This is a genomic window from Aureimonas ureilytica (genome assembly GCF_001475935.1).
GTDB lineage: Bacteria > Pseudomonadota > Alphaproteobacteria > Rhizobiales > Rhizobiaceae > Aureimonas > Aureimonas ureilytica_A.
This window is the reverse complement of sequence record NZ_LDQA01000022.1, coordinates 1-56,072: the sequence shown is the minus strand read 5'-3', so window position 1 is coordinate 56,072 and position 56,072 is coordinate 1. Positions and strand designations below refer to the sequence as shown.

General features: G+C 66.4%; 51 protein-coding genes and 2 tRNA genes (1 of these 53 running past the window's edge). 28 read left to right on the top strand and 25 right to left on the bottom strand.

The annotated features are described in order from the left end of the window. Positions 1 to 610, top strand: partial view of a YeiH family protein gene (locus tag NS365_RS09960; protein WP_244498415.1) — the 3' portion only. 362 nt of this gene lie to the left of the window's left edge; only the last 610 of its 972 coding nucleotides appear in the window; the start codon falls outside the window, past its left edge; the stop codon is at positions 608 to 610. Between the two features lie 4 nt (positions 611 to 614). Here the strand turns inward: NS365_RS09960 and NS365_RS09955 are convergent, their stop codons facing one another. Both NS365_RS09955 and NS365_RS09950 read right to left on the bottom strand, forming a co-directional pair. Then, the gene (locus NS365_RS09955; protein WP_058600131.1) at positions 615 to 1,076 is read right to left on the bottom strand and encodes a hypothetical protein; all 462 of its coding nucleotides are present in this window, start codon (positions 1,074 to 1,076) and stop codon (positions 615 to 617) included. An 88-nt stretch (positions 1,077 to 1,164) separates the two neighbouring features. Continuing rightward, positions 1,165 to 1,389 (bottom strand): hypothetical protein, encoded by a 225-nt coding sequence (locus NS365_RS09950; RefSeq protein ID WP_058600130.1) that lies wholly within the window; start codon positions 1,387 to 1,389, stop codon positions 1,165 to 1,167. A gap of 394 nt (positions 1,390 to 1,783) precedes the next feature. Between NS365_RS09950 and NS365_RS09945 the strand changes: the two genes are divergently transcribed. From NS365_RS09945 to NS365_RS24950, 3 genes are read left to right on the top strand one after another with little or no spacing between them, the layout of a single operon-like run. Next, positions 1,784 to 5,791, top strand: a complete 4,008-nt coding sequence (locus NS365_RS09945; RefSeq protein WP_058600283.1) for a Pls/PosA family non-ribosomal peptide synthetase — start codon at positions 1,784 to 1,786, stop codon at positions 5,789 to 5,791. Beyond that, positions 5,788 to 6,267 (top strand): GNAT family N-acetyltransferase, encoded by a 480-nt coding sequence (locus tag NS365_RS09940; protein WP_343286839.1) that lies wholly within the window; start codon positions 5,788 to 5,790, stop codon positions 6,265 to 6,267. Before NS365_RS09945 ends, NS365_RS09940 begins: the two co-directional genes overlap by 4 nt. Continuing rightward, positions 6,240 to 6,899 (top strand): 4'-phosphopantetheinyl transferase family protein, encoded by a 660-nt coding sequence (locus NS365_RS24950; RefSeq protein WP_343286840.1) that lies wholly within the window; start codon positions 6,240 to 6,242, stop codon positions 6,897 to 6,899. Before NS365_RS09940 ends, NS365_RS24950 begins: the two co-directional genes overlap by 28 nt. On the opposite strand, the gene NS365_RS25195 is transcribed toward NS365_RS24950, so the two are convergent. Then, positions 6,896 to 7,030 (bottom strand): hypothetical protein, encoded by a 135-nt coding sequence (locus NS365_RS25195; protein WP_275477555.1) that lies wholly within the window; start codon positions 7,028 to 7,030, stop codon positions 6,896 to 6,898. The genes NS365_RS24950 and NS365_RS25195 overlap by 4 nt on opposite strands. 161 nt (positions 7,031 to 7,191) lie before the next feature. Further along, positions 7,192 to 7,599, bottom strand: coding sequence for a gamma-glutamylcyclotransferase family protein (locus NS365_RS09930; RefSeq protein WP_058600128.1), 408 nt, complete (start codon positions 7,597 to 7,599; stop codon positions 7,192 to 7,194). A 190-nt stretch (positions 7,600 to 7,789) separates the two neighbouring features. Between NS365_RS09930 and NS365_RS09925 the strand changes: the two genes are divergently transcribed. Continuing rightward, positions 7,790 to 8,266 carry a MarR family winged helix-turn-helix transcriptional regulator gene (locus NS365_RS09925; RefSeq protein WP_058600127.1) on the top strand — a complete coding sequence of 159 codons (477 nt, stop codon included), beginning with the start codon at positions 7,790 to 7,792 and terminating at the stop codon, positions 8,264 to 8,266. A 65-nt stretch (positions 8,267 to 8,331) separates the two neighbouring features. Here NS365_RS09925 and NS365_RS09920 read toward each other — a convergent pair whose 3' ends face one another. Both NS365_RS09920 and NS365_RS09915 read right to left on the bottom strand, forming a co-directional pair. Beyond that, positions 8,332 to 9,561, bottom strand: coding sequence for an acyltransferase family protein (locus NS365_RS09920; protein WP_082684533.1), 1,230 nt, complete (start codon positions 9,559 to 9,561; stop codon positions 8,332 to 8,334). A gap of 372 nt (positions 9,562 to 9,933) precedes the next feature. Further along, positions 9,934 to 10,009, bottom strand: a tRNA-Phe gene (locus NS365_RS09915). 165 nt (positions 10,010 to 10,174) lie between these two features. Here NS365_RS09915 and NS365_RS09910 point away from each other — a divergent pair. Next, positions 10,175 to 10,249, top strand: a tRNA-Thr gene (locus NS365_RS09910). 177 nt (positions 10,250 to 10,426) lie between these two features. Here NS365_RS09910 and NS365_RS09905 read toward each other — a convergent pair. After that, entirely contained in the window at positions 10,427 to 12,121 is a 1,695-nt protein-coding gene (locus NS365_RS09905; protein ID WP_058600125.1) for a dihydroxyacetone kinase family protein, read from the bottom strand. 340 nt (positions 12,122 to 12,461) lie between these two features. On the opposite strand from NS365_RS09905, the gene NS365_RS09900 reads away from it, so the two are divergent. After that, complete coding sequence (locus NS365_RS09900; RefSeq protein ID WP_058600281.1) at positions 12,462 to 13,328, top strand: urea carboxylase-associated family protein; 867 nt, start codon at positions 12,462 to 12,464, stop codon at positions 13,326 to 13,328. Between the two features lie 21 nt (positions 13,329 to 13,349). On the opposite strand, the gene NS365_RS09895 is transcribed toward NS365_RS09900, so the two are convergent. Both NS365_RS09895 and NS365_RS09890 read right to left on the bottom strand, forming a co-directional pair. Then, a complete protein-coding gene (locus NS365_RS09895) occupies positions 13,350 to 14,009 on the bottom strand; it encodes a hypothetical protein (protein WP_058600124.1) in 660 nt (219 codons plus the stop codon). Between the two features lie 40 nt (positions 14,010 to 14,049). Beyond that, positions 14,050 to 14,754: a hypothetical protein gene (locus NS365_RS09890; RefSeq protein WP_058600123.1), complete on the bottom strand. Its 705-nt coding sequence runs from the start codon at positions 14,752 to 14,754 to the stop codon at positions 14,050 to 14,052. A 166-nt stretch (positions 14,755 to 14,920) separates the two neighbouring features. Between NS365_RS09890 and NS365_RS09885 the strand changes: the two genes are divergently transcribed. The 7 genes from NS365_RS09885 to NS365_RS09855 all read left to right on the top strand — a co-directional run bounded on the left by NS365_RS09885 (position 14,921) and on the right by NS365_RS09855 (position 21,506). Further along, positions 14,921 to 15,886, top strand: coding sequence for a sugar-binding transcriptional regulator (locus NS365_RS09885; RefSeq protein ID WP_244498413.1), 966 nt, complete (start codon positions 14,921 to 14,923; stop codon positions 15,884 to 15,886). Between the two features lie 89 nt (positions 15,887 to 15,975). Further along, the gene (locus tag NS365_RS09880) at positions 15,976 to 16,413 is read left to right on the top strand and encodes a transcriptional regulator GutM (RefSeq protein ID WP_058600121.1); all 438 of its coding nucleotides are present in this window, start codon (positions 15,976 to 15,978) and stop codon (positions 16,411 to 16,413) included. A 190-nt stretch (positions 16,414 to 16,603) separates the two neighbouring features. Further along, entirely contained in the window at positions 16,604 to 17,377 is a 774-nt protein-coding gene (gene srlA, locus NS365_RS09875; RefSeq protein WP_058600280.1) for a PTS glucitol/sorbitol transporter subunit IIC, read from the top strand. 25 nt (positions 17,378 to 17,402) lie between these two features. Then, entirely contained in the window at positions 17,403 to 18,446 is a 1,044-nt protein-coding gene (gene srlE, locus NS365_RS09870) for a PTS glucitol/sorbitol transporter subunit IIB (RefSeq protein WP_058600120.1), read from the top strand. A gap of 97 nt (positions 18,447 to 18,543) precedes the next feature. Continuing rightward, positions 18,544 to 18,924 (top strand): PTS glucitol/sorbitol transporter subunit IIA, encoded by a 381-nt coding sequence (locus tag NS365_RS09865; protein ID WP_058600119.1) that lies wholly within the window; start codon positions 18,544 to 18,546, stop codon positions 18,922 to 18,924. A gap of 163 nt (positions 18,925 to 19,087) precedes the next feature. Beyond that, complete coding sequence (gene ptsP, locus NS365_RS09860) at positions 19,088 to 21,025, top strand: phosphoenolpyruvate--protein phosphotransferase (protein ID WP_343286838.1); 1,938 nt, start codon at positions 19,088 to 19,090, stop codon at positions 21,023 to 21,025. A 109-nt stretch (positions 21,026 to 21,134) separates the two neighbouring features. Then, complete coding sequence (locus NS365_RS09855) at positions 21,135 to 21,506, top strand: hypothetical protein (protein WP_058600118.1); 372 nt, start codon at positions 21,135 to 21,137, stop codon at positions 21,504 to 21,506. 76 nt (positions 21,507 to 21,582) lie between these two features. On the opposite strand, the gene NS365_RS09850 is transcribed toward NS365_RS09855, so the two are convergent. From NS365_RS09850 to NS365_RS09825, 6 genes are all read right to left on the bottom strand, one after another. After that, a complete protein-coding gene (locus tag NS365_RS09850; RefSeq protein WP_058600117.1) occupies positions 21,583 to 22,242 on the bottom strand; it encodes an HAD family hydrolase in 660 nt (219 codons plus the stop codon). 126 nt (positions 22,243 to 22,368) lie between these two features. Then, the gene (locus tag NS365_RS09845; RefSeq protein WP_058600116.1) at positions 22,369 to 23,724 is read right to left on the bottom strand and encodes an acetoin dehydrogenase dihydrolipoyllysine-residue acetyltransferase subunit; all 1,356 of its coding nucleotides are present in this window, start codon (positions 23,722 to 23,724) and stop codon (positions 22,369 to 22,371) included. Between the two features lie 4 nt (positions 23,725 to 23,728). Then, the gene (locus NS365_RS09840; RefSeq protein ID WP_153003723.1) at positions 23,729 to 24,730 is read right to left on the bottom strand and encodes an alpha-ketoacid dehydrogenase subunit beta; all 1,002 of its coding nucleotides are present in this window, start codon (positions 24,728 to 24,730) and stop codon (positions 23,729 to 23,731) included. 40 nt (positions 24,731 to 24,770) lie between these two features. Further along, positions 24,771 to 25,805 carry a thiamine pyrophosphate-dependent dehydrogenase E1 component subunit alpha gene (locus tag NS365_RS09835; protein WP_058600114.1) on the bottom strand — a complete coding sequence of 345 codons (1,035 nt, stop codon included), beginning with the start codon at positions 25,803 to 25,805 and terminating at the stop codon, positions 24,771 to 24,773. Between the two features lie 39 nt (positions 25,806 to 25,844). Then, positions 25,845 to 27,167: an NAD(P)H-dependent oxidoreductase gene (locus NS365_RS09830; protein WP_058600113.1), complete on the bottom strand. Its 1,323-nt coding sequence runs from the start codon at positions 27,165 to 27,167 to the stop codon at positions 25,845 to 25,847. Positions 27,168 to 27,558: 391 nt separating this feature from the next. After that, positions 27,559 to 29,754 carry a TonB-dependent hemoglobin/transferrin/lactoferrin family receptor gene (locus tag NS365_RS09825; protein WP_058600112.1) on the bottom strand — a complete coding sequence of 732 codons (2,196 nt, stop codon included), beginning with the start codon at positions 29,752 to 29,754 and terminating at the stop codon, positions 27,559 to 27,561. 289 nt (positions 29,755 to 30,043) lie between these two features. Here NS365_RS09825 and NS365_RS09820 point away from each other — a divergent pair, with 289 nt between their 5' ends. The 8 genes from NS365_RS09820 to NS365_RS09785 all read left to right on the top strand — a co-directional run bounded on the left by NS365_RS09820 (position 30,044) and on the right by NS365_RS09785 (position 38,388). Beyond that, on the top strand, positions 30,044 to 30,943 hold the full coding sequence (locus NS365_RS09820; RefSeq protein WP_058600111.1) for a heme/hemin ABC transporter substrate-binding protein: 900 nt from the start codon (positions 30,044 to 30,046) through the stop codon (positions 30,941 to 30,943). Then, positions 30,933 to 32,024: a FecCD family ABC transporter permease gene (locus NS365_RS09815; protein WP_058600110.1), complete on the top strand. Its 1,092-nt coding sequence runs from the start codon at positions 30,933 to 30,935 to the stop codon at positions 32,022 to 32,024. Before NS365_RS09820 ends, NS365_RS09815 begins: the two co-directional genes overlap by 11 nt. A 6-nt stretch (positions 32,025 to 32,030) precedes the next feature. Continuing rightward, the gene (locus tag NS365_RS09810) at positions 32,031 to 32,837 is read left to right on the top strand and encodes a heme ABC transporter ATP-binding protein (protein ID WP_058600109.1); all 807 of its coding nucleotides are present in this window, start codon (positions 32,031 to 32,033) and stop codon (positions 32,835 to 32,837) included. Then, a complete protein-coding gene (locus NS365_RS09805) occupies positions 32,825 to 33,856 on the top strand; it encodes a hemin-degrading factor (protein WP_058600108.1) in 1,032 nt (343 codons plus the stop codon). The genes NS365_RS09810 and NS365_RS09805 overlap by 13 nt, the downstream gene beginning before the upstream one ends. Before the next feature lie 66 nt (positions 33,857 to 33,922). Then, a complete protein-coding gene (gene mbfA / locus NS365_RS09800) occupies positions 33,923 to 34,900 on the top strand; it encodes an iron exporter MbfA (protein ID WP_058600107.1) in 978 nt (325 codons plus the stop codon). Between the two features lie 132 nt (positions 34,901 to 35,032). After that, entirely contained in the window at positions 35,033 to 35,548 is a 516-nt protein-coding gene (locus NS365_RS09795) for a hypothetical protein (protein WP_058600106.1), read from the top strand. Between the two features lie 482 nt (positions 35,549 to 36,030). Continuing rightward, a complete protein-coding gene (locus tag NS365_RS09790) occupies positions 36,031 to 37,407 on the top strand; it encodes an aspartate aminotransferase family protein (RefSeq protein WP_058600105.1) in 1,377 nt (458 codons plus the stop codon). A 96-nt stretch (positions 37,408 to 37,503) separates the two neighbouring features. Beyond that, the gene (locus NS365_RS09785) at positions 37,504 to 38,388 is read left to right on the top strand and encodes a 1-acyl-sn-glycerol-3-phosphate acyltransferase (RefSeq protein WP_244498412.1); all 885 of its coding nucleotides are present in this window, start codon (positions 37,504 to 37,506) and stop codon (positions 38,386 to 38,388) included. A gap of 2 nt (positions 38,389 to 38,390) precedes the next feature. Here the strand turns inward: NS365_RS09785 and NS365_RS09780 are convergent, their stop codons facing one another. From NS365_RS09780 to uxuA, 3 genes are all read right to left on the bottom strand, one after another. Next, entirely contained in the window at positions 38,391 to 39,821 is a 1,431-nt protein-coding gene (locus NS365_RS09780) for an aldehyde dehydrogenase family protein (RefSeq protein WP_058600103.1), read from the bottom strand. 40 nt (positions 39,822 to 39,861) lie between these two features. Then, positions 39,862 to 40,398 carry a peroxiredoxin gene (locus tag NS365_RS09775; RefSeq protein WP_058600102.1) on the bottom strand — a complete coding sequence of 179 codons (537 nt, stop codon included), beginning with the start codon at positions 40,396 to 40,398 and terminating at the stop codon, positions 39,862 to 39,864. A 159-nt stretch (positions 40,399 to 40,557) separates the two neighbouring features. Beyond that, complete coding sequence (gene uxuA, locus NS365_RS09770) at positions 40,558 to 41,748, bottom strand: mannonate dehydratase (RefSeq protein ID WP_058600278.1); 1,191 nt, start codon at positions 41,746 to 41,748, stop codon at positions 40,558 to 40,560. 132 nt (positions 41,749 to 41,880) lie between these two features. Here uxuA and NS365_RS09765 point away from each other — a divergent pair, with 132 nt between their 5' ends. After that, positions 41,881 to 42,603, top strand: a complete 723-nt coding sequence (locus tag NS365_RS09765) for a FadR/GntR family transcriptional regulator (protein ID WP_058600277.1) — start codon at positions 41,881 to 41,883, stop codon at positions 42,601 to 42,603. Here NS365_RS09765 and NS365_RS09760 read toward each other — a convergent pair. After that, positions 42,600 to 43,781, bottom strand: a complete 1,182-nt coding sequence (locus tag NS365_RS09760) for an acyltransferase family protein (protein WP_058600101.1) — start codon at positions 43,779 to 43,781, stop codon at positions 42,600 to 42,602. The two genes, NS365_RS09765 and NS365_RS09760, sit on opposite strands and share 4 nt — an antisense overlap. 259 nt (positions 43,782 to 44,040) lie before the next feature. Between NS365_RS09760 and NS365_RS09755 the strand changes: the two genes are divergently transcribed. Together NS365_RS09755 and NS365_RS09750 are read left to right on the top strand one after the other, a co-directional pair. Beyond that, on the top strand, positions 44,041 to 46,095 hold the full coding sequence (locus tag NS365_RS09755) for a hybrid sensor histidine kinase/response regulator (RefSeq protein WP_058600100.1): 2,055 nt from the start codon (positions 44,041 to 44,043) through the stop codon (positions 46,093 to 46,095). Positions 46,096 to 46,218: 123 nt separating this feature from the next. Next, complete coding sequence (locus NS365_RS09750; RefSeq protein ID WP_058600099.1) at positions 46,219 to 47,088, top strand: N-acetylmuramic acid 6-phosphate etherase; 870 nt, start codon at positions 46,219 to 46,221, stop codon at positions 47,086 to 47,088. A 126-nt stretch (positions 47,089 to 47,214) separates the two neighbouring features. Here NS365_RS09750 and NS365_RS09745 read toward each other — a convergent pair whose 3' ends face one another. Continuing rightward, the gene (locus NS365_RS09745) at positions 47,215 to 48,498 is read right to left on the bottom strand and encodes a GNAT family N-acetyltransferase (protein ID WP_058600098.1); all 1,284 of its coding nucleotides are present in this window, start codon (positions 48,496 to 48,498) and stop codon (positions 47,215 to 47,217) included. Between the two features lie 158 nt (positions 48,499 to 48,656). Beyond that, positions 48,657 to 49,205: a DUF924 family protein gene (locus NS365_RS09740; protein WP_058600276.1), complete on the bottom strand. Its 549-nt coding sequence runs from the start codon at positions 49,203 to 49,205 to the stop codon at positions 48,657 to 48,659. 79 nt (positions 49,206 to 49,284) lie between these two features. Between NS365_RS09740 and NS365_RS09735 the strand changes: the two genes are divergently transcribed. Further along, entirely contained in the window at positions 49,285 to 49,524 is a 240-nt protein-coding gene (locus NS365_RS09735) for a sulfurtransferase TusA family protein (RefSeq protein ID WP_058600097.1), read from the top strand. Here the strand turns inward: NS365_RS09735 and NS365_RS09730 are convergent. Both NS365_RS09730 and NS365_RS09725 read right to left on the bottom strand, forming a co-directional pair. Further along, positions 49,521 to 50,666, bottom strand: coding sequence for a CobW family GTP-binding protein (locus tag NS365_RS09730; protein WP_058600096.1), 1,146 nt, complete (start codon positions 50,664 to 50,666; stop codon positions 49,521 to 49,523). The genes NS365_RS09735 and NS365_RS09730 overlap by 4 nt on opposite strands. Then, positions 50,663 to 51,868: a D-alanyl-D-alanine carboxypeptidase family protein gene (locus NS365_RS09725; protein WP_058600095.1), complete on the bottom strand. Its 1,206-nt coding sequence runs from the start codon at positions 51,866 to 51,868 to the stop codon at positions 50,663 to 50,665. The genes NS365_RS09730 and NS365_RS09725 overlap by 4 nt, the downstream gene beginning before the upstream one ends. Positions 51,869 to 52,008: 140 nt before the next feature. Here NS365_RS09725 and NS365_RS09720 point away from each other — a divergent pair, with 140 nt between their 5' ends. Further along, positions 52,009 to 53,175: a M20 aminoacylase family protein gene (locus NS365_RS09720; protein ID WP_058600094.1), complete on the top strand. Its 1,167-nt coding sequence runs from the start codon at positions 52,009 to 52,011 to the stop codon at positions 53,173 to 53,175. 82 nt (positions 53,176 to 53,257) lie between these two features. Here the strand turns inward: NS365_RS09720 and NS365_RS09715 are convergent, their stop codons facing one another. Beyond that, complete coding sequence (locus tag NS365_RS09715; RefSeq protein ID WP_192843428.1) at positions 53,258 to 53,641, bottom strand: helix-turn-helix domain-containing protein; 384 nt, start codon at positions 53,639 to 53,641, stop codon at positions 53,258 to 53,260. Between the two features lie 247 nt (positions 53,642 to 53,888). Then, positions 53,889 to 55,130, bottom strand: a complete 1,242-nt coding sequence (locus NS365_RS09710) for a putative DNA modification/repair radical SAM protein (protein ID WP_058600092.1) — start codon at positions 55,128 to 55,130, stop codon at positions 53,889 to 53,891. 216 nt (positions 55,131 to 55,346) lie between these two features. Here NS365_RS09710 and NS365_RS09705 point away from each other — a divergent pair, with 216 nt between their 5' ends. Beyond that, positions 55,347 to 55,772: a BA14K family protein gene (locus NS365_RS09705; RefSeq protein ID WP_058600091.1), complete on the top strand. Its 426-nt coding sequence runs from the start codon at positions 55,347 to 55,349 to the stop codon at positions 55,770 to 55,772. Positions 55,773 to 56,072 lie beyond the last annotated feature (300 nt).

Genomic DNA, 56,072 nt, shown 5'->3' with positions numbered 1-56,072 from the left:
CGCGGTCGGCATTTGCGGCGCGTCGGCCGCGCTCGCCATCGCCTCGGTTCTTCCCAAGCGCGAGGGCGCGCGAGAGAGCGACGTGATCTTCACCGTCGTCGTCGTCACGACCTTCTCGACCATCGCCATGGTGCTCTACCCGATCCTCCTGAAGCAGAGCCCGTTCAGCGACGCGCAGATCGGCATTTTCCTCGGTGCGACGATCCATGACGTGGCGCAGGTCGTGGGCGCGGGCTTCAGCATCTCGACCGAGGCGGGCGACGCCGCCACGCTGACCAAGCTCCTGCGCGTTGCCATGCTGGTGCCCGTGGTTCTCTCGATTTCCTTTTTCGTCTCGCGCGGCCAGAGCGAAGGGAGGGTCAGCGTGCCCGGTTTTCTTCTCGGCTTCGTCGCACTGGTGGCGATCAACAGTTTCGGCCTCGTGCCGCCCGTCGTCGCGACGGCTCTGTCGGACCTGTCGCGCTGGGCGCTCGTCGCGGCCATCGCCGCGCTCGGCATGAAGACCATGCTCGGGCAGATCGTCACGGTCGGCCCGCGCGCGTTGATCCTGATCCTTCTGGAAACGATCTGGATCGCGGCGCTCGGACTTGCTGTGGTCTGGTTTCTTTAGACGGTCACCAGCGATCGCGCTCCAGAAGATGCGTGACCGCCGCGCCGCTCATGAGAACGATTGCGTCCTCCACAAAGCCGCTTTCCGTCTGCCCGTAGCGATCCATCGCCTGGCGTCTGAGCGCGAGACCCAGATAGGACGCGCCGATCGCCGCCGCGATGCCGAGAACCGATCCCGCCGCCCGATCCCCACGCGGCGCGAGCACCGCGCCGGCAAAGCCTGCCGTGAGACTGCGCGCCAGAAGCCCCGCCGGCACGGTGCGGTCCGGCGCGGACGCCATCTTGTCGCCCGCCATTTCGGCGGCGGCGAGTGCCGTGGTTCCGAGCGCCACGAGGGGATGGGCCAGAAGATCACGCGCCGGCGCGCCGGGCGGCAAGTCCCCACGCCGGGCCGCGCCCGACAGAAGCGCCAGCGGCGTCATGGCGCGTTGGCCCGCGACGAGGCCGATCAGAAGCGAGCGAAGCATGGCATGTTCCTCAAGATGCGATGGAGAACGAAGTGTCAGCACAACATCTCGAGCCCGGCTCCGTATCCATCACCGGCCGGATTTCGCTTCACGACCGGGACTCGGCTCCATGCCCCACGCGATGCCGCGCGCTGACGATCGCTGCGAGGTCGAGATAGGAGTTGGCGAGGCCTTCGAACATCTCGCCGAGTTCCAGCGGCAGGGAGCGGCTCGACGCCATATCCTGCTCCAGCGCTCGAATGGCCGCTTCGCTGACGGCGCACATCGCCTGACATCGTTCCAGAAGCATTCGCACCTGCTGCGCTTCCGACATCGATGGCAGTCCTTCCGCCCCACGCTTGCCACCTCGCCAAGCGGACTTCCCCTAGGGAAGACGTAAGCCAGACTTGTTGGTTTGGACATTGCGCGCCACTCTTATTTGGATGGCTGACCACGCAAGCGCGTCATGAGCCGCAAATTGGCCACGCTGCGGCGCGAGAGCGCCTTGCGCGGCAATGCCTATCGCGCAAACCAGCCTTGTCGAAAACAACGAACAATCCGGCGTGTCCAGCGCTGCGGGACGCTTCCGCTCCGACACGCTTTCGACTAACTCACGGACCTGAATGCGACATATCGCACCAGGCGTCGCGCTTCCTTTTCAGATTTGAAACCCTATGCCAGCTTCTCAGCTCAGCTCCCTTTCCGCCGCATCCCAGACGGTCACCGACATGTCCGGCGGCCAGCCTGCGCCTATCCTGCGCGGGGACGATTTTCCGAGCGGAGCGCCCGGTGGCGAGCGGCTCGATCACGTGTTCGAACGTCTGACGGAGCGCTTCTCGGCCCTGCCGGCCGTCGTCTCGGGCGGCCGGTCCTGGACCTATGGCGAGGTCGATGCCCGCGCCAACCAGATGGCGCGTGTTCTGGAACGGCGCGGGGTGACGCCGGGCACGCGCGTCGGGCTGCTGCTCGGCCGCTCGGCCATGACCTATGTCGCGACACTGGCGATCATGAAGGCGGGCGGCGTCTTCGTGCCGCTCGCCACCGCCTTCCCGCCCGAGCGCATGGCCCTCATCATCGAGGATGCCGCGATCGCTCTCGTCGTGTCGGAGGCGGCCTATGTGGATCTCGCCCGCGCGCTTCCCGTCGATAGCCTCCTGATCGAGGAGATCGAAGCTGAGATTTCGGCAGAGCCGGAAACGTCCCTCGGCCAGCGGGGCGGCCCGCAGGACGCCTGCTACATTCTCTACACCTCGGGCACGACGGGCCGGCCGAAGGGTGTGGAAATCCTTCACCGCAGCATTGCCAATTTCGTGCAGGTAGCGGCGGCAAGCTACGGCTACCGACCGGGCGACCGCGTCTATCAGGGCATGACGATCGCCTTCGACTTCTCGACCGAGGAAATCTGGGTTCCCTTCGCGGCTGGCGCGACGATCTATCCCGCGCCCCATCGCTATACGCCGGTGGGCGAGGAACTGTCGGACTTCCTCAACCAGCACGAAATTCAATGCATGGCGTGCAGCCCGACGCTGCTTTCCTCCATCGAGAGCGACGTGCCGAGCCTGCGCCTCATTCTGGTGGGCGGCGAAGCCTGCCCACAGGGGCTCGTGTCGCGCTGGTCCCGGCCGGGACTGCAAATCCTCAACACCTACGGCCCGACCGAAGCGACGGTGACGGCGACCATGGCGACGCTAGTTCCCGGCCGCCCGGTGACGATCGGCCGTCCGCTGCCGACCTACAGCATCGTCATTCTGGACCCGGCCGAGGCGAAGCTCGCGGCGGGCAACGAGCTCGGCGAAATCGGCATTGCCGGTATCGGCCTGGCCGCCGGCTATCTGCACCGCCCCGATCTCACGGACGAGAAGTTCATTCCCGACTTCATCGGCCTGCCGAACAACCCTTCGGCGCGCATCTATCGCACGGGCGATCTCGGCCATATCAATTCGCATGGCGAGATCGAGTATCATGGGCGCATCGACACGCAGGTGAAGATTCGCGGCCACCGGATCGAGCTGGGCGAGATCGAGGCGATCCTTCTGGAGCAGCCCGGCATCGCCCAGGCGGCGGTGACGGCGGTGGAAATCCAGCCGGGGCGCACCGAGCTTGCCGCCTATTACGCGCTGAAGACGGAGGCCGAGCCGCTGTCCAAGCCCGAACTTTCGGCCGAGCTGAAGCGTCGCCTGCCCGCCTATATGGTGCCGGCCTATCTGGAGCAGCTGGACGCACTTCCCATGACCGTGTCGGACAAGATCGACACGCGTAAGCTGCCCAAGCCACAGCTCAACGAGACCAACGCCAACCGTGAGATCGTCGAGCCGCGCAGCGACAACGAGCGCTTCCTGGTGGATGCCGCGCGCGAAATCCTGGGTGTCGAGCGCATTTCCGTCGAGGATCATTTCTTCGACGATCTCAGCGCCAACTCCCTGCTGATGGCGCGCTTCTGCGCCCGCGTGCGCACGCAGCCGGGCTGGGGCACGACCTCGATGCGCGACATCTACCTCTATCCCAGCGTCGCGCGGCTGGCCGAGCATCTCCAGACGCCGGACGAGATCGAGCAGGCCGAGATCGAGCCCGTGCCGACGCACCGCGCGACGAACTTGGCCTATTGGACCACAGGCGCGGCGCAGCTTCTGTTCTACTCGGTCTACAGCTATTTCGGCCTCTGGGTCTTCGACCGGGGTCTCGACTGGGTCTATGTCGAGCTGGACGCGCCGATCCAGCTTTATCTGCGCTGCGTGCTGCTCTCGGCCGGCATCTTCTTCGGCATGTCAGGGCTTGCGATCCTTGCCAAATGGACGCTGATCGGACGCTGGAAGCAGGAGTCGATCCCGATCTGGAGCGCGCGCTATTACCGCTTCTGGGTGGTGCAGACGCTGATCCGCACCGCGCCCGTCGTCCTCTTCCGGGGTAGCCCGCTTTACAGCTGGTATCTCCAGCTCCTGGGCGCGCGGCTCGGGCACAACACGATCATCGAATGCCGCTACGTGCCGGTTTGCACCGATCTGATCGAGATCGGCGACAACACGATCATCCGCAAGGAGTCGATCGTGCTCGGCTATCACGCGCGCGCCGGCTACATTCACACCGGCCCGGTGACGATCGGCGACAATGCCTTCGTGGGCGCGGGCTGCGTGCTCGACATCGGCACCAAGGTCGGCGACGGCTCGCAGCTCGGCCATGCCTCCTCGCTGCATAGCGGCCAGTCCATCCCGGACGGCGAATGCTGGCACGGCTCTCCGGCCGTGCGCACGGACGCCGATTACTGCAAGGTCGAGAACCGCCGCCTGTCGGAGCTTCGGCGCGGGCTGTTCGAAGTGATGCAGCTGATCGCGCTCTTTGCGCTCATCACACCCTTCCCGCTCCTGTTTCACAGCTACTGGCAGAATGTCGGCGACGACTATCAGGAAACCATCGGCATCGTGGCGCTCGGCACCACGGTGACGCTGTTCGGCTATATTGCCGTCTCGCTTCTGGCGGCGCTGGTGGTGCCGCGCGTGGTCGGCCTCGTGCTGAAGCCCGGCCGCACCTACACGCTCTATGGCTTCCATTATTGGCTGCAGACGGCGGTGGAGTTCTGCTCCAACAACAAGATCCTGAACGTCCTGTTCGGCGACTCCTCGGCCATCGTCCATTACATCCGGGCGCTCGGCTGGAACCTCAACACCGTCACCCAGACAGGCTCGAATTTCGGCAGCAACCAGCAGCAGGAAAGCCCGCATCTCTGCGAGATCGGCAGCCATACGATGGTGTCGGACGGCTTGTTCATGCTCAACATGCACAAGTCCGCCTCCTCCTTCCGGCTGGAGCATACCAAGGTCGGCGCGCAGAACTATTTCGGCAACAACATCTTCTTCCCGTCCGACGCGCGCACAGGCGACAATTGCCTGCTCGGCACCAAGGTCATGGTGCCCATCAGCGGCCCGGTGCGGGAGAATGTCGGCCTGCTCGGCTCTCCGCCCTTCGAGATTCCCCGCCTTGTTTCGCGCGACAAGGAACTGATCGCGAGCGTCAGTGCGCAGGAGCGTCGCCAGCGCGTGCGCCTCAAGAATCGGCACAATGCCGTGACCGGCGTCCTGATGCTGACGGTGCTGTGGGTGGAGCTGTTCATCGCGCTCGCCATCGGCGACCGGGCGCTCAACTATTACACCGATTGGGGCGCGGTCGCGCTCTTCGTCGGCTCGCTTCTCGTGGTCGCCATCGAAATCCCGATGCAGCTTCTGATCGAGCGCGCGAGTCTGGGCTTTCGCAAGCTGAAGCCGCATATGACGACGATCTACGATCGCTCCTTCTGGCGGCACGAGCGTCACTGGAAGCTCGCCGATTCCGCCATCGTCAATCTCTTCCCCGGCACGCCCTTCCGTCCCATGGTGCTGCGGATGCTGGGCGTGAAGGTCGGCAAGCGCGTCTATGACGCGGGTGCGAACCTCACCGAGCGCTCCCTGGTGGAGATCGGCGACGATGCGACGCTGAACGAGGGCTGCGTCATCCAGGCCCATTCGCTGGAGGAAGGCGCGTTCAAGTCGGACCTGATCCGCATCGGCAAGGGCTGCACGCTCAGCCCCGCCGCCTTCGTGCATTACGGCGTGACTATGGGCGAAGGCTCCATGGCCGATACGGACGCTTTCGTCATGAAGGGCGAGGTTCTGGAGCCCCATTCCATCTGGAGCGGAAACCCGGCCAAGCTCAGCCGCTTCGTTCGGCCGGTCACAGGCGTTGGCGGAACGGAGTGCGGCGCGTGAGCACCGAGCCCGCTCAAGCCAAGGTGCGGCTGGCGCCCGTCGATGACACCAACCGCACCGCCATCGCGGCGATGGTCCTGGGAGAGTCACAGGCGCATTTCCTCGCCAGCAACGCCGACTCGCTCGCCGAAGCGGAAGAAGACGCCGACGCCCGGCCGCGCGCCGTCTTGGCTGGCGATCAATTGGTCGGGTTCCTCATGTACGACGCCTCGGAAAGCGAGAGCGAGGCGCGCATCTATCGCCTGATGATCGCTCCCGATGAGCAGGGCAAAGGCTACGGCCGAGCGGTGGTGCAGGCCGCCCTGTCGGAGATCCGCGCGCTCGGCCATGTCCGCGAAGTCTCGATCTGCTACGACCCCGGCAACGAGGCCGCGCGCCGGCTTTATCGTGCGGCCGGCTTTCAGGAAAAGGGGTTGGACGAGGACGGCGAAATGATCGCTCGGCTCGTCTGGCCTGCCGCCGAGGCCCGACGCTGACGACGGACGACGCCCCGGACGAGATCGCGCTCGCCGCGGCGCTGGGCCGCCTCGTCACCGAGGGCATCGCGCTGGCCTGCCGCCGGATCCGGCCGGGCGACGAGAGCTATCTCCTGCCAGCCGAAGCGCGCTCGATCTCTGCGCGCGGGGCGGAGCGGCGGCGGGCGAGCGGCGCGGCTCGGCTGGCTGCGCGCACGCTTCTGTCGGCGCGGCTCGGCGAAGCGGTTGAAATTCCACGTGGCCCCTCGGGCCAGCCGCTCTGGCCGGACGGGGTGGTCGGCTCGCTCGCCCATGACGAGACGATGGCGGTGGCGGCGGTGGCAAGCGTCGGCGCGATCCGCTCGCTCGGCATCGACGTGGAGCCCAGCCTGCCCCTGCCGGACGAGCTTCTCGATCTCGTCGTCATGCCCAACGACCGCACCGGCGATCTGGAACCGAGCTTCGCGGCACGGCTTCTCTTCAGCGCCAAGGAGGCGGTCTACAAAGCTGCCTTCCCGCTCGACGGCCGCTTCCTGGATTATGGCGACATCGCCATCGATCTGCCCGCCGGCCACGCCACGACCCGCACCGGCCACAGGTTCCAGCTCCGGCATCTGACGTTCCCAAGGATCGTCACACTGGCGTCTTTCTAGCTCTGCCCGACCAGAACGAAGACAATTAGCAGCAGAGCCAGTGCCGCCAGAATGAGGATGATCACCCAGCCCTTCATGGCGCGGTGGGCGACCTGATCGCCTTCAGTCTTGATCCCGCGCGGATGATCCATATTGCAAGCCGGCAGCGGGTCCCCACACCGATTCCAGACTCACCAACAAGGACGCCACGCCGGGCACGGGAAGCCTTCCTGACGACACGCGCGACAACGAAGCCGCTGTCGGCAGCGATTGAGCGGCCGGCATTCATCGGTTCCGATTCGCTGGGACGCCGTCAGCGCTCCCAGGGCGGGATGAAACGGGTGTCGCGATAATCGGAAAGATAGCCCGTGTGAACGGGGCTGAGCCAGTTGCGCGCCTTCATATAGCCGATCGTCTCTTGCGGCTCGCCGCCGGAACGGGCGCGAATGCGCAATTTCGAGCGGAAGCTGCCGGGCTTGCCGACGCCTTCCAACTCGTCCAGCCGAGGAAGGTGGTCGGGCTCGACTCCGTACAACTCGCCCCACACGGGCAGGCCATGGCCGGGACGGTCCAGCATCATCGGGCCGTAGAACGATCCGGCGATCACCATGGGATAGGGTTCGCTGGTCCGCACCTCACCTAGAAACTCACTCCTGGCCAGTCCGAGGGAGTGAAATGGAAAACCGCGTTTGAGCGTGCCGTAGACAAAGACATGAAGCATGTCGGGATAAGGCAGCCGTCCGTCCCACGGTTCCTGTCGTTTCGCTTCGGTGGATCAGGCGAAATGTCGCGCGCCGTCGCGCCGCTCAAGACGGGCGCCCCCAATCCCACGGATGATAAGCAGTTAAAAGACCTGTCCCGCCCGCTTGGTCAGTGTGTTCGAATGAATCACGAAACGAACGGCGAATGCGATGACCGTGGCAGAAATAACGGCCGAGCCGACATGTGAGAACGTGCCAGACAATCTCATTCGACCGCTCCTCGCTCTGTCCAAGTCCACGCGCCAGCTCATCTCGCTGAAGCTCGCCGAAATCGGCGTCGTGGCGGGGCAGGATCAGCTTCTGGACGCGATCGATCCCGACCAACGGCGCGGCATTTGCGAGATCGCGCGGGAGCTTTCCGTTCGGCCTTCGACCGTTTCGAAAATGCTGGACAGTCTGGAGCGGCGGGGCTGGTGCCGGCGCGAGATGGACGACGCCGATCTCCGGCGAACCTTCGTGGTTTTGACCGAGGATGGCGCGCGGGTCCGCAGCGAGGTCCGGCAGGTCTGGTCCGCCATGAATGACGATCTGACGCGCCAGATTCCTTGCGCCGACAGACCAGCCTTATCGGACGCGCTCTGGCGCATCGAACGCATCGTCGCAGGCCGGCTTTCGCGTCTGCGATAGGGCCTGCAAGCGCACAACGCGGATCAAGAGGTGAGCGCGCGAACGCAGTGCGGCGTGCGCCTCCGTTACGAACGCCCGCCCCATCGGTCAGCGCTTGGTTCAGCCGTAGCCGATCGATCCGCGTTCGCCCTGCGACCACGAGACGGTATCACGCGGCCGACCCAGCCCGTCCACCATCGATCGAAGACGGCGACCGGCACGGCGAGCACCACAGTTCCCAGCATCGTCACCCCAAAGGTCGCCGCGATCTGTACGAACCACCCTGCCCCGGCCGTGGCTTCGAATGTCAGACTGGAGACGGAACAGATGACGAGGACTTGGCAAAGATAGATTCCGAACGACAGAAACCCGAGCCCGCGCCCCAGCCGGCCACTCATGGCACGCCGCAGCCCCGCCGAGCGGCGAAACAAGAGCAGCGCGAGGCAGGCGGCAATCGTATGCAGAACCACGCGAAGGCGCAGCGCGTCCCATTCGGCCACCGGCGCAAGCGCGGCATAGAAGCCCTCGGGGCGGCCACCGACGACATTTTCATGATATCCGGCGAGAAGCAGAATGGCAGAGACGGCCAACAGGATTCGTCCCGAGCCCCAATCCTCCCTCTTCGTGCGATCACGCCACGCAAGCCCGAGGCCGACAAGGAAGGGGGTCAGCCTGGGGCTGATGCAGAACGCGGCACAGCCAATTGAGACCAGGCCAACCCACCGTAACCGCTCCAGTCGAACCATGAGGAGCGCTGCCCCAAGCACGAGGAGGCTACCGGCGAACTCGTAGAACATAGTCCAGAGGCTGGAGTTATAAGCCGCGTGGCCGGTGAAGAAGGTCGTTGCCCCTTCCCAAAGACTATCGGGAATTTCGCGCAGGCCCGCGCTGGACCACGTGTAGAACCAGCCGAGCCAGATGGACGGTACGAGCGGTGCGACGGCCTGATTCGAAAATCCGCCGAACGCCATGACAAGCCCGGCCATCAGGTTAGTCAACATCACCGGACCCGCCAGACGCGGCCAGCGCTTCAGGGCGGACGTCGCGGCCAGCTGTGCGCTGCCGGTGCGCAGCACGCCGAGCGAGAGCACATAGCCCGACAAGACGAAGAAGACGACAACCGCCGCCGACCCGTTGACGAGCGCGAAGGCCGGCGTGCGCGATAGCGAATAGGCCTGGCCCGGATAGGTCAGACCATGAAGACGCGGCGTGAAGGCCAGCATCGTATGATGCACGAGCACGATAAGGGCCGCGATGCCACGAAGCGCTTCCAGCTCCGCCAATTTCCCGCGCACTCCGTTTCGGGGCGTATCCATATCCCAACCTGCCCTGATGACCGCAGCGCCCGTCGCCTCTGCAAGGCGACCCGATGCCCCTCCTAACGCGCCTCATACGGGGCGGCCAGAGGTGTAGTTCGCGGGCCAGATTTCCGGGTCGTCGGACTTCGCATCCGTCCTCCACCAAGGGTTGTCCGAAGGAGAGGCTCGGGGTCAGTCGAGGCATGGTCTGTGGAAATGCTCGAACCAACGTCCCAATCCATTCGAAAAATCAATGGACGGTCGCTGTCTTTGCGCGGGTTCTGAACAGCGCAACGGCGCATCTCTATATGTCGACGCGAACAGCATTATCTGCGCAGAGAAACGCCTGATCAGAAGAGGATTTTCTTGTTTAGTTCTGATGATGAAAAATGGTGCCCAAGGGCGGAATCGAACCACCGACACTGCGATTTTCAGTCGCATGCTCTACCAACTGAGCTACTTGGGCTTCGCAGCGCTTCTTCTTTCGAAGTGCATCTCTGCGTTGGTGAGTGCCTTATAGAAGGCTCGAAAAAGCCTGTCTAGCCTTTTCTCATGTCGGCACGATGAAAAAAGACAGCAGAATCCTGCTTGCCTTCCTCGGCTCCCTATGGCAAATAGCCGCCATCGAAGCGCTGCGGTAGCTCAGTGGTAGAGCACTCCATTGGTAATGGAGAGGTCGAGAGTTCAATCCTCTCTCGCAGCACCAGATACTTCCCCACCAAAAAGACTTTTACTCTGATCGAACGACAAGCTACATTTTGCGGTGCCGTCTTTTGGTACTGGAGCGCGTCACTATACTGCTCGGCTCTTCGTCGGAGTTGCGACACTGACTCGGGAGGACGCCCAAGCGCCATCCCTTTTCCTTTGCATGAAACGAACCGCCTTAGCTTCGTAAGGCCTCCGCGATCGCGCGTAGCCAAATGGAGACGGCGACGGCTCCGGCGTCGGGAATGCCGAGGGCGCGCTCGCCGAGATAGCTTGCGCGGCCAAGGCGCGGTGACATCTGAGCGCTCGCTGCCGCTCCATTGCGGGCGGCTTCCTCGGCTCTGGCAAAGGCCGTCGGCAGCGACTCGCCCGCCGCCACGGAGTCGCTGAGCGCTCGTTCGGCCGGACACAACGCGTCCAGCATGGTCCGGTCGCCCTCCTGCGCTCCTCCGAGCTCCGCGATCGCATCGCAGGCCGCCTTCATGGCCGCGGCGACTGCTCGGGCGTCCGACGTGCCGATTGCGAGTTCACGGGCGGCCCGCATCAGGCCCGTAGCGTAGAACGGCCCCGAACTGCCGCCGATCGCGCGCCGAAGCGCATCGGCCATGGATCGCAGCGCGGTAGGAGGATCGGCCCATGCGCCGCTGGGTAGCGCACGAACCGCCTCGGCGCCGCGCGCGAGACTGGCGCCGAGATCGCCATCCCCGGCGCGCGCGTCGAGATCGGTCAGTTCCGCTTCCGCCGCCTCCATGGCCGACATGACCGCAAGGCTGACGCGCCGCATCGCCTCCATCTCAGCTGGAACGGGCGCATTCTGCTCTTCCCTGGCCGGAGTTTCGGCTGCTGCCAGATGCATGTCGCGATTGAGATGTCCGCCACCCGGCCAAGCCGGCGCGCCGGTGGGCGCGTCCAGCAGGGCCAGTCGCGCATCGTCCACGCGCAGGAGAGACAGCGAACAGCCCCGCATGTCGAGCGCCGAGAGGAGCGTCCCCGTCCAGGCGCGCTCGACGACGAGCCCACGCGCTTCGGCCTGCGCCAGCGCTTCGCGCGCCACCACGTCGAGCTCCATCGGGGGCGTGCCGCCGAGGCCGTTGACGAGAAGGACGCAGCGCTCGCCCCGCTTCAGCGCGAGATCGTCCGCGATGGCCGACAGAAGAATCTCAACCAGCGCGGCGGCCGGCTGCATCGACGCCCGGCGCACGCCCGGTTCGCCATGAATGCCGAGGCCGAGTTCGATCTCGCTTTCGCCCAAGGCAAAGCCCGCCTTGCCGGCGGCCGGCACGATGCAGGGCTCCAGCGCGAGGCCCATGGAGCCGAGATCGGCGGCGGCCGCGCTGGCAAGCCTTGCGACCTCGGCCAAGTCACCGCCCCGCTCGGCCGCCGCGCCCGCGATCTTGTGAACCAGCACGGTGCCGGCAATGCCGCGCCGGCGCGTCTTGGGCACAGTGTCGCGCAGCGCCACATCATCGGCCACCACGACGATCTCGACCGGCTTGCCCTCGCCTCTCAGGATTTCCGCTGCCAGGCCGAAATTGAGCCGGTCTCCGGTATAGTTCTTGACGATGAGCAGCGCTCCCGCCTCGCCCGTGACCGCGCGCAAGCCCGCCAGAACCGCGTCCGAGGAGGGCGAGGTGAAGACATCGCCCGCGACCGCCGCCGTCAGCATCCCCTCCCCGACATAGCCGGCGTGAGCGGGCTCATGGCCGCTGCCGCCGCCCGACAGGACGGCGACGCGCCCGATATTCGGGGGTGTCGCGTCCCGGCGCAGAACGACGCTTTCGCCAGCCAGAAGCACCTGCCCCGGTGCCTGCCGCACCGCCCCTTCCAGCATCTCGGCGACCAGCGTCTTCGGATCGTTGATGAGCTTCTTCATGCTTCTCCCCCGGCCGTGCCTCACAGGCGCGGAGACTGACCGGCCGATGCGCTCTCGGCAAGCCATTCTCGCCAGACCAGCGACAAGCGGGCTGAGCCACGCAGCCTACCCGCGACACTCGCCGCCATGCCTTTCCTGACCTCGAGTCTCACTGGCTTAAGGCGGCGAACCGGCCATCCCTGCTTCCAAAGGGAAACTGGAGGCGGCTGGAGACAGCACTCAACGGCATCGACACAGGATCGTGTCGCCACGCTCCACAAGCCGCCCTCCCCCGACGATGACAAGGCTCGCGCCTTCGCGCTATCGAAGGCACGAGCTTGGTTCCAACCGGAGTGTGCATGTGAAGCCCCAGCCCCTGACGACCGCTCCCGTGGATGCCGAGGCTCGCAAGGCCGTTGCGCCCGTTGTCTGCTATCCCGTCGAGACCCTGCCAAGGCCCGATCTCGCGGCCTATCGCGCTGTGCGCGAGGATTGGAGTTTGGTGGAGCGGGTCACGGTGCCGGCGCGCGACGCGGCCTGCTTCCATGCGCCGGCCGGGCATTTCTTCCGCATTCTCTCCGTGGACGGGCCGCAGGTCGGCGATCTCAATCTGTTCCATGCGAACGATCTGACGGAGCGCTTCTATAGCGGCAAGACGCGCGCGCTGGTTGGCACGCATGTCGGCCTTAGCGATCAGCTCTTCTCCAGCTTTCCCACGCTCCGCCCCATGGCGACGATCACGCATGATACGCTCGATTGGTACGGGTTCGATGCCTTCGGCGGCGCGGTCCATGACGTGATCGGAACGCGCTGCGATCCCTATACGCATTCGCTCCTCAGCGATGGCGGCACCTACCACCATTGCTGCCATTCCAACCTCACCCGCGCGCTGGCACAGGAAACGGGCCTGCCGCTTCATGAGGCCGAGCGCCATGTGCATGACGTGCTCAACGTCTTCATGTGCACCGGCTTCACACGCGATACCGGGCAGTATTTCATGAAGGCGAGCCCGGTGCGGCCGGGGGATTATCTGGAATTCTTCGCCGAGATCGATCTTCTGGGTTGCCTGTCGGCGTGTCCCGGCGGCGACTGTTCGACGGTTCATTCCTCGGACGCGGCGGCCTGCTATCCGCTGATGGTGGAGGTCTACAAGCCGAACCGCCTGCCGGAGGGATGGGCGCCGTCCGCCGTCAATCGCTACGACCGGACGCACGGCACGGCGGTCTGAGACGGAGCGAGGCCGGCGGGCTCAGCCCTCGGCCAGACGCCGATCGGCTTTGAGAAAATGCGGCTGGAGGGCGGTGCGGAAACGCGCCGCCGTCGGGAAGTCCCAGACCGGATCACCGCCGAGGAACTGGTCGAGAAAGGGAATGGCGAGGTTCGGATCGTCCTGCACATTCTCGCGGAAGGACTGCCAGCTTCGCAGTTCCACCGCCTGTGGCGAGAGATGGATGCCCTCCAGCGACTGTTCCGCCAGAACCTTGTCGAGCACGGTGATGCAGAATTCGAAATAGAAGACGCCTTCCGGCCAGAAGGCGATCAGGGACTGCTCCGAGCTGACGGGCTGGTTCGAGGGCGCAGGCGCACGGGTCGAGGGAACCGGCTCGACCGGGCGGTTGCGGATCAGGCTGCTCATCAAAAGCCCGGCCGCGAAATGGCTGAAATCACGCCGATCGCGCGAGGCCAGCTCACGCTCGGCGTCGAACTTGCGCACCCATTCCAGAAAGGCGCGCGTGAGCTTGCGCGAAGATATCTGAAGATCGGTGCCATAACGGGCGTTGAACTGGTCGAGCCCGACATGGGTCAGCCGCGAGAAGGCCGCCAGACGCCGGATCGAGCGGCGCAACTGCGAGCGGCCATCGCCCTCCGCGGGAAAGTCGAAGCTTAGCTTCAGCGCGCTGTCGCTCAACGGATCGCTCCCCTCATTCTCTGATTCTGTCTTGGGCCTATCAGGGAAGATAGGGCACGGTCTGGCGCCAGAGCGCGGCCAGTTCGTCCAGCTTGCGCGCCTTGAGGAGCGCCAGCCACTCTCCCTCTTCCGCCTCCATCGCCCAGCGCGCGCTGGCGAGGATCACCCGCGCATCCTCGCGCGGATTGTCGAGGCGCACCAGGACGGCGAGCCAGGCGATCAACGCTATGCGAGCGTTGAGATGGGTGCTCTCGTCGCGCTCCTCCTGGGTGAGCACCACGGACAGGCAGGGGCGCACGATGTCGAGCGAGGCCATGCGCGCGGCGATGCGCACAGCGGAAAGAGCCGCATCGGACGGGGCTGTGAGCGGACGGTCGAGATTGCGGCTCGCGAGCTTGAGTTCGGATACGAAGGCCCCGCTCGGCCCGTCCAGATCGAGAATGGCCTGACAGACGGCATAGACGTCCCGCGTGCGCTCGGCCACCTGCCCCTGCGCCAGACCCGCGCCCAGCCGGTCCAGCCGCGCGCCGAGATCGGCGCCGTCGCGCGCCAGCACCATGCCGGCGAAGCGCTCGGCCCGCGTGAAGACGCCATCGGCCAGCCGCGCCAGTTGGCGCGTCGGCTCGGGCGTTCCGAAGAACCGGCTCGACACCGCGCCGGCCTTCGCCTCGCGTCGGATCGAAGACCGGAGGTCGCGGATCCCTTCCTTGAAAGGCAGAGCCAGACTATCAGGATATGGCAACATGGACGCTCTCCCATTTGCGAGTGAACATTAGCACAGGGCCGATCGGAAGATGAGGAATTTTCTCCGGACCGGCGCCATCACAAAGCCGGAACAAGCCCCCGTCCGCGCGGGGGCGTAACGCGCCTTCGACCCCAAGCGCCCGATGAGAACGCAAGGAACCACAGACATGTCCGATCAGGGATCTCTCGTTGGATCGCGGGCCGACCGGATGCGGGTTCGGGCGGCCTGGATGTATTACGTCGAGCAGATGACGCAGAACGATATCGCGACGGCGCTCGGCGTCGGCCGCGTCAGCGTTGTCCGGCTTCTGGCCGAAGCTCGCAACCGCTCGGAGGTGCGCATTTCCGTTGCCGGGCCGCTGGCCGAACTCACGCAGACCGAGCGCGCGCTGGAAAAACGCTTCGGACTGGACACGGCCATCGTCGTGCCCGCGCCGGGCTCGGGCGAAGACCCCGCGCCCGTCATCAGCGCGGCCATTGGCCATTACCTGTCGGAAACGGTCGCCAATGGGATGACGGTCGGCCTTGGCTGGGGCCGAACCCTGTTCGAATCGCTCCCCTTCATCGAGGCGCGGGCGCTGGAGGATATGCGCGTCGTCTCGCTGCTCGGCGGCATCAGCCAGGCCCATCGCTTCAACCCGGCCGAATTTGCCTGGCGCTTCGCGCAGATCTTCAACGGCGACGCCTTTCTTCTGACCGCGCCCGCCATCGTCGACAGCGTCGAGACCAAGACGGCGCTGATCGAGCGCTGCGGCCTCAGCTCGGTTCTCGACATGGCCGGCCATCTCGACATGGTGGTGCTCAGCGTCGGCGGCATCACAGCCAACGCCACCACCTATCGCACCGGCTATATCGCGGAGGCCGACCGTCTGTCCTTGAAACGGGCCGGGGCGGTCGGCGATCTCCTGTTCCACTTTCTCGATGCGGATGGAAAACTGGTGGATCATCCGATCAACGCGCGCATCATGTCGGCCGAGGTCGAGGCGATCAGCCGAACGCCCAAGCGCATCATGGCCTCCGGCGGGCCGGATAAGATCGACATTCTGCGCGCCTCCCTCGCCCTTGTCCGGCCGACCGTCCTCATCACGGACGAAACCAGCGCCCTGCGCCTTCTCGAAGTGCCCGCCAGCTGACACGACCTGTCAGAACATCTTGACACAGAAGAAGTCAAATGTTCATTGTTAGGCAACGATGCACGGGAGAGCATCGTCGGGAGGTTTCCATGTGGAGTTGGCAGGTGATCCTGGCGCTTCTGGCGCTGGCGTGGATGCTGCAATGCTGGGGCACGTTCGTCCAGATCCGTCGCTATCGCGATGCGTTCCGGCATTTGTCCTCGGAATATTCCGATGGCTGGATGGGCGCGGGCAAGAGCGGCGGCGGCTTCAGGCGCGGCGCGATCGTCATGGCCGTCGCGGCGCCGGACGGCACGCTCCGGCGCGTCGTCGCCCTCGAAGGACGTACCATCTTCGCGCATTTCCAGCCGGTGGCGCGTTTCGAGGGCCTGTCCTTGGCGCAGGCCCGCGCCGGCGCCGAGGCCCAGCCCAAACATCCGCTGGAGCGGGCGCTTCTGACGGCTCTCGATCAGATCGAGACCGTTCGGCGTGGCACGACGCCATCCGAGGCCAATAATCTCGCAACATTCTCGCCGTCCCTCGCTTGAGCGACGAGCGATGAGCAAGGCCGCCGCGCGGGAGTGGCGCGGCGCGCCTGACAAAGGATTTCCAGACTGACGAGAAACCCCGAAGGGGGTTTTCCTCAAAATGGCCGGGAGGGGCCTTATGATGCTGACCATGATGATGGCGCAAGGCGTGGCGGATCTCGCCAGCCATGGCGCCGCCTATGCCCATGCCTTGAGCGACCCCGCGATCGTCGCGCCCGCCACGGATCTCGCCGGCCATCACGGCGCGCTGGCCGACAGCGCCCATCACGGCGCTCAGCTCCTGGCCCAGGCCGCCGATCCGGGCGCCGCCGGAACCGCGCAGGCGACCGCCCCTGCCAGCAGCGGCGGCTCGATCTCGGCTTCCGAATATGCCAAGCGCGTTCAGCAGCTCTCGCCCGGCAACCAGGAAGAGCAGCTCGGCTGGCTCGCCACGATCGGCCGCCATTTCATCGGCATGTTCCAGAAGGGCGGCGAGGTCTTCCTCGGCTTCGTCACCGGCATCATCCCGACCCTCGTCGTCCTGATGACGGCCTTCTACGCGCTGACCGGCATGATCGGCGAAGAGCGTGTGCATGGTCTGGCTCAGAAGGCCGGTCGCTACGCTCTGACGCGCTACACCGTTCTGCCGGTGCTCGCCATGTTCTTCCTGACCAACCCCATGGCCTATACGTTCGGCACCTTCCTGGAAGAGAAGCACAAGCCGGCCTTCTACGATTCGGCCGTGTCCTTCTGCCATCCGATCCTGGGCCTCTTCCCCCATGCCAATGCCGGCGAGTATTTCGTCTGGGGCGGCGTTCTGGTCGCGCTTCTGGAGCTGGAAAACCGGGGCGTCATCCCGGCCGGCTACCACATCAATCTCGCCATCTTCTACTTCATGGTCGGCATCGTCGTGATCCTTCTCAAGGGCATCGTCACCGAGCGCGTCACGCGGTTTCTCGCGCAGCGCGAAGGCGTGACGCTTTAAGGCTCGGGACCGGAAGGACAGACCCATGACCAAGACATTTCGAGCCATTCGCGTGTCCGCCGGCAAGGGCGGCTGGGGCGGGCCTCTGGTGATCCAGCCGACGCCGGAGCGCGACAAGATCGTCGCCGTCACCGGCGGCGGCATCCCCGCCGTCGCCCAGCGCCTCGCAGAGCTCACCGGCGCGACCGTCGTGGACGGGTTCCGCACCCCGCCGCTCGAAAGCGAGATCGCGGCTGTGGTGATCGATTGCGGCGGCACGGCGCGCTGCGGCGTCTATGCCCGCAAACGAATCCCGACCGTCAACATCATGCCGGTCGGCCAGAGCGGCCCGCTCGCCCAATTCATCACCGAGGACATCTACGTTTCGGGCGTGACGCCCGAGGATATGGCCCCGGCGGATGGCACGAGCGCTGCGAGCGGCCAGGCTTCGGCCTCGCCCGCCGGCATGGGCCAGCCCACCGCCGCGCCGCGCAGCTTCTCCTCGGCGGCGGAAGCCACCGCCGCGCTCGGAAATTCCATGCCGGCCACCAACAAGGGCGGCCTGATCGGCGCGATCACCTCGGTCGGCCGCGTCATGGGCCGGGCCGTCGGCATCTTCTTCAATGCGGGACGGCGCACCATCGACATGGTGATCCGCAACGTGCTGCCCTTCATGGCCTTCGTGACCATGCTGATCGGCATCATCCTCTACACCGGCATCGGCGATCTTCTGGCCGCTCCGATGGGACCGCTCGCCAACAATATCTTTGGTCTGATCGTCCTGTCGGCCATTTGCGGCCTGCCGTTCCTCTCGCCGATCCTCGGCCCCGGCGCCGTCATCGCGCAGGTGATCGGCGTCGCCATTATCGGCCCGCAGATCGCCAATGGCACGATCGCCCCCGCCATGGCCCTGCCGGCGCTCTTTGCCTACAACACGCAGGTCGGCTGCGACTTCGTGCCGGTGGGCCTCGCGCTCGGCGAAGCCAAGCCCAAGACGATCGAGATCGGCGTGCCGGCCGTTCTTCTCAGCCGCCAGATCATGGGTCCCGTCTCGGTGCTCATCGCCTGGGTCGCGAGCTTCTTCCTCTGATCGCGACGTGTTCCTTTGATATCGAAGCGGGCCGGCGCGCCGGCCCGCCCCTGCCGGGCGCGGCACTCATCACCGCTGCCCTTTCCCGGAGAGTGTCATGAGCCTACAATTCCGCACCGCCGTCACCGCCATCGGCCCCGATGTGGCCGACCTTCTGGAAGGCGGCGTTCTCATTCTCTTTGCCGACGGCGCGCCGCCGGAGCTGGCCGAAGTCTCGGTGACGCACCGTGTGGTGGAAGGCCCGAGCGACGAGCCCCCCGCGCCGGGCGCGACGATCCGGGTCGGCTCCGTCGAGGCCAGGCTCACCGGCATCGGGCCGCTCGCATGGGCCAAGGTGCGCGACATCGGCCATGTCGTCATCAACTTCAACGGCGCGGAAACGCCCGAGCGCCCCGGCGAAATCACCGCCAGCGAAGTCGATGCCGCGACGCTCGCCGGCGCGCTCCAGCCCGGCGCCGAGATCACGATCGGCGGCTGACCGCCGAGCCCTCGAGGGCAGACCCTTCGGAGCCGCTCGCCACTGAGCATCGCGACCGATGCGCGGCATCGGCTCCGCTCGTCCCCCGAGCCAGCGGCCGGAGCCCCCTCCCCGGTCCTTCGCCGGTTTCGATTTCCTTGTCCTCTGTGGAACTATGAGTGCCATGATCGAGCGATCCGTCGTCGTGCGCGTGCACGAGGGGCTTCATGCCCGCCCGGCCACGCAATTCGTCAAGCTCGCCAAGAGCTTCGCCAGCGACATCGAAATCCGCTGCAACGGGCGAGGCGCCAGCGCCAAGAGCGCGGTGAAGCTGATGCTGCTGGGCGTCAAGGAGAACGACGAGGCGACGCTGCGCGCCGATGGCGACGACGCCGCCGACGCCCTTTCGGCTCTCTCCACCTTTCTTCAGACGCCGGATGCGGGCGACGTTGCGCTGTCGGCCAAACCGGCCGAGACGCATGCCACGCCGGCGCAGCCGCTCGCCACCGGCGCATCGCGCGGCATCGGCGCCAGCGAGGGCACGGCGATCGGCCCGGCCTTCGCCTTCTTCCCCGCCGCACTCGACATCCAGCCCCGCACCGTGCCCGGCCATGAGCGGGAGGCCGAGCGCGCGCGCTACAGCGCGGCGCTTGCCGAAACCGTCCAGTCCTTCCGCGAAGCCAAGAGCCGGCCGGGCCTGAAGCGCGACGATGCCGCCATCATCGACGCTCTGGTGGAAGTCGCAGAGGATGGCGAGTTCATTGCAGCCGTCGAGGCCGCGATCCGCGACGGGCGCGACGCGCCCAGCGCCGTGGTCGAGGCCGGCCGCGAGATCGCAGCAAACTTCGAAGCGCTGAGCGATCCTTATCTGCGCGCCCGCGCCGAGGATATTCGCAGCGTCACCCGCAGCCTCGCGCTGACGCTTCTGGGGCGCAAGGATACGACGCTCGCCGAAATGCCGAAGGGCTCGATCATCGTGGCGGACGAGATCGCCGCGCTGGACCTCGCCAAGGCGACGCTCTTGAACATCGGCGGCATCCTCTGCCGCAAGGGCGCGGCGACGAGCCATGTCGCCATCATGGCGCGCGCCCATGGTATCCCGGCCGTGCTCGGCTTTCCCACGGAGGAAGCGGTGCTGAAGGCCGCGCGCACGATCGGCCTCGACGGGTCGAGCGGCGAGGTCGCCATCGATCCGGACGGCGAGGCGACGGTGCGCTTCCAAAGCGCCATCGCGCGCGAGGCGGAGGAGCGCCGCAAGCTCGACGCCTATCGCACCGTGGAGCCCAGGACGCGTGACAACAGGCGCATTGAAATCGCCGCCAATCTCGGCTCGCTCGCCGAGATCGAGGGGGCGCTCAAGGCGGGCGCCATGGGCGTCGGCCTGTTCCGCACCGAATTCCTCTTCATGGAACGGCGCTCCCTGCCGGGCGAGGACGAGCAGGCTGAGACCTACACCAAGCTCGCGGAAGCCTTCGCGCCCTATCCGGTCGTGATCCGCACGCTCGATATCGGCGGCGACAAGCCGGTGGCCGGCATCGATTTCGAGCACGAGGACAATCCGTTCCTCGGCTGGCGCGGCGTGCGCATGTGCCTGGAGCGGCCCGATGTCTTCAAGCCCCAGCTTCGCGCGCTGCTTCGCGCCTCGCCGGTCGGCAACGTCAAGATCCTGCTGCCGATGATCGCCGATGTCGGCGAAGTCCATGCCGTGCGCGCGCTCTTGGACGAATGCCGCACCGAACTGGATGCGGCAGGCATCGCGCATGGCGCGTTCGAACTGGGCGTGATGATCGAGACCCCGGCGGCCGTGTTCCTCGCGGCCGAGATCGCGCGCGAGGTGGACTTCTTCTCGGTCGGCACGAACGATCTGACGCAATATGTCATGGCGGCCGACCGCCTCAATCCACGTGTCGCCAAGCTGAACCGCACGGAGCATCCGGCTGTCCTCGCCGCCATCCGCCATGCGGCGCAGGCTGCGCGCGAAGCCGGCATCTGGATCGGCGTCTGTGGCGAAGCGGCAGCCCGCCCCGACCTCATCCCCTTCTTCGTGGAGAATGGCGTGAGCGAACTCTCCATGAGCCCGACTTCCATCCCTCGCGCCAAGAAATGCGTGACGGAGATTTGAGGGACTGGGACGGCCAAAGATCCTTTCGGGGCGGACAGGTCATTGTTCGCTCCTCGACCTGACGGTGTTAAATACATCCGGTTGAACCGATCGGGACGGGATGTAGGAATTGGCAAGGGTTCAGCGCCTGATCCGCATTGCGGTCTTGGTTTCGGCAGGCGTTGCGGTGGCAGGGATCGCTTTCGTCATCGTAAGAGTGGGTTGGTTCGACAACGAACCCTCCTTCCGTTTGGAAGGCGAACAGACCTTCACCTGCTACCTCGATAGGGCGCTGCGTTATCCGACGCTTTCAGTCGGCTTCTCAGACAACGGGAAGCGTGCGGTCATACATTTTCCGGATCGCGATGCGTCGACAGCCTTCCAGCGAGGTGGTTTAACCGGCGATGTTTTTCGTGACGACGGTGTTGAGCTTCTCCTGGACCCAGAAGCCTATGTGACTGGGTACGGCGCCCAAAGTATCGGGCCTTGTCAGCGCGACTGAAAACTTGGCAACGGATATCCACCGCAACGGGATTCGTAAGCGGCATCCGTCGCTCACGAATTCGGCTTTGCAATCGTCAGCGCGCCATCTCAGCCGCGATCTCCTCATAAGTCCGAGCGACGAAATCGGCCGCGGCTTCGTGCAGCGCCTCGCCGGAATTGGCGAGAAGATGTGCGCCGCCGAGAAATCCATAGGCCGTCATGCCCGCCGCCTTCGCGCCCATGATGCCGAAGCGCGAGTCTTCGATCACGAGGCAGCGCGCGGGATCGACGCCCATCCGGGCGGCCGCGTGAAGCACGAGATCGGGCTCGGGCTTGCCGCGCGACACGTCATGCGAAGAGAAGATCGCATCCGCCGCGAAATAGGAGGCAAGGCCCGTGACCGAGAGGCTGTGCCGGATGCGCTCGTGATCGGACGAGGAGGCGACGCAGCGCGGGAGCGAGGAGGTGTCCAGAAATTCCACCACGCCCGGCACGGGCCGCAGGTGCTCCGTGAAGAGCGCCTTCGTCTCCTGCCAGAAGCGGGGGTGGTAATCCTGCGAAATGCGCTGGCCGGTGCGCGCCTCGATACCATCGAGGATGTCGTGGAATTTCATGCCCACGAAGTTGCTGACCATCTCGGCCATGACATCGATCCCGGCCTGTCGGAAGACCGACTGCATGGCCCGTCGCGCGAGGACTTCGCTATCGACGAGCACGCCGTCGCAATCGAAAATGATGAGATCGAACTCGGCCATGGGCCTCCCCAAACGCAGGAGCCGTGCCGACGAACGCAGGTCCATCGGCACGGCGTCAGGGTGTTGAACTAGCGTAGTGTCCCTGATGACAGGCGTCTCCGCCTGGCCGGGATGTGTTCCAGTTGTTCAGCGCGTGAGTTCGCGCAGGAGCCGCGCCACGTCGGCCCGCTGTTCGATTTGCGGCATATGGCCGGTGCGCGGGAACACGTGCAAGGCGACGCGCCCCGGCAGGCCGGTGAAATGCCTGATCGGCACGACCCGATCCTCCGCGCCCGCCACGATCTTTACCGGCATGGCGAGATCGGTGAGCAGGCCGCGCACGTCGAAATGCTGCGCCCCGTTGGAGAAGAGCCGGCTGACCAGCTGCGTCTGCGCCTCCGACTGGACGCCATCGGCCCGGCCCCGCGCGGTGGCGCGCACGAACCCGTCCGAAATGGCGGCGGGATCGCTAACGAGATGGCGCAGCCATGAGCGGATCGGCGCTTCCTCCCGCGCGCGGGCAAAGCCTTCCGCAAACGCGGTGTCGATATCAGGCCCGAAGCCGGCGGGCGCGAGCAACAGGAGCGAGCGCACGTCGATCGCCAACCCGGCCGCGACGGCACTCGCCACCGCGCCGCCGAGCGAATGGCCGACGAGATGACAGGAGGCGAGGCCCAACGCCCGAAGCGTCTCCTCCACGCCGGACACCAGCGCGTCGAACCCGTCCGCCACTCGCCCGACCGAACCGCCATGACCGGCCAGATCAAGCCCAAGCACCGGATTGGGGCCGGTGAACTCCGCCAGAAGCGGACGCCAGCTGGCGCTTTCCGAGCCGAAACCGTGAAGGAGGACGAGTGGTGTGCCCTCCCCTTCGCGCAGCGTCACGACGTGAAGCGGCGTCTCGCCATTGACAACGAGACGCGGTTTGGCCGGTGCCGGCTGGGGCGCTGGCTGGCGGGCAAGACCGGGTGCCGGCGCGGGTGGCTCGGTGCGAACCGGAGCCTCCGCCGGCCGGGCGCGGGCCGCTGCCTGCTGTGCCGCTTCCACATCCTCGCGGCCGATGCGCCCCATCGGGCCATGGCCGGTGACGCTGGAGAGGTCGATGCCATATTGGCGCGCGATGCGCCGCGCGAGCGGCGTCGCGCGAACGCCCCGGCGCTCGCCCGCCTCCTTGGCGCAGCAAGGCTTGGCCCCATCCGGGTCCGGACCGACCGTGGTCGGCTTGCCGGCATCGGCCGTCGGCGCGGGCGCATTCACCGCTTCGCCCTCGGCATAGATCCAGGCGACGGGCGAGCCGACCGCGATGTCGACGCCTTGCGCGCCCGTGACATTGCGCAGCGTGCCGGAGGCCGGCGCGTCCACTTCCATGGCCGCCTTGTCGGTCTCGATCTCGAACAGCGGCTCGCCCTTCTTGATCGTATCGCCGTCCTTGTAGAACCAGCGCGAAATCTGGCCGGTCGCCATGTCCATGTCGACCTTGGGGAGAATCACTTCGGTCGGCATCGCGTCAGCGCTCCCGCCGGGCCAGCGCGCGCACGGCCTGAACGATGTCGGGCACCTGCGGCACAACGGCCTTTTCCAGTTCGGGATTGTAGGGGATCGGCGATTCCGCGCCGCCCAACCGGATGATCGGCGCGTCGAGATAGTCGAAGGCTTCCGATTCCGCGATCATCGCCGAGATTTCGGCCCCGACGCCCAAGGTCTTCACGCCCTCATAGACGCAGACGAGACGGCCGGTCTTCATGACGCTCGCGATGATGGTCTCGCGATCCATCGGGCGGATGGTGCGCAGGTCCACGACCTCGACGTCGATCCCTTGCTTTTCCAGTTCCTCGGCGGCGCTCAAGGCCTTATGCACCATGATCGCAGAGGCGACGATGGTCACGTCCCGCCCCGCGCGGCGCACCAGCGCCTTGCCGATCGGCACGGTGTAGCGCCCCTCGGGCACCTCGCCCTTCATCTTGTAGAGGATCTTGTGCTCGAAGATCATCACCGGATCGGGATCGTCGATCGCCGCGAGCAACATGCCCTTGGCATCGTGCGGGGTCGCGGGCTGGAGAACCTTCAGCCCAGGCACATGGCCGAGCCAGGCCTCCAAGCTCTGGCTGTGCTGCGCGGCCGCGCCCGTTCCCGAGCCTGCTGGAAAGCGCATGACGAGCGGCACGGAGACGTTGCCGCCCAGCATGAAGCGGAGCTTGGCCGCCTGGTTGACGATCTGCTCCATGGCGAGCGTCGCGAAGTCGGAGAACTGGAACTCGTAGATCGGCTTCATGCCGGTCAGCGCCGCGCCGACGGCGACGCCCGCGCCGCCGAGTTCGGCGATCGGCGTGTCGATCACCCTGTCCGCGCCGAAGCGGTGGACGAGATCGCCCGTCACCTGGAAGGCCCCGCCATAGACGCCGATATCCTCGCCCATGATGAAGACGCGCGGGTCTTCCTCCATGGCGATGGCGATGGCTTCCTGGATCGCCTGGGCATAGGACAGCTCGCGGCCGACAGCCGCGTCGATGGTCTCGCTCATCTCAAGAATCCTTCGGCTCGAAAGGCCGTTATGCCGTGTAGACGAAGGCCGTCGCGTCCTTCGCATCGGGCGACGGCGAGTTCTTGGCAAATTCGATGCCGTCCGCGATCTCGCGCTCGACGCCCGCCCGGATCGCCTCGATCTCGGCCGCATCCACGACGCCATAGTCCAGCATCTCGGCCTCGAACCGGCCGATCGGGTCCTTGGAGATCCAGTCGTCGATTTCTTCCTTGGTGCGATAGCGGTTGCGATCGCTCTTGGAATGGCCGCGATGGCGGTAGGTCTTGCACTCGATGAGGGTCGGCCCCTCGCCGGCCCGCGCGCGCTCGATGGCCCTGTGCGAGGCTTCGGCGACATCCGACAGCGAGTTGCCGTCCACCGTGACGCCCGGCATGGAATAGGCCACGGCGCGATCGGCGATGTTCTTGACCGCCGTGGAGCGCTCGGTCGAGACCGACATGCCGTATTTGTTGTTCTCGCACACGAAAACGACCGGCAGCTTCCAGATCGAGGCCATGTTGAGCGCCTCGTGGAAAGCGCCCTCGTTGTTGGCCCCGTCGCCGAAGAAGGACACGACGACGTCGCGCCGCTTCTGCATCTTCATGGAGAGCGCGGCACCCACCGCGATCGGCAAGCCACCGCCCACGATGCCGTTGGCCCCGAGATTGCCCTTGGTCACGTCGGCAATGTGCATCGAGCCGCCGCGCCCCCGGCAATAGCCCGTTTCCTTGCCGAAGAACTCGGCGAACATGCGCCCGACCTCGGCACCCTTGGCAATGCAATGGCCGTGGCCGCGATGGGTGGAGGTGATCTGGTCCGTATCGGTCAGCGCGAGGCAGGTGCCGACGGCGGACGCTTCCTGCCCGATGGAGAGATGCATCGTGCCGTGGATGAGGCCGCGCATATAGCTTTCCTCCGCCCCTTCCTCGAAGCGGCGGATCAGATGCATCTGGCGCAGCGCGTCCTTCAGCACTTCGGGCGGGAAGTGACGGAAGGCGAAGGGCTTGTTGTCGCCCTCGCGCGCAGCCGGAGTGTCGGCTACCTCTTCGGCGGACGGGGCCATCTGGGGCAATGCGGACATGGGTTCCTCCCTCCCCTCTCCTCAGGCCGCCGCGCTGGCCGCGAACCGGCTGTCGGCCTGATCGAGGCGCTGGCGGATCTGGGTGATGACGAGACTGTCGTCCGGCTGGCAATTGGCGTAGGTCAGCTTTTCGCCGGCCTTGATCGGCTTGATGACGCGGGCGCGCTCGGCCAGACCCAGCGGCAGAGCGCCCTCGTCCCGCGCGCCTTCCCAGGTCATGGCGAAGCCGCGATAGTCGTATTCGCCGATCTGGCCGAGCGTATCGCCGGGGTTCAGATCGCGCTTGGCGAGCGTCACGCATTCGGCCACCGGGCGCTCGGCGGGCTGCATGTCGGGCGCCTTCTTCACCACCGCGCGCACCGCCGAGAGCGGCACTTCCAGCGAGGTCAGGTGGTAGGGGCGGAAGATCGTGTAGTTGGGGCCGGGGCCCATCTTCAGATCGCTCATGCGCTCCAGCACGCGCTCGTGCCTGGGCTTCACGATACAGAAGACGCCGGGCGCGACGCCCTTGCCGATCGAATAATCGACCTTGCCGGTCCCTGAGAGAACGCCGCCGTCCTCCTTCGTGCAGAGAACCGAGGCGAGCTCGTCGCGCGTCGCGGCCGGGCCGTGCATCCCCGGAACATCGGGCACGAGCCCGGTCGCGTTGGCCACCGCCACCATCTCGATCATGGTCTTGGAGCCGTCCACAAACTCCACCAGCATGCGCGCATTCATGTTGCGCCGCGCCGCTTCCTCCTCATAGGCATCGGGCGTCGCGTCGAACTTCAGCGGGTTGTTCTTGCCCTTGCCCGCGCACACGATGTCGAAGCCGAGCGATTGGGCAAAGCCGACGATCTCGATCGTCGCCGCCGGCTCGTCGCCCGCCGCGCCCGTGTAGACGACGCCGGCCTTGGCGGCTTCCTCGCGCAGGAAACGGCCGATCGTGATGTCGGCCTCGACATTCAGCATGACCACATGCTTGCCGTTTCGGAAGGCTTCCAGCGCGATCAGCGTCCCGACATTGGGATTGCCCGTGGCGTCGATCACGACGTCGATATGGCCCGAGGCGCAGAGCGCCTTGTAATCCTGCGTCAACGCGACCTTGCCGCCCTCGATGGCGCGGTCGATGTCGTTGACGCCGCCGGCGTGGGCGAATTCGGTGCCCGCCATGCGCAACGCGGCCTCCGCGCCCGCGATGTTCAGCTCGGACAGAGCCCCCAGCCGGACACCTGGCATGAGGGTGAGCTGCACCACCATGTCCGTGCCCATCTGGCCCGAGCCCGCGAGCCCCACCGTCACCGGCCCGTTCTTGTCCGCATAGGCCTGAAGCTCGGCCGCAAGGCCCACCTGAAGAATGGTCATCGAATATCCTCCCTGCGATCTTTGATACTTTTGTATATTCAAAAGCACAAGAGTTCAAAGATCGAGAAGTGAGAATCCTTCACGTGCCCAGAGGGCCCACCATCATGCGCTCGTCAGCGACGCAGGTTTCAGGGTCGATGACGAGCGCATCGCGGAGCGGAACACCCAGCCCTTGAGGCCCACATGTCGTGGCAGCGGGCCTGAGACAGAGAGATCAGCGTCTCAGGGTTTCGCAAGAACCATCAGACCGAGCATGCAGGCCGCTTCGGGCTGATAAAACGGTTGGACGGTCAGAGCTTTGGAGGACCGAAGCCTCAGAAGAGCAGACGCGCGCGCCGCCAAAAGTTCGGGAAGCCGCCGGCCCTGCACGCACTGGTCGGCGGCCACGGCGTCAAAACCGATAGGTCGCGTTGACGCGGAAGGAGCGGCCGGGCTCGGAATAGAAGAGGTTCGGCTGCGAGCGCGCCTCGGGCACGTTCACCGCGTCATAATAGGTCTTGTCGAAAAGGTTGAAGACACCGGCGGCGATCTTCAGGCCCGGCAGCGGCTCCGGCTCGACCCAGGCGGTGACATCCACCACGCCATAGCCCGGCGCCTTAAAGCCGTCGTCCACCTTATCCCGCCGCGCGGCGAGCTTGGTCGTCACCTCGCCACCCCAATGCGTTTGCGCGTAGCCCAAGCCGAGGATCGCGGTCAGCGGCGGCACGGAGTCGAGATAGGTATCGTCCGTCAGGTTGCGCCCTTCGGCATAGGCGAGCGAGGCGCGCGCCGTCCAATGGTCGAGGAAGCGGGCATGAGTGCCCAGTTCGACGCCCGAAATCCGGGCGTCGGGAACGTTGGTGTAACTCGACACGCCGCCCAGCGGATATTCCCCGCCCGGCCTGGTCAGCTGCACTGTGTCGATGAAGTTCTGGTAGCGCGTGGTGAAGAGGTTGATCCGCGCGCCCAACGCCTCGTCCCCGGCGCGCAGGCCGACATCGAACCCGTCACTCGTTTCGGCCTCGAGATCGGCATTGCCCCGGCGCAGATAGGAGCCGACCGCGCCATAGCGCGAATACAGCTCGCCCACCGTCGGCGCGCGGAAGCCCCTCGTATATTGCGCATAGGCGGTGAGAGCGGGCACCAGATCGTATTCGAGCCCAAGCTTGGGCGAAAAGGCGTGGTCGCTGTTCTCAGGCGGCAGCTTGCCGTCATAGGCGGCGCTGGCGCGATATTCGGGCGTGGATTCCGGTTCGTTGTCGTACCAGTCGAAGCGCAGGCCCGGTGTCACGCGCAGCCGGCCCGCGAGAAGCGAGACCTCGTCCTCGCCGTAGAGGCCGACGAGGCGGCTGGTGACATCGGGCGCGTCGGCCTGGTTGGTATGGAGCATCCCGCAGGCGAAGCGATCGCGCGCGCGGCGCAGCGAGCAGGCGTCCCGGCCGGCGGAATATTGCGTCGTGTCGGCGCTGCGAAGCTCGGTGCCGAAGGTCAGGCGGTGCCGGACCGAGCCCGCGTCCAGTGTCTTGGAGGCGAAGCCGTTGATGCCGACCGCTGCTTCCTCGATCGAATTGTCGCGCGTGAACGGCCCGATCACCGAGGTCGAGCGCAAGGCATCGACGGTCGTGTCGCGCGAGACGTCCTGATAATACAGAACCGCCCGCGCCGTATCGATCCAGCCCTCGCCGTCCGGCGTGTCGAAATCATAGGTCAGCGCCGCCTTGCGCCGCCCGACCTCCTCACCTGTGTGATAGTTGCCGGCGCGGTAATTGCCGGTCGCGCTTTGGCTGGTGCGCCCGTCGACCGTCGCGTCGCGATGGTAGATTTCGCCCGTAAACCCGAAACGGTGCCCACCCTCCACATTCTGATAGACCTTGGCCAAGAGGCTATAAGCCTCGTCATCGGCCGGATTCGCCTTCGTGCGGGAGGCGCCGAGACTGTCGGCCTCGCCCATCGTCTCCGTTTCGTGGCCGCTGCGATAGGTGCCCTGAACCAGCGCCGTCGTGTCGCCCGCGCGGATCGCCAGGGCATGGCTGGTGAACCCGCTTCGGTCGGCCGAATCATAACCGGATTTCGACAGGGTGCCGATGCGACGCCCGCCGAGCAGGAGGTCTTCGGGCTCGAGCGTGCGCAGCGCCAGAACGCCGCCGAGCGCGCCCGAGCCCAGAAGCGGGTCCGCCCCGCGCGTCACGTCCAGGGCCGAGAGGGCGTTGAAGTCGAAACTGTCCGCCCCACCGTTCGCCCCGCGCGTCACGTCGCTGAGATAGGGCACGCGAATGCCGTCGATCGTGGTGAGGACGCGCGGCCCTTCGAGGCCGCGAATATTGATGCTGTTGGTGGCGCGATTGAAAGAAATGCCCGCTTCCTGCGTGCGGCCGAGATCCTGAATCGTGTCGATCAACTGATTGTCGATCGCCGCGCGCGTCGTGGTGCTGGTGGTCTGCGTTCCAGCCACCCCGTCCGACGCCCCGGCCTCACCGGATTCGACCGTCACGGTCTGAAGCTGAACCGCGTCAGTGGCCGACACCGCCGTCTGAGCTTGCGCGGCTTGAGGGGCGAACAGGGCGCAGGCGGCCACACCGATCAAGAGAGTTCGACTGGTCACGGCCATCTGCCCTGATCCTTTCCGAGGTGAAAGCAACAAAAAGATCGCGCACGCCTCGATCGAGGCCGAGGCGCTCAACGCCATCGCGTGCAGTGTTGTCTATCTCCCGTAAAAACGAAGAGTCAAACAAATACGACTCGATTTTACTACATCAGAACGCTTCAAAACCGCCAACGTAATATATAGAATCATTCAAAGAACCATTCTAAATTGACTTTATAGGATGATTTACTTGACGCATCGCACGCGCGGATATTAAGCAGGCACGATCATTCCAGCTGCGGAACGGCCTGCCATGCGCGCGTCCACCCTCGCCCTCGCCTTGACCCTCCTTTCCTTGCCCGCGCTTTCGACCGCTGCTCGCGCCGATCCGCTGCCGACGCGCGTCGTCTCGATCGGCGGTGCGGTGACGGAAATTCTCTATGCTCTGGGCGAAGCGGGGCGCGTCGCGGCGGTGGATACGACCAGCCTCTACCCGCCCGCCGCGCTCCAGGAGAAACCCAATGTCGGCTATCTCCGCGCGCTGTCGGCCGAGGGCGTCCTGTCGCTGTCGCCGGACCTCATTCTCATGGACAATGGCGCGGGGCCGAAAGAGGCGGTGGCGCTGATCGACGCTGCCGGCGTGCCGGTTCGCCATGTGCCGAGCGGGCAGACCGTTCCCGAGCTTCTGGACAAGATCCGCATCGTGGCCGGCGCGGTCGGGCGCGAGGCCGAGGGCGAGGCCCTGGCGCAGCGCACCGAGCGCGAGTTGCAGGCCCTGGCGGAGGACCTGAAAGGCATTCAGCAGAAGCGCCGCGTTCTCTTCATCCTGTCGATCGCCGACGGGCGCGCCAACGCGGCGGGGCGCGGCACGGGGGCGGATGCGGTGATCCGTCTGGCCGGCGGCGAAAACGTCTTCGCCGAGGCAGAGGGCTACAAGATGGTCTCGCCGGAAGCCGCCGCCGCGCTCCAGCCGGACGTGATCCTGATGGTCGATCGCGCCGGCCCGGGCGGGCAGGACCCTTTGTCGATTCCAGCGCTCGCCGCCACGCCCGCCGGCCAGACGGGAAGCGTGGTTCGCATGGACGCCGCTTACCTGCTCGGCTTCGGCCCGCGTCTGCCGGCGGCGCTGCGCGATCTCGCCGCGCGCCTCTATCCCGAGGCGGGCCTGCGCGCCGCCGCGCCAGCGCCCGAGGAGGCGGCCCATGTCCGTTGAGGCCTTGCCTCTCGTGGCTTACGCCCGCTCCTCTGCGGGGGACCGCAGCGACAGCGCGCGCATGGCGACGCTCGCGCTGTCGCTGCTGCTTCTCGCAACGCTAGTGGCCGCGCTCGGCACCGGCCCCTCGCCGCTCTCGCCCGGCCGCGTCGGCGCGATCCTGCTGGCCGGCCCCAAGGGCCAGGTCGCGTCGCTCGCCGACACCGTCATCGTCTGGCAAATCCGCCTGCCGCGCGTTCTCCTGGGGGCGCTGGTCGGCGCGTCGCTCGGGCTCGTCGGCGCGATGATGCAGGGCCTGTTCCGCAACCCGCTGGCCGATCCCGGCCTGATCGGCGTATCATCAGGCGCGGCCTTCGCGGCGGTCGCCACGATCGTTCTTTCAGGCGGCGCGCTTGCGCCCCTCGCCGCCGCGCTCGGCCTCTATGCCCTGCCCGTCGCCGCCTTCGCCGGCGGTCTGGCCGCGACGCTCCTGATCTACCGGATCGGCACGCGGGCGGGCCGCTCCTCGGTCGCGCTCATCCTGCTCGCGGGCATCGCGCTCGGCGCCTTCGCGGCGGCGGGCACGGGTTTTCTCGTCTATCTCAGCGACGACAACCAGTTGCGCGACCTCACCTTCTGGAGCCTCGGCGGTCTGTCGGGCGCGACCTGGACCAAGCTTTGGGCCGGCCTGCCGATGATGGGCGCGGCGCTTCTCCTGTCGCCCTTTCTGGCGCGCGGGCTCAACGGCATCGTGCTCGGCGAGGCGGAAGCCTATCATCTCGGCATTCGCGTGCAGCGGTTGAAGCGCCTGACGATCCTCCTCGTGGCACTCGCCACCGGCGCGGCCGTCGCGGTGTCGGGCACGATCGGCTTCGTCGGCATCGTGGTGCCACATCTCCTGCGCCTCTGGTTCGGGCCGGACCACCGCCATCTCCTGCCCAATGCTGCGCTCGGCGGGGCCATACTTCTGCTTCTCGCCGACATGGCGGCCCGCACGTTGGTCGCGCCCGCCGAACTGCCCATCGGCATTCTCACTGCCGCGCTCGGCGCGCCCGTCTTTCTCTGGATTCTGCTGCGCCGTCGCGGCCTCGCGGGACTCTGATCGCCGATGCTCACTCTATCCTCCGCCAGCCTCGCCTATCACGGCCGCACGGTGGTTCATCCGCTCGACCTTGCGATCGAACCCGGCATGGTCACGATCGTGATCGGGCCGAACGGCGCGGGAAAATCCAGCCTCCTCAAGCTGATGACGGGTGAGGTCGAGCCGTCAGGCGGCGATGTCAGGCTGGACGGTCAGCCTTTTTCCCGCTGGACGCCCGAGCGTCTGGCGCGCCGACGCGCCGTCCTGCCGCAAAGCTCCAGCCTCGCCTTTCCCTTCACCGTCACGGAGGTCGTCCGCTTCGGGCTGGAGGCGGGCGGACGGGCACGCGAGCCCGCCGCGATCCAGATCGCGCTGGCCCGAGTCGATCTCGCAGGCTTCGCCGGCCGGCTCTACGAGGAATTGTCCGGCGGCGAGCAGCAGCGGGTGCATCTCGCCCGCGTCCTCTGCCAGATCGGCGCGCCCGTCGCGGAGGGCCATGCCCGGCTTCTGTTTCTGGACGAGCCGGTCTCCAGCCTGGACATCCGACACCAGCTCGGCGTGCTCCAGATCGCGCGCGACTTCGCGGAAGGCGGCGGTGCCGTGGTCGCCGTGCTGCATGATCTCAACCTTGCCGCCGGCTTCGCCGATCGCCTCGTCGCCATGGCAGGCGGGCGCGTCGCCGCCGACGGGCCGCCCGCCGAGGTGCTGACCGACCGGCTGGTGGAAGAGGTCTTCGGCGTTCGACTGCCGGTCGGCGCAACGCCCTTCCCGCCCCAACCCTTCGTCCTGCCGCAGACGGCGGCGCAGATCAGGAATGCCCCATGGACACGCTAAGCGATCCAACCACGACCGTTGCCACCCCCTTCTACGCCACGGGCAAGCGCAGCCGCGACCTCGCCGCGGAACTCGGTCTGTCGGAGGCGGAGCTCCTCGTGGCCCATCGCGGGCCGGAGGTCGTGCGCCTGCGCCTCGACCCGAAGGCGTTGGTGGAGGCCCTCCCGGCGCTCGGCGAAATCATGGTGCTGACGCGCAACGACGCAGCCGTCCACGAGAAGGTCGGCACGTTCGGCCAAATCCGCTTCGGACAAGAAACCGGCCTCGTGCTCAATCCGCCGATCGACCTGCGCCTCTTCCCCCGCCATTGGCGCGCCGCCTTCGCGGTGGAGACCCCGCATGAAGCCGGCCCGCGCCGCTCGGTGCAGATTTTCGACGCGGCGGGCGATGCGGTGATCAAGGTGCATCTGCGGGCCACCTCCAGCCTCGACGCCTTCGAAGCCCTGCGCACACGCTTCGCCGCGCCCAAGGCCGAGCCGCTGGACATCGCGCCCTACCCGGCGACATCGGCCACACAGGCGGGCGATCCGGCGGTCTTCCGCGCCGAGTTCTCGCAGATGCGGGACGTCCACGAGTTCTTCCCGCTCCTGCGCCGCCATGGGCTCGACCGGCGCGCGGCGCTCCGCCTTCTCGGCCAGGATCACGTGCAAAAGATCGGCGCGCTGGCCGCGACCCGGCTTCTGGAGGACGCCAGCGCCACAGAGCTGCCGATCATGTGTTTCGTGGGAACTCGCGGCTGCATCCAGATTCATTCCGGTCCGGTCCAAACCATCCGCGCCATGGGGCCTTGGATCAACGTGGTCGATCCCGGCTTCAACCTTCATCTGCGCGAAGATCTGGTGGCGGAAGCCTTCGCCGTGCGCAAGCCGACGCGGCATGGCGAGCTGACCTCGGTCGAACTCTACGACGCCCGGGCCGAGCTCATCGCGCAGTTCTTCGGCGTGCGCAGCGAAGAAGGACCGGAAGACCCGCGCTGGCGCGCGCTGGTGACGCGGCTTGGGGCTGGCTTCAGCGCTTGAGAGCCTGTTGGCATCACCCATTCTCTATTTTAGAATGATTCTAAACTAGAGTCTTGGAGAGCCTCCATGCGTTTCCTGCCGTTCGGCCGCCGCGCCTTTTCCGACCTCAGCGAGCGTGAAATCCTCGCACTCGCCATTTCGGCGGAGGAGGATGACGGCCGCATCTATGCCACCTATGCCGAGCGCCTGGAGGCGGACTATCCGGCTTCCGCCGCCGTGTTCCGCGAGATGGAGCGCGAGGAGGACGGCCATCGCCGCACCCTGATCGCCGAGCACGAACGGCGGTTCGGCCCGACCATTCCGCTGATCCGGCGCGAGCATGTGGCGGACTACGTCTCGCGCCGCCCGGTCTGGCTGGTGGAAAATCTCGGGCTGGAGCAAATCCGCGCCGAGGCCGAGCGGATGGAGGACGCCGCCGCCCGCTTCTACGAGGCGGCCGCCGCGCGCACGAGCGACGCCGGCACACGCCGTCTCCTGGGCGATCTCGCGGCCGCCGAGCGCGGCCACCAGACGCGGGCAGGCGAACTCGAGCAGGCGCATCTCAGCGAAGGCGCGCGCGCCGACGAAGCGACGGCCTCGCGGAGGCAATTGATCCTGACGCTGATCCAGCCGGGGCTGGCCGGGCTGATGGACGGCTCGGTCTCCACCCTCGCCCCGATCTTCGCCACGGCCTTCGCCACGCGCGATCCGGCGACGACGCTGACGGTCGGCCTCGCGGCCGCGATCGGCGCGGGCATTTCGATGGGCTTCACCGAGGCGGCGCATGACGATGGCAAGCTGTCGGGCCGTGGCTCGCCCATCAAGCGGGGCCTTGCCACCGGGCTGATGACGACGCTGGGCGGGCTCGGCCATGCCCTGCCCTATCTCATCTCGGAGTTCTGGACGGCGACGATCGTCGCCTTCGTGGTCGTCTTCATAGAGCTTTGGGCCATCGTCTGGATTCAGAACCGCTTCATGGAAACGCCGATCCTGCGCGCGACGACACAGGTCATCATCGGCGGCGCGCTGGTTCTGGCGGCCGGCATCCTGATCGGCGGTGGCTGACACGGAAGGCTTAACCACCACACGCTATAAGAGAGAAAAGGATGATTCACGCGCGAGGCATGAGGCCGGAGCGATCGAACCGGCAGGACCGCGCAGGACGCGCCGGCTCTGCTTCGAGGGATGAAACCGCTCATGCTCAGTGCCCTGCAGAACACGGCCGTCCAATTGCTTCGGCCTGCCATGACGCCCGATCCACGAAACCGCATCGCCCCCGACGACAGCCCGATCGCGGCCGCGCGAAAGATGGTTGATTCGGGTCCCCTCACCGGCACGGAGAAACCCGGCGTCACGCAGGTCAAACTCAAGCTGTTCGAGCGGCTGGGTGAGGCGCTTGGCCTGAAGGTCGAGGATTACGCCTCGCTCGGTTCCTATGCCCGCGCCGTGCGCGGCGCGATCGAGGCGACCGGGCAGCAGGAGGGCGGCGCTGCGGCGCTTCAGGCGATCGAACAGACGCTCGACCTCAATAAGCTCGGCATGACGCTCGACACGCTGATCGGCGCGATGGAGGAACCGGAGGGCGAAGCCGATCGCGCCTTGGAAAAGGCGCTCGCCGAGTTTCTGGGCGTCGAGCCGCCCAAGGGGAAGAGCGGCGCAGGCCCCTTCCAAACGGACGCACTCGGGCTCTACGGGCCGGCGGCCGGGCGGTAGGGCCGCGCAGGCTCCCCCATCTACGAAAGCCATCCGTTTTCGCGCTCAGCGACTGCGTTCCAAGCCATAGAATGAGCCGATCCGGGGGCTACGGGCTCGCCGGGTCGGTGTCCGCGCGTCCCGGCCCTGACGCATAGCATCGACCGAGCCGTTTGCCCCCACTCGCCATCCGCCTCTTAATGGATGCGCGCCCCGCCCGGATCATCCCGGCGGAAGACCCGATGTCGCCATTGCCGAGGTTGTCGGCACCCTTTACGATCCCTTTTATGCGGCTGAGGTGGTGGCTAGAACCCGTGGGCGTTCGGGCCGGCAAACCGGCGGGCCGAGATCGCCGGCAGGTCGAGTGTCGGATGCGAGAGGACAGTCCCCAAAATACCCGATCGCCTCTCGGACTATCCGTTTCGCGTCAAACCTCTCTCCGCCCCTCGTAGCGGCTCACCGCCCCCGACTTTTCCAGAGAACCGTCCGAAAGGGCCTCGTCCATGAACATCGCTCCCCACCCCAACGATCTTCGCCCGATCATCGAGGCGGACCGCCGACATGTCTGGCACCACATGCTCCAGCACAAGCCGCTGGAAACCAACGATCCGCGCATCATCGTGGAGGGCAAGGGGCTCAAGGTCTGGGACGCGGCGGGGCGCGAATATCTCGACGCGCTGTCGGGCGGCGTCTGGACCGTCAATGTCGGCTATGGCCGAACCTCCATCGCGGACGCCGTGCGCGACCAGCTCGTCAAGCTGAACTATTTCGCCCAGTCCGCCGGCTCCATTCCCGGCTCGCTTTTCGCGCAGAAGCTTCTGGAGAAGATGCCCGGCCTGTCGCGCGTCTACTTCAACAATTCCGGCTCGGAGGCCAACGAGAAGGTCTTCAAGATGGTCCGGCAGATCGCCGAGCGCCATAACGGCGGCAAGAAATGGAAGATCCTCTGCCGCGAGCGCGACTATCACGGCACCACGATCGGCACGCTCGCCGCCTCCGGCCAGCTGCAGCGCGCCGCCATGTACGGACCCTACCCGGACGGCTTCGTCATGGTTCCGCACTGCCTCGAATACCGCAAGCAGTGGGATGTCGAGAACTATGGCGAGCGCGCGGCCGACGCGATCGAGGAGGTGATCCTGCGCGAGGGGCCGGACACGATCGGCCTTCTGTGCCTCGAACCCGTGACCGCGGGCGGCGGCGTCATCGTGCCGCCCGAAGGCTACTGGCCGCGCGTTCAGGAGATCTGCCGCAAGTACGACATCCTTCTCCATATAGACGAGGTGGTCTGTGGCCTCGGGCGCACGGGCACCTGGTTCGGCTACCAGAATTTCGGCGTCCAGCCCGATTTCGTGACCATGGCGAAGGGCGTGGCGTCGGGCTACGCGGCGATCTCCTGCACGGTGACGACGGAGGCCGTGTTCGAGAAGTTCAAGGACGATGCCGATCCGATGGCCCATTTCCGGGACATCTCGACCTTCGGAGGCTGCACGGCGGGTCCGACGGCGGCGCTGGAAAACATGCGCATCATCGAGGACGAGGGGCTGCTCGACAATTGCCTCGCCATGGGCGCGCGGCTGCGGGCCAACCTCCTGGCGCTGAAAGACAAGCACGCGGTCATCGGGGATGTGCGCGGGCTCGGCCTGTTCCAAGGCGCGGAGCTGGTGAAGGATCGCGCGACCAAGGAGCCGGTGGACGAGAAGAGCGTGGCGCGCGTGATCGCGGAAGCGGGCGCGCGCGGCGTGATGATCGGCGCGTCGAACCGCTCGATCCCCGGCCTCAACAACACGCTCTGCCTTGCCCCGGCGCTGGTGGTCAGCGCCGCCGAGATCGACGCCATCACCGCCGCCATCGACGGCGCGCTCACAGCCGTGTTCGGCTGACGCTTCGAAAGGGCCGGCGAGCGGGAGCTCTTCCCCTCGCCGGCTCTGTCATCGGGCCGTCAGGCGGCCGGGCTAAGTCAGGGGACTCTGTCCCGGATGTCTCGTGGCCTGCCGATGCTGTTTCCCGAACTGAGCTATGCCCGCCCGCATGATCGCCTCGCCCGGCGTCTGGTGATCCGCTCCATGGAACAGGCGGCCGGGCGGCGGAAGCTGGCGCGGCTCTACGCGCTCTGGCGCGAGAGCGCCCGACGCGAACCCGCCTCGCGCTTTCAGGCCATGCTGGCCCTCATGCGCATTCACCTCGACATATCCGGGACCTGGCCGCCGGCCATCGCGCCTGGCGAGCCGCTCGTGATCCTCGCCAACCATCCGTTCGGCATCGGGGACGGCGCGGCGCTTCTGGCGCTGGCCGAACGGCTCGGCCGCCCGTTCCGCATTCTCGTCAGCAACGATCTCATGCGCATCGAGGAACTGGCCGAGTTCGGCCTTCCCATCTCCTTCGAGGAGACGCGGGAGGCGCAGGCGCTGAACCTTCAGACGCGGCGCGAGGCCATGCGCCTGCTCGGGCAAGGTGTCACGATCATCATCTTCCCGGCCGGCGGCGTCGCCACCGCGCCCAAGACCTTTGGTCGCGCCGAAGATCTGCCGTGGAAGCCCTTCGCCGCCCGGCTGGCGCGTATGGGCCGGGCCACCGTCCTGCCGGTTCATGTGGAAGGGCAGAACGGCCCTCTTTTCCACTTCGTCAGCCCCTTCTCGCAGACGCTGCGCTATGGCCTCCTGATCGGCGCGTTCCGCCGCCTTTATGGACGCGGCATCACCATGCGCGTCGGCGCGCCGATCCGCTTCGAGGCTGCGCCAGAGGGGCGCGAACTGACCGATGCGCTGCGCCGCTCCGTCTTCCAGCTCGCGCCGGCCGAGCCGAGCCGCCCGGCGGGTTTCCGCCGGGCGCTCGCCCTCGCGCTCAAGCGGCGCGCGGCCTGACCTCAGGCCGCGCCGTAGCCGACCACGCCCTTGATCTCCAGAAACTCCTCCAGCCCGAAATCGGCATATTCGCGCCCGTTGCCGGACTGTTTGTAGCCGCCGAAGGGCGCGCCGGGATCCCAGGCGGGATAGTCCAGATAGACGCTGCCGGCCCGCATCCGCGAGGCGACGCGGCGCGCGCGGGCCGGATCGCCCGACTGGATATAGGCGGCGAGCCCATAGACCGTGTCGTTGGCGAGGCGGATCGCATCCTCCTCGCTTTCATAGGAGAGGATCGACAGGACCGGGCCGAAGATTTCCTCCCGCGCGATCGTCATGTCGGGCGTGACATGCGCAAAGACCGTGGGCTGGACGAAATAGCCCCGGTTCATGCCATCCGGCCGCCCGAGCCCGCCCGCGACGAGGCTGGCTCCCTCCGCGATACCGGTCTCGATCAGGCGCTGGATCTTGTCATATTGCATCTGGCTGACGACCGGACCGAGATGCACCCCGTCCGCATCCGCCGGGCCGGTCTTGAAGGCGGAGGCTGCGCGCGCGGCGATCTCGGCCGCTTCGTCGTGCCGATCGGCGGGCACGAACATGCGCGTCGGCGCATTGCAGCTCTGGCCCGAGTTTCCGAAGCAACCCTGCACGCCCTTGGTCACCGCCGCTTCCAGATCGACATCGGGCAGAAGGATATTGGCGGACTTGCCGCCGAGTTCCTGATGCACGCGCTTGATCGTGTCCGCCGCGCCTTTGGCAACGAGAATGCCGGCGCGGGTCGAGCCGGTGAAGGACACCATGTCGATGCCCGGATGGCGCGAGATCGCCTCGCCGACGCCAGGTCCGTCGCCATTGACGAGGTTGAACACACCCGCCGGCACGCCCGCCTCATCCATCATCTCGGCGAAGAGGATGGCACTCAGCGGTGCGATCTCGGAGGGTTTCAGAACCATGGTGCAGCCGGTCGCCAGTGCCGGCGCGACCTTGGCCATGATCTGGTTCATCGGCCAGTTCCAGGGCGTGATCATGCCGACGACGCCGATCGGCTCCTTGAACACCATGGTCGTGCCGCGCGGTTCCTCGAAGCGGAACGTCTCCAGCGTCTCGATCGCCTTCTTGAGATGGCGCAGGCCAATGCCGGCCTGCCATTCGCGCGCGAAAGGGAGCGGCGCGCCCATCTCGCGGCTGATCACCGCGCCGAGTTCGTCCAGCCGCCGCTCGTAGATCGTCTGAAGCCGGCGCAGGAGTGCCAGCCTCTCCTCCCGGCTGGTGAGCGAGAAGCTTTCGAAGGCGCGCCGCGCGGCCGCCACCGCCTTGTCCACGTCTTCGGCCGAGCCGATTGCGATCTCGCCGCAAGGCTCCTCCGTCGAGGGATCGATGACGGCGAGGCGCTTCAGTTCAGCCGGGTCCACCCAGGCGCCGTCGATATAGAATTGCAAGGCGTGGCTCACGGGCATTCTCCTGCCGATGCGATAGGGTCTGAAACAGAGGTCAGGCGGATGGGCGCTGGCGCAGGAAGGCCAGCATGGTGCCGGCGTCCGAGACCTTGACGCCGACGCCCTCGGGCTCGTCGCGCACCCCCGGCTCGAGGAACATCTTCACGATCGCACCATCTTCCACGAGCATGGAATAGCGCCAGCTGCGAAGGCCCATGCCGGTCTGTGTGCGCTGAACGAGAAGTCCCATGCGGCGCGTGAAATCGCCATTGCCATCGGGCAGCATGAAGACCTTCTCCACGCCGCTGGCCTTGGCCCACTGAAAGAGCACGAAAGCGTCGTTCACCGACAGACAGACGACCTGATCGACGCCGAGCGCCCGAAACTCGTCATAATGCGCTTCGAAGCCCGGCAGATGGGTCTCCGAGCAAGCGGGTGTGAAGGCGCCGGGCACGGCAAACAGCACGATGCGCTTGCCCGAAAAGACATCGGCGCTCGTCAGCGACTTCCACTCGAACGGGTTCGGTCCGCCCAGCGCGTCGTTGCGCACGCGCGTGCGGAAGGTCACATCGGGAACACGGTCGGGCTGCATCGCCTCTCCCCTCGACTCGGAAGCGGCCAGTGCCGCCAAAGTGGATTCTGGGCCGGCGGACCGGGCGAGGCAAGGCTTGGCCGTGTTTCCCAGCCCACGAAAAAGGCCCACCGCGCGGCGGCGGCGAGCCTCGTTCCGTCAGCGTGTCCGGCGCAAGGATCAGGCGCGAAGGCGCCGCTCCGTCGCCACGCCCTGCATCACACCGCGAATCTCCGCAAGACCGCGCAGACGGCCGATAAGGGAATAGCCGGGGTTGATGCGCTCCTTGTCGAGATCGTCAGCCATGAGATGGCCGTGGTCGGGCCGCAGCGGAATCTGCCAGTCGGCCCGCCCCTCGGCCACGCGCCGCGCCTGCTCGTCCAAAAGCGCGATGATGACGGCCGGCATGTCGCTGGAGCCGCCGAGATGGTCGGCCTCATGGAAGGAGCCGTCCGGCTCGCGCGTCACATTGCGCAGATGCGCGAAGTGGATGCGCGGCCCGAACTCGCGCACCATGGCCGGCAGGTCGTTTTCCTCGCGCGTGCCATAGGAGCCGACGCAGAAGGTCAGCCCGTTCGCCTCATGGTCGGCGGCCGCGAGGATGCGGCGGGCATCGGCGGTGGTCGAGACGATGCGCGGCAGACCGAAGAGCGAGAAGGCCGGATCGTCCGGGTGAATGCAGAGACGCAATCCGCACTCGGCCGCCACCGGCGTGATCTCGCGCAGGAAATGGGCGAGATGCTCGTGCAGATCGTCGGCCGTCAGCCCGTCATAGTCGGCCAGCGCCTTGAGGAGCAGCACGCGGTCATACTGGCGCTCGCTGGCGGGCAGGCCGGCGATCAGATTGCGCTCGATGCGCGCGGCGCGCTCCTCGGTCATGTCGGCCATGCGCGCCTCGGCCTCGCGCACGCGCTCGGGCGCATAGTCGCCTTCCGCGCCCGGCCGCTTCAGGATGAAGACGTCATAGGCCGCGAAATCCACCGCGTCGAAGCGCAGCGCCAGCGCGCCGTTCGGCATGGGATGTTTCAGCTCGGTGCGTGTCCAGTCGAGAACGGGCATGAAATTGTAGCAGACGGTAGAGACGCCGGCCCGCGCCACGGCCCGCAGCGAATCCTTGTACCAGCCGATATAGCGGTCGCGCTCGGGCGCGCCGATCTTGATCGAATTGTGGACAGGGATGCTTTCCACCACCGACCATTCCAGCCCGGCCGCCTCGATCGTGGCCTTATGCTTCAAGAGCGCGTCTTCGGGCCAGGGCGAGCCGTCATAGATGCCGTGCAGCGCCGAGACGATGCCCGTCGCGCCGGCCTGCGCGATATGGGCGAGCGGCACGGGGTCCGACGGACCGTACCAGCGAAAACATTCCTTCATCATCGGCAACATGATCGAGCCCTCTCTTGACTCGCTATTTGTTGGACCAGATCATGCGCCTTGACAAGAGGTTGTCGTTCCGAAGCGAAGTGGACGTCCCTTTTTGCCATTGTGGACCAACAAGAGATCGCCATGACCGATTCCAAATCCGAGACGAGCCCTTCGGAGGGCGAGCCGCGCCTCTCGGCGGTGGATCGGCTGGTGGAGGATTTGCGCGAGATGTTCGCGCGGCGCAGCCTTCGGGTCGGCGATGCGCTGCCGACCGAGCGGGAACTCGGCGAGATGTTCGGGGCGTCGCGCAATACGGTGCGCGAAGCCTTGGTGGTGCTGCGCGCCTATGGTCTGGTGGAAACGCGGCCCAAGGTCGGCGCTGTTCTGGCGAGCGGCCATGGCGAGGCGCTGCGCCGGCTCTTCTCCTTCCATGACGGCATCTCGCCGGGCGAGTTTCGCGATGTGCAGGGCTTTCGCCGGCTGATCGAGATCGGGATCGGCGAGGACATCCTGAAGCGCGCCGAGCCTGCGGATTTCGATGCGCTGGATCGCGTCAACGACCGGATTCTGAAGGCAGAGACCAGCACGGCGCGGGCGCAGGCGGACTATGCCTTTCACGAGGCGCTGATCGCGCTGGGGGCCAACCGTACGACGCTTACCACCTTCCGCTTCCTGCGCCCTGTGATCGAAGACCTGATGCGGGTCGGCAAGGACGCGCGCCCGGTTCAAGCCAACACGCACGAGACCCATCGGGAGATCGTGGCGGCGCTGCGGGCCGGCGACCGCCTCGCCTATGCCTATCTCATGAGCCGCCATCTCGACTACGGGCTGCGCTTCGTGCCGGGGCCGCGAGAGACCGATTAGGCTCGGGCAGACCTCGCCTCGCGCGCGGGGCCGCCCGGCGCCAGAAGCCGCGCGACGCGCGAGCGGGCGGGCACTTCGATGAAGCGCCAGACCAGCGTTCCCAGAACGATGGACGTGAGGATCGAGGCGGCGAGAACGCCCCACTGGAACGGCGCGCTGGCGTGCGCGGCCGCCTCGCTCCAAAACAGGCGCGCCCCGTACCATACGAGCGGATAGCCCAGCAGCATGACCAAGGCATGGGTCATATAAAGACTATAGGAAATCGAGCCGAGAAAGCGCGCCGGTGCGGAGCTGAGAGGGCCTTGCAGCACAGGCGCGTTGAGAACGGCGAGCGTCAGAAGCGGGATCAGAAAGACCACCACAGGCGCGAGATCAGGAACGTTCAGAAGGGCGAGAACGAGGCCTGCCAGCATCAAGGCCAACGCGGGATGGGCGAACCGTTCCCCAAAGGTTTGATGGAGGGGATAGAGCGCCACGCCCGCTAGAAACAGCGGCAGAACGCGCGCCAGGACCACCAGACCATTGGTCGGATAGCGATCCGGCGGCAGATCGGCCCAATAGAGCGCGAACACGCCGCCGACGCAGAGCGCCACGAGGATCGTGAGCCACATCGCTTTCCTGCGCAGGACTGGCCCGACCAGAAACGGAAACAGCACATAGGCGTGCCATTCCGCCGAGATCGACCAGGAGGGGAAGTTCCAGCTTCGATGATCGATCCAAGGCGAATGCAGCATCAGAAGCGAGGCGAGGCCCGACTGCCAGGAAAACCGTCCCGCCTCGTCCATGACCTCGGGCGTGCCATAGAGCCGCGGGACGAAGACGATCGCCAGCACCAGCAGGGCGGCGAGGTGGACGGGATAAAGCCGGGCGATGCGGGCGACGAAGAAGGCCCGGTACTCCGCCCACGTCACCTTCCGGGCGAAGGTGGAGCCATAGACATAGGCCATGACGAAGCCGCTCATCACGAAGAACACGTCGACGGCGAACCAGCCCTCCCCCACGATCGGCAGGGCGCGGGTCAAAGGGCCGGATATGACCCCGAGCGGTTCCCGGAGATGATAGACGACGACGAACAGCGCCAGGATGCCTCGCAGACCGTCCAGTTCCTCCAGCCGCCGGCGCGGCGGATGGGCAAGCACTGGAGGGCGGATGGGCAAGGCCGAACTCGTCTCTGCCATGGCTTTCCTTCTCGCGCGCGATGCAAGCGCTCGGACGTCGGGACGCAGCGCGCTGGCCCCCTCCGAGGCTGGACGGGGCGTTGTTTCACCCATTCAACAGACAGAAGCGGGTGAAAGGGTCAAGCCGGGGGGCGCCGTGCACGACCTCGCCGCCTCTGCGCCACAAACTTGCTTTGGTGCCTAACGCTCCTATTAAACATGGCAGACGGTCGCGCCACACGGAAAGGCTCGACAGGACACTCGACAGGACAATGGCACGATGAGCGTCCTTGATGGCGACGCGCGCGACAGGCGCCGCCTCGACACCAATCCCGGCGAAACCGAAGATGCCGAGCGCGTTCAGCTCGCGCTCGCGGCGGGTGCCATCATCGGCACATGGTTCTGGGACCTGCCGAGCGATCGCTTCACGATCGACGAGCAGTTCGCACAGGCCTTCGGCATCGACCCTTCGCGCGGACGTCAGGGCCTCAGCCTCCAGCAGGTCATCGAGACCGTTCATCCCGAGGACAAGCCGGGCGTGATCGTCGCGATCGAGGATGTGATCGCCCGTGGCGGGGCCTATGCGCATCAATATCGCGTGCGCCGCATGGACGGCCGCTATTACTGGATCGAGGCGAACGGCCGGGTGGACCGGGCGCCCGATGGAACGCCGCTGCGCTTTCCCGGCGTGCTCCTCGACATCGAAGGACGCCGCGCGCTGGAGGCCGAGCGCGACCGCGCCACCGCGCTGCTGCGCAGCTTCATCGAAGCGGTGCCCGGCGTCGTCTATGCCAAGGATCGGGACGGCCGCATCCTGATGGCCAATCGCGGCACGACCGAACTGATCGGCAAAGCGCCGGACGCCTATCTCGGCCGCAACGAGTTCGAATATTTCGACGATCAGGCGATGGCCGCGCGCCTGCGCGCCACCGACCAGGGCGTGATGGAGCGGGGCGAGCGCGAGGAAACCGAAGAAGAGATCCGCCGGCCGGACGGGACGCCTAGTGTCTGGCTCTCTACCAAGGCCCCCCTGCGCGACGAGATGGGCGCGGTTGTCGGCCTCGTCAGCACGGCCCTCGACATCACCGAGCGCAAGGCGGTGGAGCGCCAGAACCAGGCGCTGAACGAGCTTCTCGAAACGCGCATGGCCGATGCCATCGCCGAGCGCGAACGGGCCGAGGATGCTTTGCGCCAGTCCCACAAGATGGAGGCTGTCGGCCAGCTTACCGGCGGGCTCGCCCACGATTTCAACAATCTCCTGGCCGGCATCACGGGCTCGCTGGAAATGCTTCAGACGCGTGTGGCGCAAGGGCGACTGAACGATCTGGAGCGCTACATCACGGGCGCGCAAGGGGCGGCCAAGCGCGCCGCCGCGTTGACGCATCGCCTGCTCGCCTTCTCCCGGCGCCAGACGCTCGATCCCAAGCCGACCGACGTCAATCGTCTGGTCAGCGACATGGAAGAGCTGATCCGCCGAACGGTCGGACCTCATATCCGCGTGGCCACCGAAGCGCAGGCCGATCTCTGGCCGACCTTCGTGGATTCCAACCAGCTCGAAAACGCCCTCCTGAACCTGTGTATCAATGCGCGGGACGCCATGCCCGATGGCGGGCAGATCACGATCGAGACCGACAATTGCCATATGGACGAGCGGGCCGCGCGCGAGCGCGATCTGGAGCCCGGCGAATATGTCTCGCTTTGCGTGTCCGACACCGGCACGGGCATGACGGCCGACGTGATCGAGCGGGCCTTCGATCCGTTCTTCACCACCAAGCCGATCGGCGTCGGCACGGGCCTCGGCCTGTCGATGATCTACGGGTTCGCGCGTCAATCCGGCGGGCAGGTGCGGATCGATTCGGTGCCGGGCCAAGGGACGCGCGTCTGCATCCATCTGCCACGTCACGATGCCGACGCCGCGCAGCCTGAAGCCAATGTCCAACTCGAGGCCACCGGCCGGGCGGAAGCCGGCACGACGGTTCTCGTGATCGATGACGAGCCCATCGTGCGGATGCTGGTGGTCGATGTCCTGGAAGACCTCGGCTACACCACGATCGAAGCGGGCGACGGGCCGCAGGGCATGAAGGTGATCGCGTCCGACGCGCGCATCGACCTTCTGATCACCGATGTCGGCCTGCCCAACGGCATGAACGGTCGGCAGGTGGCGGACGCCGCCAGAGCGCTGCGCCCCCAGCTCAAGGTTCTCTTCGTCACCGGCTATGCCGAAAGCGCGGTTCTGAGCCACGGCCACCTCGAGCCGGGGATGCAGGTCGTCACCAAGCCCTTCGACATCGCCGTTCTGACGAACCGGATCGAACGCATGATCGCGGACGGCTGACGGAGCTGGACTCCCCGCGCCCGCTCCACAAGCGCGATGCTTTGCGACGGGTCGGACGCGGGGAACTCTTTCCCCTCGTTCGGCGATTTACCGGCAGGATATCTGGACCAGCCGGATGAGGTCATGACGCTGCCTGCCACGCCCCCGCTTTCCGATCCCTCGCTTCCCGAAACGGAGCGTGCGGACCCCCGTTTCAGCGATCTCGAAACGCGCCCGACATCGGCGCTTCTGGAGGTCCTGCTGGGCGGCCATACCAAGGCGCTGGCGTCGGTCGCGGCCGCGCTGCCCGACATCGAGCGGGCCGCCGATGCCGTCGCCGCGCGGCTTGGCCGAGACCGCGAGTCCCGCGTCGTCTATTGCGGCGCGGGCACGTCCGGCCGTCTGGCCTTGCAGGACGGCGTGGAGCTTGGCCCGACCTTCGATTGGCCGCCGGAGCGCGCGGTGTTTCTTCTGGCGGGCGGCGTCACCAGCCTTGCGCTGGCGCGCGAAGGCGCGGAGGACGACGAAGCGTCCGCTGCCGCGATGATCGCGGAGGCCGGGCTTTGCGGGCGCGACGTGGTGATCGGCGTTGCCGCCAGCGGGCGCACGCCCTTCACCCTGGCCTGTATCGCCAAGGCGCGCGAGCGCGGTGCCCTGACCATCGCCTTCGCCAACGAGCCGAGCGGCCCGCTCCTGCGGGCGGCCGAGATCGGTATTCTCCTGCGCACAGGGCCGGAGGTGCTGGCCGGCTCCACCCGCATGGCGGCCGGCACGGCGCAGAAGATCGCGCTCAATCTCCTGTCGACGGCGGTGATGATTCGCCTCGGCAAGGTGTTTCGCGGCCGAATGGTGGAGATGCGCCCGACCAACGACAAGCTGCGGGCGCGGGCAGAGCGCATGGTGGCCGATGTCGCGGGCTGCGGCCTCGATCGCGCGCGCGAAGCGCTGGACGCCACGGGCGGGCGCATTCGCGAGGCGATCCTGCGGGCCGAGGCCGACAATTTGCAGGAATAGGCCTCTCAAACCGCCGAGGTCGCGAGGGGCGGCACGGTTCGCCCGACCCGCCCCTCGCGACACGGAATCCGATTGTTTGCGATGGAGAGGCCAAGCGGCTGTCGGCGCCTGCCCCATCGGCAGGCGTCAATCCGGCATGATGCGACGCATCAGCGCCTGCATTCGGGAGCGCCGCTTCCACTGCCCTTCGAGCGCGCGGCGTCGGCGGTCGATATCCTCCACGATCAGAGGCACATCGCCATTGGCGGCGCGGTCCAGAGCGACGACCATGGTTCCGAGTTCCATGCGACCAGTCCACAGCGCGTTCAGGATGGCGTGGTCGGGCACGGCGCAACTGTCCACGAAGCGGATCGCGGGGTCGTCGATCATTGCCTCGGTCGCGAGCGCCGCCACAAGCGCGCCGGGGCGCAGGGAAGCCAATCGCTCGTCATAGGCGGTCTTCCAGGCAACGCCCGCCCCGTTCGACAGGAGAACCACGAAGCTCGCCACGACTTCGCCGCCCTGCCGCAGCGCGTAGATGCGCGCATCGCCCTGCGCCGACAGACTGCTCATCGCCTCGCGCGCGAAGGCCGCGCGGTGCCGATCCTGCAACAGGGCGCTGCCGGCGCGGCCCTTCCAGCCGGCCGCTTCCAGATAAAGGAAGTCTTCGAAGGCATTGCGCAGGTCGCCATCGCTTCGCGCGACTTCGAACTGCACGCTCCCCGCCTGTTCCAGAAGGCGCAGGCGGCGGCGGTGATCGCGAAACCGCTTGCCGCCGAGCGCGAGGCGCAGGGCACCCGTGGCATCGCCCGTCGACGCGTCGAGACAGGCGCGGTGGGTTCGATCCGCCCAGCCGACCGAAAGCCCGCGTTCACGGGCCGCGTCCTTCAGAACCGCCGTCAGCGGCCCGTCGAGCGGCAGGTCCGGCAGGACGAGAATAGGCGGCAGCCCCCGCACGCTCGTCTGCAGCGCGTCGAACAGGCTGGCGGCCGTCGCGGCCGGATCGTCGGTATCCAGCGGCAGGGTGCCGAGCCGGCCGAAAGGATGCGTCCAGGCGCGCACAGCCTTGCGACGGGCGAGAGGTGCCGTCACCTCCACCGAGAAAGGCATGAAGAAGCGCAGACGGCTGCGCCCCTCCGCCTCGTCCCGCGCCACCAGAAGGCGAACCGACTTGTCCTCCAGTCGGGGCATGGCCGGGATCAGGAAGCGCGGATCGAAAAACACGTTGGGCTCGATCGCGCGGCGGCTCAGATGCTGCAGCTCGTCCAGTAGAGAAAAGGCGGCATGGGGTTCGTAGATGGAAATCCAACGAGAGCCATCAAGACGAACGGGATCGCCCTCCGCCGGCCTCGTGCGCGAGAACCAGTTCGGCCGTTTCAGGCTCCTTGTCGCAAGTTCCGCTCCGGAGGCGAAGGACGATGATGTTTCCAAGTCGCGTCAACCCAACCTGGGCAGGAAGCGCTCGCCCTAGCGCACGCCGCCCCTGCCGAAAGGGAATGTTGCGTCCCAGCCTAAGCCGCCAATATTAAAGTGACCTTTATCAAATCCCGTTTGCAACAAAACGCAATAGATAGCGAGCCAAACAAAATCTAACCGGAGAAGCCGCCGCCTTCCAGAAACGCCTGTTCTTCCGATGTCGTCGCACGACCCAGAATGGTATTACGATGCGGGAAACGTCCAAAGCGCGCAACGATGTCCCGATGCTCCTCGGCATAGGGCACGTTCTCTTCCCCGATTTCGCCCATCCAGCGCACGCAGGCCTCCTGATCCTCCAGATTCTCCGAATGCATGAGCGGCAAGGCGAAGAACTGATTCACATCCTCGCCCACATGATAGTGATCGCCCCGCGCGAGCGCGGCCTTGGCCAGTTGCAGGGCCTTGGCATCCGTCTCGAAGGCGCGCGGCGTGCCGCGAAACATGTTGCGCGGGAATTGATCCAAGATCAGAACGAGCGCGAGCGCGCCGTTCGGCTCCTCGGCCCAGCCGTCCAGCTCACCCGCGGCGGCGCGCTCATAGACATCGCCGAAGCGCTGGGCGATCGTCGCGTCCAGCTCGTCGTCGCGCGCGAACCAGCGCTCGGGGCCGAGGTCGCGCCAGAAATCGACGATGGTCTGCGGGTCGATCGAATAATCGCTCATCAAGATCGCTTCGGAGGTTGAGGGGAAGATGCCGTCTTCACGCTTAGATAGGAACGCTGCCTCGCCGAACAACGAGGGAATGGCCGAGGAGGTGCTCGATCTTCGCGGCCTCAAATGCCCCCTGCCCGTCTTGCGCAGCCGCAAGGCGCTGGCCGCGCTACGGCCCGGCGCGACGCTCATCGTCTTGGCCGACGATCCGCTGGCCCCGCTCGATCTGGCGCATCTTTGCCGGAGCGAAGACCATGAAGGCGCGTCGCCAGAGCCCCTTGCCGGCGGCGGCTGGCGCTTTCATATCCGCAAGAGTGCCGCGCCCGCCTAGCGGTAGGAGCCCGGCCCGAGCGACAACGGGTTCTCCAGAAGCGCGGCGCGGTCCGGCGCGTCGATGCGCGGCGCACCGGAGAAGGCGGCGAAGAGATCGCGCACCAGCCGCTCGTCCAGCCCATCCCCGATCAGGACGAGGCGCGAGCGCGGCGGCTCGCCGTCCGGCCAAGCGGGCAGACGCACGGGCGGATGAAGATAGGTCCGCACGCCATGCAGCACGAGCGGGCGCGCTTCGTCCTCGCGCAGGCGAACCACGGCCTTCATGCGCAGGAGCTTGTCGCCCTGGCGCATGAAGAGAAGGTCGAGAAAGGCTTCGAGATCGGAGGAGGCGATCGGCGCGTCATGCGTCAGCGAGAAGGAGGCGACGCCGCCATGGGCATGGGGCCGGGCGTGGCTCGGATGGTCGCAAGACCCGCCATGCGTGTGGCCACATTCGTGATCATGATGATGGTCGCCGTGATGATGATCGTGCTCGCCCTCGCCCATCCAGCGCGCCAGATCGGCCTTGCGCGTCTCGGGGTCGATCAAGCCGCAGCCGAAGGCTTCGCCCACGCTCGAAAGAGCCGCGTCGCGGATCGGCGCGCGCGGGTTCAGCATCCGAAGCTCCGCCTCAAGGCCCGCCCAGTCGGGCACCAGATCGGTCTTCGTGACGAGAAGGCGATCGGCGCAGGCGACTTGGCGGCGCGCTTCCACGCGCTCGGCGAGAGAGGCCCGCCCGGTCACGGCGTCCACCAGCGTCACCACGCCGTCCAACGCGAAATGCTGGAGCAGAACGGGATGGGCCATGAGCATGGCGAGGATCGGCGTCGGGTCGGCGAGCCCCGTCGTCTCGATGACGATGCGGCGGAAGGGGGCGAGGCGTCCCGTCTGAACCCTGTCCACCAGCTCGGCCAGCGTGTCCACCAGATCGCCGCGCACGGTGCAGCAGATGCAGCCATCGGCCAGCTCGATCACGCCGTCGCGCGCTGTCTCGACCAGAAGATGGTCGATACCGACTTCGCCGAACTCGTTGACGATCACGGCCGTGTCGCGCGCTTCCGGCGCGCGCAGCAGGCGGTTCAGAAAGCTGGTCTTGCCCGCGCCCAGAAACCCCGTCAGCACCGTGACGGGAACGGGGGCCGAGGGTGAGAAGGCGCTCATCGGGTGCGCTCCGCCGTCACGCGATCTCCGAGGATGTCGGCGCCCGGCCGTGCCTCCGCCCGGCGCGCATCGAGCGCGCGCGTTTCGTCGGTTCCCGCTGCTTCGCTCGCCTGTGTCGGGCGCGGCGTCGGAATCGGGATGCCATAGGCCGCGATCATCGAGATGCCGGCGTCAAAGCCACGCCCCGCCGCTGCGCCGCCGAGCGCGACCGGCACGGTGGCCGGCGGCCGTGTCATCTCGGTCATATAGGGCGAGCCGAAGGTCTCGGTCCGCGTTTCCTCGCTTTCGCGCTCGTTGGCGCGCTGCGTGCGACCGGCGGCCGAGCAGACGGCGGCGCTGATGTCGGCCGGCGGACCCTCGGAATGCGGCAGATCCTCCACCGTCTCGCGGATGGAGCGCGGATTGGTGTTGAAGCCGTTCTCGATCACCTCGGCGGCGAGCCGCTCGCGAACGATCGGGCCCTCCGCGCCCACCACCACAGCGACGATGGTGCGGTTGTCGCGCGTGGCGGAGGCGACAAGGTTGAAGCCGGACGCGCAGATATAGCCGGTCTTCATGCCGTCCGCGCCCTTGTAGCGCCCCAGAAGCCCGTTGCCGTTCTTGATCAGAGCTTGGCCGGACGAGATGGCTTCGGTCGAGAAATAGTCTGTGAAGGCGGGAAACTGCCGGCGGATCGCAACGCCCAGAATGCCAAGATCCTTGGCGCTGGAATATTGACCGTCGCCCGGCAGGCCGTTCGGGTTGATGAAATGCGTGTCCTGCATCCCAAGGTCGGCGGCGGCGCGGTTCATCGCGCCCACGAACACTTCGGCCGAGCCGCCGCCCAAGGACTGGGCGATCGCATAGGCCACGTCGTTGGCCGACTTCACCAGCATCATGCGCAGCGCGGTGTCGAGGCGCATGACGGAGCCCGGCGGGAAACCCATCTTCGACGGAGCCTGGCGCGCGGCGTCGCGCGTCATGACGATGGGCGTGTCGAGCTGGACGGTGCCCTCTTCCAGCGCCTTCAGCGCGACATAGGCTGTCATCAGCTTGGTGGTGGAGGCCGGGTACCAACGCTGCGTGGCATTGCTCTGCGACAGGACCTTGCCCGTCGCCACGTCGATGGCGATCGAATTGGCTGCTTCGGCTGCCCCGGCAAACGGCGCGGCCGCCATCAGGGCGGCCAGAACGAAACTCCGCAGCTGAGCCTTGGCCCGCATCCTCGTCCTCTCTTTCCGCTGAACCTGCGAAACGGAGCCTTCGAACCCCTTCGCACCTGCACCCGACTCATGGCAGGATAGGTCGAACGTTTTAAGAAGGTTCATTTGTCGCCATTCTATGGCATCCCCCGGAACTTCCCATGCCCGTTTCGCAGAGCCTCCGCCACGCCGCCTCCGATCTCGCCATCTGGCGGCAGACGCTCCACGCCATGCCCGAACTTCTCTACGAGGTCTATGACACGGCCGCCTTCGTGGCGCAGAAACTGCGCGAGTTCGGCTGTGACGAGGTGGTGACGGGCATCGGGCGCACCGGCGTCGTCGGCATCGCGCATGGCAGCGCGCCGGGCCGCACCATTGCGCTGCGCGCCGATATGGACGCGCTGCCCATTGAGGAGGAAAGCGGCGTTCCCTACGCCTCGGTGCGCGCAGGCGCCATGCATGCCTGCGGGCATGACGGGCATATGACCATGCTGCTCGGCGCGGCGCGCGAACTATGCGCCGCGCGGCGCTTCGCCGGCACGGTCGTCTTCGTGTTTCAGCCGGCCGAGGAAGGGGGCGCGGGCGCGCGCGCCATGATCGAGGACGGGCTTCTGGAGCGCTTCGCGATCGACGAGGTCTATGGGATGCACAATCTGCCGGGCCTGCCGGTCGGGCAGTTCGCCATGCGCCCCGGCCCGATCATGGCCGCGACCGACGAGTTCTGCGTCAAGCTCCATGGGCGCGGCGGCCACGCCGCCATTCCGCACCAGACCCTCGATCCGATCCTCGCCGGCTCGGCGCTGGTTCAGGCCCTGCAACAGATCGTCTCTCGCAACACCGACCCCCTCGATTCGCTGGTCGTGTCGGTGACGCAGTTCCACGCGGGCTTCGCGCACAACGTCATTCCCGAAAGCGCCAGCGTCTCGGGCACGGTGCGCTCGCTGATGACGGACACGCGCGATTTCGCCTGGGCCCGCATTCGCGAGATCGCGGACGGCATCGCCATGGCCCATGGCCTCACGGCCGAAAACATCTACTCGCCGAACTATCCGGTGACCGTGAACGACGCCGCCAAGGCGGCGTTCTGCGCAGATGTGGCCGCCGAACTGGTGGGAGAAGCAGCCGTCAATCGGGCTGTCGCGCCGCTGATGGGGGGCGAGGACTTTTCCTTCATGCTGGAACAGCGGCCGGGCGCTTTCGTCTTCATCGGCAATGGGCCAAGCGCCGGGCTGCATCATCCCCGCTACGATTTTGCCGACGCGGCCCTGCCCTTCGGCGCGGCCTATTGGGTGGCGCTCACGCAGAAGGCGCTGCCGCTCCCGGCCTGACGCCGCGCCGACAAGACATGCGCCCACGAAAAAGCCGGCTCGATAGCCGGCTTTTTGATGAATGAAGGGAGCGTTCAGGCGATCAGCGACCGCCTTCGGGGTCCAGCGCCTCGATCAGCGCGCGCAGACGATGGCGCACTTCGATATCCGGGATACGGCCGAGCGCGATGGAGGATTGCAGCGTCTCGCGGCTGGCCACGGGGCGCGAGACCTCGGTCTCGTCCAAGCCTTCGAAGAAGAACATCGGGCTGGTCTCGAAGGCCTTGGCGATGCGGTAGAGCGTGCTCGCGCTGATGCGGTTGGCGCCGGTCTCATATTTCTGGATCTGTTGATAGGTGACGCCGATGCGTCGGCCCAGCTCTTCCAGCGAGACGCGACGCGACGTCCGTATCAACCGGAGGCGCGCTCCCACTTGCACATCGATCGGATCGCGTTCGGCCTTCAACTCGGTAACTCCAGATTGCATATCGACCATCATTTTACTCCAACCTCGAACGCCTTGCACGATATGCGGGCAGCCTGCTGGTCAGAGGACAGAGACGGCATTCCACTCCCCTATGCCGTATTTGCCTTCCCACGTCGAATCTACCCAACCCATTCGTCCCGTAAGCTTGACGAATTTGTGATCAAAACCGAGGATTTTGCAACCCTTGCGCGCCAAAACGACTGCCGTAGCGTAAAGATACTTAATCGCTTCGTGATAACCGGAAGCTTCAAAAAAGCGAGAGTTGTCGTGGCAAGGGCGATGTGGTCATACGGCTACGGAGTTTGTCGTCATCGAGGCGTCCGCCAGGATGCCAGTCGAGCGCCGACACGAAGGGGCGGAACTTCGCGACCGAGCGTGACAACCGCGCCAGGTCATCCAGCCGAAGTTGCCGGTGGCGGCGCGAGGAGATGATCGCATCGACCGAGCATGTTCCAAGACCGGGCACGCGCAGCAGCATTTCCCGCTCGGCTCGGTTCACGTCCACCGGGAAACGGTCGCGGTTCTTGAGCGCCCAGGCGAGCTTCGGATCGATCTGGAGATCGAGCATACCGCCCTCGCCGCCCGAGACGATCTCGTCCCGCTCGAACCCATAGAAGCGCATCAGCCAGTCGGCCTGATAAAGGCGATGCTCCCGCATCAGGGGCGGCTTCGACAGTGGCAGGCGGCTGGACGAATCGGGGATTGGTGAGAAAGCGGAGTAGTAGACACGGCGCAGCCGATAGTTCCCGTAAAGATTTTCCGAGCGCGTCAGGATCGCCTCGTCATCCGCCCCATCGGCACCGACGATCATCTGCGTCGATTGGCCGCCCGGCGCGAAACGGGGCGGTTTGATCCGGTCGCCCTTCTCACCCTTGGCCTCGTCGATCTTGAGACGGAGATGGCCCATGGAGCGACGGATGTCGCGCGGCTTCTTCTCGGGAGCGAAGCTCTCTAGGGCCACATCGGTCGGCAGTTCGATATTGATCGACAGGCGGTCGGCGAAGAGGCCGGCCTCTTCGACCAGCTTGGGAGACGCGTCCGGGATGGTCTTCAGATGAATATAGCCTGCGAAATTCTCTTCCATGCGCAGTTTGCGCGCGATGCGCACCATCTCCTCCATCGTGTGGTCGGAGTTGCGGATGATGCCGGAGGAGAGAAACAGGCCTTCGATATAGTTGCGCCGATAGAAAGACATGGTGAGACTGACCACCTCTTCCACCGTGAAGCGAGCGCGCGCGACATTGGAGGACGAGCGGTTCACGCAGTAGACGCAATCGTAGATGCAAAAATTCGTCATGAGGATTTTCAGGAGCGATATGCATCGCCCGTCCGGCGCATAGGCGTGGCAGATCCCTGAGCCTTCGGTCGAGCCGATCCCGCCGGATTTCAGCGAGTCGCGCCGGGTCGAACCGCTGGACGCGCAGGATGCATCGTATTTCGCCGCGTCGCTGAGGATCGCAAGCTTGTCCATTACACTCATCTTGGCCATCGAAACGATATAGCGTTCCCGCTCTGTTCCAGCCAGCCGATCTCCCGACTTTCCACCGCGGCGCGCTGTGACGCGGGGTCGCAGACCGTTCAGGCGAGGTTCATAACCGTAAGTCTAACTTCCATTCCATCGCCCGTTGGAACGGTTGTTTCGCATCAAGCGTTCGCCCGGTCTGACCCGCCGTTCGGCTGGCATGTTTAATGGGAGACTTGTTGTATGCGTCGATTCGCACAGGCCCTCATGGCCATCGTGGTTCTGGGAACTGGAAGTGTGACTTTCTCCGCCCCCGCCGAGGCTCAGAGCTTCCGCGAGCGCCAGCGCTTCGTCGAGCGCTTCTGCGCCCGCAACCCTGGCGCCCGCGATTGCCGGGAATACCGCCGCGATTACCGCCGCTGGGACGACCGTCGCTACAATCGCTGGTACCGTGACAATTACCGCGACCGTCGCGACAACACGGCCGCCGCCATCTTCGGCTTCGCGGCGGGCGCGGCGGCCGGTGCCGCCGTCGGCAGCGCCAATCGCGGCGCTGTGGTCACGCGCGATCAGGTTGCCCGTTGCGCCGCGCGATACAAGACCTACGATCCGCGCACCAACACCTATGTCGCCAACAGCGCGGGCGAGCGTCGTATCTGCCGCCTCTGAGCGAATGAAATCTTGGACAGGAAGGGGTCGGCGCGCGCCGGCCCCTTTTCTTTTGCCAGGACGCGAACAAATGAAAAAGCGATATTCAGCCGTCGTTCAGGATGCGGACGCTACACAGGATGGCAAGACAGCCGCTTCGCCATCCCGGAGACTCCGGGGAGCCTGAAGGGCGGCGCATCCGTCGCTCTGGAGTTCGCCATTATGCGCATTCTTCTTGCCGTTCTTACCGCCTGCACCTTGGCCACCAGCCTCGGCACCGCGCAGGCCCAGGCTTGGGACAACGGGCCGGGCTATATCAAC

Bases quoted from the DNA above. Each gene is read 5' to 3' on its own strand.
- NS365_RS09955 (WP_058600131.1), bottom strand. From the start codon at position 1,076: ATGCTTCGCTCGCTTCTGATCGGCCTCGTCGCGGGCCAACGCGCCATG.
- NS365_RS09950 (WP_058600130.1), bottom strand. From the start codon at position 1,389: ATGTCGGAAGCGCAGCAGGTGCGAATGCTTCTGGAACGATGTCAGGCG.
- NS365_RS09945 (WP_058600283.1), top strand. From the start codon at position 1,784: ATGTCCGGCGGCCAGCCTGCGCCTATCCTGCGCGGGGACGATTTTCCG.
- NS365_RS25195 (WP_275477555.1), bottom strand. From the start codon at position 7,030: ATGGATCATCCGCGCGGGATCAAGACTGAAGGCGATCAGGTCGCCCAC.
- NS365_RS09930 (WP_058600128.1), bottom strand. From the start codon at position 7,599: ATGCTTCATGTCTTTGTCTACGGCACGCTCAAACGCGGTTTTCCATTT.
- NS365_RS09925 (WP_058600127.1), top strand. From the start codon at position 7,790: ATGACCGTGGCAGAAATAACGGCCGAGCCGACATGTGAGAACGTGCCA.
- NS365_RS09920 (WP_082684533.1), bottom strand. From the start codon at position 9,561: ATGGATACGCCCCGAAACGGAGTGCGCGGGAAATTGGCGGAGCTGGAA.
- NS365_RS09905 (WP_058600125.1), bottom strand. From the start codon at position 12,121: ATGAAGAAGCTCATCAACGATCCGAAGACGCTGGTCGCCGAGATGCTG.
- NS365_RS09890 (WP_058600123.1), bottom strand. From the start codon at position 14,754: ATGTTGCCATATCCTGATAGTCTGGCTCTGCCTTTCAAGGAAGGGATC.
- NS365_RS09885 (WP_244498413.1), top strand. From the start codon at position 14,921: ATGTCCGATCAGGGATCTCTCGTTGGATCGCGGGCCGACCGGATGCGG.
- NS365_RS09880 (WP_058600121.1), top strand. From the start codon at position 15,976: ATGTGGAGTTGGCAGGTGATCCTGGCGCTTCTGGCGCTGGCGTGGATG.
- srlE (WP_058600120.1), top strand. From the start codon at position 17,403: ATGACCAAGACATTTCGAGCCATTCGCGTGTCCGCCGGCAAGGGCGGC.
- NS365_RS09865 (WP_058600119.1), top strand. From the start codon at position 18,544: ATGAGCCTACAATTCCGCACCGCCGTCACCGCCATCGGCCCCGATGTG.
- ptsP (WP_343286838.1), top strand. From the start codon at position 19,088: ATGATCGAGCGATCCGTCGTCGTGCGCGTGCACGAGGGGCTTCATGCC.
- NS365_RS09850 (WP_058600117.1), bottom strand. From the start codon at position 22,242: ATGGCCGAGTTCGATCTCATCATTTTCGATTGCGACGGCGTGCTCGTC.
- NS365_RS09845 (WP_058600116.1), bottom strand. From the start codon at position 23,724: ATGCCGACCGAAGTGATTCTCCCCAAGGTCGACATGGACATGGCGACC.
- NS365_RS09835 (WP_058600114.1), bottom strand. From the start codon at position 25,805: ATGGCCCCGTCCGCCGAAGAGGTAGCCGACACTCCGGCTGCGCGCGAG.
- NS365_RS09830 (WP_058600113.1), bottom strand. From the start codon at position 27,167: ATGACCATTCTTCAGGTGGGCCTTGCGGCCGAGCTTCAGGCCTATGCG.
- NS365_RS09825 (WP_058600112.1), bottom strand. From the start codon at position 29,754: ATGGCCGTGACCAGTCGAACTCTCTTGATCGGTGTGGCCGCCTGCGCC.
- NS365_RS09820 (WP_058600111.1), top strand. From the start codon at position 30,044: ATGCGCGCGTCCACCCTCGCCCTCGCCTTGACCCTCCTTTCCTTGCCC.
- NS365_RS09815 (WP_058600110.1), top strand. From the start codon at position 30,933: ATGTCCGTTGAGGCCTTGCCTCTCGTGGCTTACGCCCGCTCCTCTGCG.
- NS365_RS09810 (WP_058600109.1), top strand. From the start codon at position 32,031: ATGCTCACTCTATCCTCCGCCAGCCTCGCCTATCACGGCCGCACGGTG.
- NS365_RS09805 (WP_058600108.1), top strand. From the start codon at position 32,825: ATGGACACGCTAAGCGATCCAACCACGACCGTTGCCACCCCCTTCTAC.
- mbfA (WP_058600107.1), top strand. From the start codon at position 33,923: ATGCGTTTCCTGCCGTTCGGCCGCCGCGCCTTTTCCGACCTCAGCGAG.
- NS365_RS09795 (WP_058600106.1), top strand. From the start codon at position 35,033: ATGCTCAGTGCCCTGCAGAACACGGCCGTCCAATTGCTTCGGCCTGCC.
- NS365_RS09790 (WP_058600105.1), top strand. From the start codon at position 36,031: ATGAACATCGCTCCCCACCCCAACGATCTTCGCCCGATCATCGAGGCG.
- NS365_RS09785 (WP_244498412.1), top strand. From the start codon at position 37,504: ATGTCTCGTGGCCTGCCGATGCTGTTTCCCGAACTGAGCTATGCCCGC.
- NS365_RS09775 (WP_058600102.1), bottom strand. From the start codon at position 40,398: ATGCAGCCCGACCGTGTTCCCGATGTGACCTTCCGCACGCGCGTGCGC.
- uxuA (WP_058600278.1), bottom strand. From the start codon at position 41,748: ATGAAGGAATGTTTTCGCTGGTACGGTCCGTCGGACCCCGTGCCGCTC.
- NS365_RS09765 (WP_058600277.1), top strand. From the start codon at position 41,881: ATGACCGATTCCAAATCCGAGACGAGCCCTTCGGAGGGCGAGCCGCGC.
- NS365_RS09760 (WP_058600101.1), bottom strand. From the start codon at position 43,781: ATGGCAGAGACGAGTTCGGCCTTGCCCATCCGCCCTCCAGTGCTTGCC.
- NS365_RS09755 (WP_058600100.1), top strand. From the start codon at position 44,041: ATGAGCGTCCTTGATGGCGACGCGCGCGACAGGCGCCGCCTCGACACC.
- NS365_RS09750 (WP_058600099.1), top strand. From the start codon at position 46,219: ATGACGCTGCCTGCCACGCCCCCGCTTTCCGATCCCTCGCTTCCCGAA.
- NS365_RS09740 (WP_058600276.1), bottom strand. From the start codon at position 49,205: ATGAGCGATTATTCGATCGACCCGCAGACCATCGTCGATTTCTGGCGC.
- NS365_RS09735 (WP_058600097.1), top strand. From the start codon at position 49,285: ATGGCCGAGGAGGTGCTCGATCTTCGCGGCCTCAAATGCCCCCTGCCC.
- NS365_RS09730 (WP_058600096.1), bottom strand. From the start codon at position 50,666: ATGAGCGCCTTCTCACCCTCGGCCCCCGTTCCCGTCACGGTGCTGACG.
- NS365_RS09725 (WP_058600095.1), bottom strand. From the start codon at position 51,868: ATGCGGGCCAAGGCTCAGCTGCGGAGTTTCGTTCTGGCCGCCCTGATG.
- NS365_RS09720 (WP_058600094.1), top strand. From the start codon at position 52,009: ATGCCCGTTTCGCAGAGCCTCCGCCACGCCGCCTCCGATCTCGCCATC.
- NS365_RS09715 (WP_192843428.1), bottom strand. From the start codon at position 53,641: ATGCAATCTGGAGTTACCGAGTTGAAGGCCGAACGCGATCCGATCGAT.
- NS365_RS09710 (WP_058600092.1), bottom strand. From the start codon at position 55,130: ATGGCCAAGATGAGTGTAATGGACAAGCTTGCGATCCTCAGCGACGCG.
- NS365_RS09705 (WP_058600091.1), top strand. From the start codon at position 55,347: ATGCGTCGATTCGCACAGGCCCTCATGGCCATCGTGGTTCTGGGAACT.